The sequence below is a fragment of the Lactobacillus sp. ESL0225 genome, assembly GCF_003692905.1.
Taxonomy (GTDB): domain Bacteria; phylum Bacillota; class Bacilli; order Lactobacillales; family Lactobacillaceae; genus Lactobacillus; species Lactobacillus bombicola.
In genome coordinates, this window is sequence record NZ_REHK01000010.1 from 346,028 (window position 1) to 390,528 (window position 44,501).

Genomic DNA, 44,501 nt, shown 5'->3' on the forward strand with positions numbered 1-44,501 from the left:
CCAATTGCGTCCAGGAATTTGCCAAGTAGCAATGGCTCCATCAGCAATCGTTTTATTTTCATCAGCAATAATTTTACTATCATCAAGTTGTTCAACCTTCCCTAAACCCTGACATACTTGACAAGCACCATCTGAATTAAATGCAAAATCTTCCGCGCTAAAGGCATAAAATTCCACTCCGCATTCTGTACAATGAATCTTACCCATTTGCTCGCCGGTTAAATCCATGGCCTGCGCTATTTCAATAGTGGGGGCATTTCGATGTCCCTTAGGACAAACAGGTGACCCGAGCCGGGAAAAAATAAGGCGTAAAATATTAAAAATTTCAGTCACTGTTCCTACTGTTGATCTTATTCCAGGTATATCAGGACGCTGGCGCAAGGCAAGAGCCGATGGAATATGACGCACTTCATCAACAGCTGCGCGTCCTACTTGATTAATTCGTCTTTTCGTATAAGTAGCCAAGGAGTCAAGATAGCGGCGCGCGCCTTCTGCATATAATATTCCCATTGCCAAACTAGATTTACCAGAGCCACTAAGACCCGTTACTGCTACAAATTGATGCAAGGGAATCTCGACATTAATATTCTTTAAATTATTAACCCGGCCACCAATTACTTCAATCTTTGTTGGTTGTTCTTTATATTTCATGATTAATCATCTTTTCTTTTATTTGTTTTCACCGACTTGTTAGGCTTTTTCAATAAATATTGGCGAATCACTTGAATTACTTGTTTATTTTGGGGTAATTCAGAATGATCTGCTTGCTTACCGGTCACGATTATGGCCGTATAAGCTTTAACTTGATTTTGAAAAATAAACTTACCCGCTGCGACACTACTTTCAGGTACAATGCCGTCAGATTCATAATTTTTACCACCAGTTAGCGAATAAACCTTTAAGCTTTTCGGTAATTTACTACGTCCTTTAATAAAGTCTACTAACATCTGCGTTCGATTGGCTATGTTTTTTTCAGTAAAGTTATAAGGCGTCCCCAAAGTCATTAACCGTTTAATCTTAGCATCGCTGTCATATTGTGAATAGTAATGTTCTAACCAATAAGTCCAAATAAGTCCTCCATTAGAATGACCAAAAGCATTAAAGTTATTAAATTTATAGTTCTTCATTAAAGAGTCAAACGCTATATCTAGCCAATAAGCTTGCTTTCTTATATTTGCATATCCATCGCGATTATCGGTAAAACCGATAATAATGAATGGTTCGCGGTCATTTTTCCCAATTGAACCACTATATGATAATTTTGCTTCACGTGAAACAGTGATTTTTAATACGCTATGTCGACGCACAGTTGTCTTATTTAGCTGACTAATTAATTGATTAAATCGTTCTGTTGTTGCACTTGATCCCGGCACCATAATTACGGGCGAAAGTAACGATTTACTCCGTTCTGCTCGAGTATTATTTTCTTTTTTCATCCAGGAATAACTGGGGATAGATAAGATAGTCATAATTACGACTAATCCGAGTAGCCATTTATAATTGGTGTTTTTATTCATTTACATTCTCCTGCGTGGCCTCACTTAACTTTTGGCTTACCCGTTCACTAAGTTTAATAATTGGCCACAATAAGCCAATGTCACTTAAAAACAACAAAATTGTAAAAATCAACGTTCCCCAATTGCCATTAGTCCCAAAAAAGGGAACTAATAACCCTGGTGTCCCTTTTAAAATTGGATACACACTCACCGGAATAAGTCGTAAGCTAATTGCACTAGCGGCTATTAGTAAATTAAATAATGGAATTAAAATGCTCGGTAACAAAAATACGGGATTCAGCATAATTGGTAGCCCCACGGTAAAGCCCAAAGTTGAATTAAATGCTGCCGGCAAAAGGCTAATTTTGGTTAAAGAAACAATTTCTTTATTTTCATGACGTAACATTAATATGACAATGATTGCTAAAATAACACTAGAGCCGCCCATCATAGCATAATTATTAATTAAAGAACTACCCAAAAATTGATAAGGAACCTGCCAAGAATTGCCATGTTGTAAAGCATAGGTTAAATTTTCTGCAGAATGAGCATTATTAATTGTTCCAGAAAGGGCATGTACTGGAAAACCAATGCCTAACCAATTAAAAAAAGTAATAACTACTGTGAGTAACATTACTTCCCATAAATTATTTGTAATCTGTACTCGATTAATAAGCTCATTAAAACTAGTCGAATTTAATAGTTTAATTTTTAAATCATAAATAAAAATTCCTAAAATAATACTCAACATGAGACAAACACAAGCTGGAAGCGCAGCTTGCCAAACCCGGCTTTGAATAGTCCTTGTACTTTCATCTTTAACAGGCTGATAATCTTTACCCAAAAATCGGTAAATAAGACCAACCCCATAACCAATAACTAGAGCAATAAATACCGCATTAATTTGTAATAAGCTTTCTGAAAAAAGCTGTTGAGTATTGTGATTAGTACTAGATGCATAAGCACAAAAAAGAATAAATAATACAGCAGTTATACCGGCCATACTCGAATCTTTATGATAAATTCGAGCCGTATATTGAGCCATAAAGTAACAAGCATATAGTCCAAAAATGCCAAAAGTTACTTCCACCATGCCCGCACTAATAAATGAACCCGTGTACCAAAACTGATCTGATATTACTTGGTCTAAACCAAAAATATTGTATATTAGTCCGTCGGGGGCAAAAACCAAATTATGCAAAAGTTTAAAATATGAACCAGCCATGGCAATTGGCATTAACATAACTAAAGTACGTTGAGCAGCTTTAAAAAAAGAACACTCACGAATTTTAACTATAGTAGCGATATCTATCATTTTTTGAACTCCTAACCAAGCTATTAAGACAAAATAATACGCCACTTATTCTAAGCCAGCAAATTTTACGTATAGTTCTTATTTATTTTTTAACAGTAATTTTACTCAAAATGTTATAATAGCTGTAACTTCTAGAAGGTGAAAAAATGAGTAAGAAAAAAATTGAATTATCGACCAATGTAGAAATGTTGATTAAAAAATATCTCAATCTTAATGATCTTAGTTTGGATGAATTAACTAATAGAGCTCTTAAAGCATACTTAGTTAATCACCTAAGTTCAACACAGGTCAAGGAAGCTTTGAAGCAAGCCGATGAAAGTGAATCAAGCTATTCAAATAAATTATTTCAAAGCAACATTGATGATTTAAATAAGCTTTAACCAAGCAAGCCAAGCAGGAAATTTCCTGCTTTTTTTGGACAAAATAAAAATATCCTAGTGTTTAACACTAGGATATTTTAATTCTTAAGGAGACTTTTATTATTAAAATTAAATTCGGCTTATGATATTAATAAAAATCGCTTAGACAGTTACTTAATACTTAAAGAGGTTGTTTTATCTCTTGGCAACATATGATTTGAAAAACTCTGCAATTCAGTTTCAAGTATCCGCAATTTATCAGTTCTTTCCTTTAAAAATGCTGCTATTAAGGTTAATAAATCGATACCCTTATGTGGGTCTAGTTCAGTCACTGTTTTAATTTTCTGTAAACGGTATTCTACAGTCTTGGGGTGAACCATTAAAATATTAGCCAGTGACGACATGGATACTTGATCTTTGGCATACAGCCATAGGGTTAGTTGCGTATCTTCATCAATTTGACTTAGCTTTTTTCGGATAGCTGGATAATCTAAGGTTGAATGCATAATATTAGCCATATTTGCCACTTCATCATAATAAACAGTGGCATCAAACTTATTCGTTAATGTTAAAGCAAACAGCGCTTCTTTAATACTGCCCGACAAGTCAAAATGTGGTCTACCAATACCAATAAAAATATTTTTAGGTAAATTAGTTAAAAAATGTTTTTCCTTATTTGGCCGCATAACATATACGCGTTTATTTTTATCTAAATTAAATGCTAATCGCCATTCAGGCAAATTGTTATATTCACTTGAGGCTACTACAGCAATATATTTTATATCTAAGTCAACACCATTGATTTTAGCACGTCCATCAAAGCCATTATCAGCTACTGGCACATCATAATCTGAAACGTATAACCACTCATGCATAAATTTTTCAAGCATATTTATTATTCTCCTATTTCACTAATCAATATATAAATTTTTTCTTATATAAATTTACTATCTGCAAATAGGTAATTAAATAGCTCTATCAAGTAACTGTTCGGCAATTTTTTCTTAATCTGGAACAATTACTGTTCCATCACCATCTTTTAAATAAGAAGAAACATTATCTAATGATGTAATAATAGCTTTATGACCGGTTGACTCTGCGTATGAAATAGCAGCTTCAACTTTTGGTTTCATTGATCCGCTTGCAAATTGATTATCTGCTAAATATTCTTTCATTTGGGATACGCGAACTTCATGCAAGTCTTTTTGGTTTGGCTGTTGATAATTTAAAGTTACATATTTTACAGCAGTTAAAATTATTAATTCATCAGCATCAACTAGTTCAGCTAATTTTGCTGCTGAAAAATCTTTATCAATTACTGCTTCAACACCATGAACTTCAGCTCCCGCTTTAACAACGGGAACACCACCACCACCACCAGCAATTAAAGTCACATCATTATCTACCAAAGTATTAATTGCTTGGGCTTCCATAACACTAATTGGTTTAGGTGAGGGAACCACTCTTCTAAAGCCGCGACCAGCATCTTCAACAATTTGCCAATCAGGGTGTTCTTTTTCAATTTCTGCCACTTCTTCTTCATTATAAAATGGTCCAATTGGTTTTGAAGGATGTGCAAATGCATTATCATGTTCATCAACAACTATTCTAGTTAACATTGTTGCAACATTTAATGATAATTGTCGCCTTTTTGCACATATGTTTAAGGCATTGGCCAGCCATAAGCCAATTTCGCCTTGCGTCATAGCGTCAACTGTATCTAATGGCATAGCTGGATTGCTTTTGGTACTACCTGCAAGTTCTTGTAATAATAGATTACCCACTTGCGGGCCGTTGCCATGAGTGATGACTAATTGTATATCTCCTTTAGCAATAAACTCCGTTAGGTAATCCGCTGTCTTCATTAATGCGGCTTGTTGGGCTTGTGCTGACGGATCATCGGTTAAGATGGCATTGCCTCCCAATGCAACAACAATTCTTTTCATACTTTCCTTTCTACGCTTTTAGCTTACCTAGAATAAGTGCAATAATTGCAGTTAAAGCTAAAAGACCTATAATAATCATAAAAATCCATTCAATCTTACTAATTGGGTGATTATTTTCTTTGCGAGCACGGTAATATAAAACAAAACCAATCACATAGGCAATGGTACATAGCCACAGATATTGCAACCCCGCAAAAATCATCCCCACAACTTCAAAAACTAAAGCAATGAGACCACACCAAATCATGCTCTGATGTCTGTTCTCTAAACCTAATTTCAATTCATATGCGCCAACCAATGCATAACAAACAGCAATTGAAGATGTACATAAGGAGTAAGCAAAGTTGTATGCTTGGTCTGTAAAAAGCAATGTAATTAAAAATAGTTGAATTAAAATTTCAGTTAACCAAAGAGAATTAGCTGGGGCCCTGTGTTTATTCAATTTACCAAACCAATTTGGTAGTAAACCTTGTTCAGCCATTAATGAAGTAGCTTCAACTGGTAACATTGTCCAAGATAACCAGGCACCTAATATGGAAATAATCAAGCCAACTGCAATAAATGCACCGCCAATTGGTCCCGTCATTTCCTTAAATAGATAAAGCAAAACAGGATGCCGCATTGTTTGTAATTTAGCAAGCGGCAAATAGCCATATGGTAAAATAGAAACAACTATATAAATACTTAATAAAGAAAACAAACCAATAATTGTTGCTTTACCTGCATCTGACTTTTTCTTGGCACGAGCAGCCATTGTTGTAGCGCCCTCAATACCAACAAACACCCACATCATAACCATAATGCAGCCTTTAATTTGGCTAAAAATGCCAGCTCTTGTTGGTGCAGTATACGTCACTTTACCCATAAGATTGGTAGACATATTGTCCCAAAAATGACTTGTAAAAATACCTGCCTTAAAAGTAATAAGCGCAATTACAATAAATGCAAAAATTGGAATCATTTTAGTTATAGTAACAATCGCATTAATAACTGCGGCTGATTCAATTCCCTGAGTAACTAAAATTGTTAGTGCCCAGGAAATAATCGAGGCAACAATAATTGCACTAATACTATTACCTGACTTTAATGGTGGGAAGAAATAACCTAATGAAGACATTAGCATCGTTGCAAATGCCACATTACCAAGCCAAGCTGACAACCAATAACCCCAGCCAGAAATAAATCCAGCAAAATCACCAAAACCTGCACGAGCATAGTCTGATACCCCAGTTAAGTCCGGTTTAGTCAAAACTAAATTATTTAAACTTAAAGACAATGTTAAAATACCGATACCAGTAATTACCCAAGCTAAAAGTGCTGCCCCCGGTGTAGCCGCTTGTGCTAAAGTCGATGGTAAATCAAAAATTCCTGAACCAATTGCTGAACTAACAACTAAAGCAACTAGAGCTGGCAGAGCTATCCCTTGCTTTTTGGAATCAGTCATGACTAGTGGCCTGCCTTTTCAAGCTCTGGTACAGCTGGAATAAACATATTGCCTAAAGTTGCTGCCATAATCGCTTTAATTGAATGTTTTCGGTTTTCGGCTTCATCCCATTGGCGAGCGTACTTGCTACGAAAGACTTCATCAGTAACTTCCATTTCGGTAATACCATACTGCTCTTTAACATCTTGACCATATTCTGTGTTAGTGTCATGAAAAGCTGGCAAGCAATGCATAAAAATCAAATTATCATCATCCATGCCTGTTTTGTTCATCATTTCCATATTAACTTGATATGGTTTAAGTAATTTCACCCGATTTTCCCAATCAGACTCACCCATTGAAACCCAAACATCAGTGTAAATAACATTAGCCCCTTTAACACCTTCATCAATATCAGCCGTTACCAATAAGTTAGCACCTGATTCCGCAGCAAATTTATTTGCTAAATCAACAACTTCTTGAGTTGGGTGTAATTCTTCTGGTGCCACAATATGAATATTGACACCGAGCATTGCACCAGTTACTAATAAAGAATTAGCCATATTATTGCGACCATCACCAACAAAGGCCAGTGTCAAGCCTCGCAAATGACCAAAGTTTTCTTTAATTGTCATAAAATCGGCAATCATTTGGGTTGGATGCCATTGATCAGTCAAACCATTCCAAACTGGAACACCGGAATATTTTGCTAATTCTTCGACGTCTGTTTGTTTGAAACCTCTAAATTCAATACCATCAAACATTTTGCCTAAAACAATTGCAGTATCCTCAACGGATTCCTTTTTTCCTAATTGAATATCATTAGCTCCTAAATACTCAGGATGTGCACCTAATTCAATTGCTGCAGTAGTAAACGCTGAACGCGTTCTAGTTGATGTTTTTTCAAATAATAAAGCAATATTTTTTCCTTCTAAATAATGATGCGGAATATTTTTTTGCTGTAAGGTCTTTAAGTGTAGCCCTAAGTCAATTAAATATTGAATTTCTGCTGGAGTGAAATCCTTTTCTGCTAATAGTGAACGTCCTTGAAATACTGAATTAATAGCCATTTTATTTCTTCCTTTTATTTATTTGATTTTTTATTTTTTATAAATCTTCACGCCACAGAGGCTGAGACATACAACGCGGACCACCACGACCTCTTGAAAGTTCACTTGAAATAACTTCATGCACCAGAATATCGTGTTCACGTAACATTTCATTACTTACATAATTACGGTTATAAGTAACTACTTCACCTGGGGCGATAGTTAAAGTATTGGATCCATCATTCCATTGTTCACGTGGGGCAACAATATCATCAGCATTACCAGTCATAATCAAATCTAGTTCTGATAGATGAAGGACTTGTTTTAATGTTTCCCCTAAATCAGTGTGATGTTCCATCTTGATTTTGCCGTTTTCATCTGGGGTCATAACAAAAATATTCATTTTCCCGGCTTCATCCATAATTCCTGGAAAAACAGTAAACTGGTCTTTATTGACCATCGTAAATACCGTATCAAGGTGCATCATAGCGTGATTATGTGGGATTTCAATCGCTACTACTGTATCAAAGTGACTATCATTATTAGTAAATAATTCTTGTGCCAAACCTTCAATTGATTTAGATGATGTTCTTTGCGAAACACCAATTGCTAAAACATGATCGTTTAATACCAATTCATCCCCACCCTCAATTCGGGTACTATGGTTACGATCGCGCCAAACATTAACATGACCTGCAAAACGGGGATGGTATTTCATCACAAATTCAGTAAATAATGATTCAGGCTGACGAGCTTTAAAAGTCATATGATTAATAGTAATTCCTGAACCTATAGAGGCTTGTGGATCCCTTGTAAAATATGCATTAGGTAGGGGATCGAGTAGAAATGGGTCATTAGCATCACTACCTGCCAAATCGTGTAGGGTTTCATTTTTTAAATCCAAATCAATTTCATTACGACGAATACCGCTATAAAGCTTAGTTACCATATCATGCAAGTCAAAACTATTAAGATATTCTTGCAAGACATCATGTGTTACGCCCGCTTCATAACCATGTTCACTAAGGTATTGCTTAATAAACTCTTGACGAATTTCTGAACTTTGGCCTAATGCTTCAACCGCTAAGTCATCAATATATAGGGTCTCAACCCCATTCTTTCTTAAGGTTTCAGCAAAATAATCATGTTCTTCTTGGGCAATTTTCAAGTATGGGATGTCATCAAACAACAGATTCTCCATTGTGTCAGGAGTAATATTTTCAACTTCGGCACCTGGACGTTTCAACAATACTGTTTTTAATTTGCCAATTTCTGAATTAACATTTATTGCTGGATTTTCCATCTTTATTTCTCCTTTATGCAACAATTGTAAAATTATCAAAAAGCGCTTTCATTAATTTACGTGATAATTATTGCAAAAACACATATGTGATAAAACGGTATTTTTGATAGTCTTTTTTATCCATTTAGATAAATAAAAAGCACTTACTAACAGGTTACGTAAGCAAGTGCTAATAATGATTGAATAACTATAAAGACATAATATCTTCTTACCCAATCTCTTTTTAGTTTTTTAGTAATTTTCCAACTATAAATAAAAAGCATATAAAAGTAGTTATCCTTTTATATGCTTTAATGAAATATTAATTAAATTGGTCGCCGGCCAATTGACGATAAAAATTAGCCTTGGTTGTTTGAACATATGGAACTATCCAAATAAATCCTATGCCCAAAGTAAGTAGACCTATTAAATACCAGCCCAAAAAGCTTAAGTCTAAAACAAACAATTGCCATTTGTGTCCCACCATCAACCGGCGACTTTCAGTAATTCCCGTCGTAGCATGAACTTCTTTGCCACTTTCAACCAGGTCGCTCACAATATACGGAGTTAAGGCATAAGAATAACTTTTAATAATACCTGGAACAACAAGTAAAAGTGTCCACAAATTTTGAAAAATATAACTGCATAAATAATTTAAAAATTCTGGAATAAAACGATTGTCAGTAAAGACCGAAAAAACAGCCTTAAATAGATTGTGCTTATGCCCTCTAGATAAATGTAAGAAGGTAATAACCATACTTAACATAAAAAAGCCACTGAGAAAGCCCAACCCTGTACCTAAAAAAAAGGTGCCATTCGTAACATACGGCTTTACTACTTCAACAACATTATTTCCTTGAAAATTACCAATATCATCTTTTATATTATAGCCAAAAATCAAGCCGTTTAAGATTACTATAATTAGGCCCATGCAGGCAGCCCAGCCCCAATTGCCGCGAAGCTCTTTTTTAGCCTCTGCCTTTAATTCTGCTCTATTCATATTTTCCTCCACACAACTCTTCTAATAAGTTAATTTTAACTTAAACAGATGATTATTAGCAAAGAATATACAAAAAGCTTAGTTCCACCAACATCGGAACTAAGCTCACACAGTGTTTATACCGTCAGCACTGACCACATAAAAAGAAGTACCATTTTCGCTACCGTAGAAAATGATTAAATTATTCTTTTCGCTAACGGCACAACAAAATTCTAGCATGCAATTACCTAAAAAACAAGATATGCAATATTCATGACCAAATAACCATTAATCAATTAAAGACTTCATAATTTTATCAACCTGCGGCTTTAAAGATGCAAATTGCCCCATTCGCGTTCTATCTGACTGGATAATTAGCATTGTTTTAGCATCCTTAGTACTACGTAAAAAGGTATAATAGCCTTCTCCGGCTCCATTAGCTATTTTAAATTTACTATTATTATAGAAACCACCATTGTAAAAACTCGGTGGGCTGGCTTGATAAAGTAACTTGCGACTTTTACTCAACAAAAATTTACCCGCAAGCAGATAATGAATTACTTTAGCTAAATCATGATTAGACATTACTATCGAGCCAGCTCCCAGCTCATTGTGTGCATCACTTAAGGCAACTTTAGCTTTGACTAAAATATATCTACCTTTTTTATAAACTTTACCAGGAATAAATCCGGTATTTAACAGCTGAGCCGACTTAGCCCATAAAAATTCAGTATGCTTCAACTTCAATGGTTTAATATAAGTATCACGAAATAACTTTTCATAACTTTTTCCCGTTACTTGGGATAAAATACCGCACAAATATATATAATTAAGTGAACTGTAATACCATTTCCCTAACATTTTCGGTACAAAAATTGTCTTAGCAATATTATGTTCAAGATTTGCTTGATCAGATTTAAAAGCTTTACTTCCTAATTTACTACCAGGCCGTAAACTCAAGCCTGCGGTCATTGAAATTAGATTTGCTAATTTAATTTTCTTTGAGCCAGGGATTGCTGGATAAAACTTACTAAGTGGATCTTGCAAACTTAATTTACCAGTTTGAACAAGCCGCATTACTAATGCTGCAGTCATCGACTTTTGAACAGAATTAATTAAATAACTAGTGTCAGTTGCATTATTTGTAGCATAATCAAGTAGAATCTTATTGTCTTTAATGACAAGAACTGATCCCTTAATTTTTAAGGCATCAATTTGCTGGCGCACTATTTTTCTTTTAAAGCTGCTTTTCGACTTTCAACTGCAGAATATTTGTCCGTTGTCTTAATCATTCCTGGCTTGTTTTGCCATTTTTTAGTATAGAAATAATTACGCATATTATAATTATACGGTTCATTTTTCTGATTCATAAATGGCTTAACCGCTTGATCGACAGCAACCCATCCACGCCAACCAATATGAATGGTATCTTCCATAAAATATTTTTCCGAACCACGTTTGGATAAATCTTCTATCTTATCGAAGCCTTGGCTGTTTAATTGGTACTTAATTTTATTGACTGATTTTTGATACATTGACTCAGATAGTCCAGTATAATCAGCCCACTTTTGATTTATCGGTGGAATAATGAACAAAACATTTGTATGTTGTTTAGCAAATTGGTGCAACATCAATTCAAAGTCACTATACTCAACTGATTTTGTATAATTAAAATCATGCTGACTATCCTTTAATTTAGCTAAGGCTCGTTTATTTAAACGCATTTTGTAAAATTTGTTATTAATGCCAAAGCTATTAGAATTAGTATTAATGGCAGCCTGTTGCTTAGCTATTTGGTCAAGCGCCTTAACTGAGTATGTATTAGGCAATAGTTTGGCATGACCATTAATCTTTTGGATACGATCTCGTAGCTGAAATGTACTGAAAAACTTGTCCTCATTGTTCAGCATACGCCGCTGATTTTCAAGGAGAAAACGTTGCGTACTCGTTAAACTCTGACCATTTGCAATTGTTTTCATACCAGATTTAATAACACCCTTTGTTTCTGGCATTTGCAAGAAGCGTTTGGCTGCATAACGATTAGAAACGTTACTTTTCTTAATTCCTAATAAAAAATTACAAGCTTGTAATGGTGAATAATACAACGAAAAAGCATCTGGATCTTGACCAATCTTGGTGAACCATTGGGGTGAAATAATCACTACAGCCTTTTTATTCTTTAACTGTTTAGCAGTACCTTGCATCCCTAAAAATTGAGCTAATGATTGGCTTCCAGGTCCCCCCAATAAAAATGGACGATAATTGCGGTGATATTTTTCAGCCAAAACGCTCGGATGAAGTGGATCAAGCCGTGATAATTCACTAGAACCATAAAAAGGTACATAGCCATCATCAAAGGCATTCTGCTTCATTCGTGATCCTTTAAAAATAGTAGTTGTCTGCGAATTAGCTGCTTGATAGATAGCATCCTTAGAAAATGTTCGCTCCCAAGGTATTAAAAAAATAACTAGCAGCAGGATAAAAGCGCAAAGAACCGGGCCAAAAATTTGCCACAGTCGGCGTTTATTACTCATCTTTTGAATTTTCCACCTTTGAAACAATCTTACTTGGCGTGTTCCATTCATCCCTGTCAAATTCAGAAACTGGTACATCAATTGCAAACTTCTCTTGCAAATTCAAGAGCATTTGAACACTAGCCATTGAATCCATTAAACCATTTGCAAAAATATCTTCATCCATTCTTTCTGATAAATCTTCACCAGTTAAATCTTGCAAAATGTCTAAAACTTCTTTTTCAATATTCATAATAAAACCTCTTAAATTAGATTACTTTCTTACTTCCAACCAAACCATAATTCACTAAGGAAGCCTGAAAAAATCAAAAAACTAAAACAAACAATATTAAACGTTATAAAAATTGCCAACCATTTCGTAAACTTATTAGACGGAATTTGCTCCTTGTGTTTCTTTTTATATCTAAGCCAGCAATCATTAATAATAATAGCCATTGCATGGAATAAACCATAAACAATATAATACCAGGTTAAGCCATGCCAAAAGCCCATTGTCAAGAATAATAACAAGTATGCAGCTTGTGACAATCTAATCGGATTCTTAAACAGCTTTTTCTTCATGGCAAAAAACGTAAAACGCATGTAAATGTAGTCACGGAACCAAAATGACAGCGTCATATGCCACCGATTCCAGAATTCTTTAATATTTTGCGAAATAAAAGGCTTATTAAAGTTTACTGGTGTATGAATTCCCATGAAATTAGAAATGGAAACTGCAAACAGGGAGTACCCTGCAAAATCAAAAAATAGATACATACTATAGCAGTACATATAGGCTACTAGCCACCAAGAAAGTTTCAGACCACCATTAGCTGCACCTGCAATTAAAGCAGCTTTAGAAATCTTAGGCAACCAATAGGTTCCAAAAAACCAGCCTAAAACAAATTTATAAAGGAAGCCTTGAAAAAGATTTCTTGTTGCTATCTCTAAATCAGCCAGATATTGGTCACGTTTAGGAGCAACATTGCATTCCTTAGCAAATCTGCGGTAACGATCAATTGGGCCAGATGAAAAAGTGGGAAAGAAAAGCAAAAATCGTAGATAGGTGCTCAAATCAAGTTCTTTAATCGCACCATCACGCACTTCCATAATAACCTGTACCGTCTTAAAGGTAATATATGAAATACCTAAGAAAGCTAAGACACCAGGAATTGGTGCTTTAGGAAAAGCAATCTGAAATTTAACTAAAACTAGCGGTAAAATAGCTAAAACAACCGCTAAGTAGAAAACCCATGTCTTATTCTTACCATTTTGGCGATAATGCAGGTACCAATAGCTCACTAATAATTGAAACAATAGGTAAATAATTAAATTAACCCCTTGCTGCCACTTATCTCCATCAAAAATAAGAAATAAAAAAACTAATGAAAATGCCACTTCATAGATTTTTAAGCGATGACCATGATATAAGCCAATAATGATTGGTACTAGGCCAATCAATAAATACACAAAGTATTGCGGATTAGTGTAGGGCTGTAAGTTTATGAAGTTAAAATTCACTACTCATTAACCTCCTTAATTACAGCTTTAATATCAACTTTTCCATTCTGGGAAATTGGCAAAGTTTCACGGTAAACAAATCGTTGTGGAATCATGTATGGCATCAAATTTTTAGCTAAATCAGCACGTATTGCTTTAGTAATTTCAGCCTCTGAATAACGGTCTTTAATACCATCTTTTAGTTTGATTTCAGCTACAAGTTGCTTAACCGTGTGGTCCTTACCATACTTAGGAGCTGCTACTCCATGATCAACAAACTCATTCTTACCTATATAATGATTGATTTCTTCTAATTCAATCCGATAGCCATTAAATTTAATTTGAAAGTCAATTCGCCCACGATAAAATAGCATTCCATTATCTAGGAAACCCTCATCACCAGATCTATGACTCATGTACTTTGCACCTGGCTTTTTGAAAAATGCCTTAGCAGTCTTTTCCGGGTTATTCATATATCCCTTAGAAGTACTTGGTCCTTCAATGATAATTTCACCTTGATTGTGGTCACCCTTTGTTTCATCAATGGTAATTTTGGTATCAGCTTTAGCACGTCCGATTGGTAAACGGTCATACTTATTCAATATTTCGTCAGTAATCTCTACTTGTGTTACTGCAACAGTAGTCTCAGTTGGACCATAAGTATTAAAAATTTTAGCATGGGGGAACTTTTGCTTAAGCATCAAAGCTTCACCATGAGGTAATTCTTCGCCACAAAATAGAAAATGCGTCATTTCAGGATGATGTTCCTCATCAAATGTTTTATCAAGAAAACACATTTGCGCAAATGATGGAGTTGACACCCAAACATTAAATTGCAATTTAGGTAAGGTTAAAAATAACTGGGCAAAATTCTCTGTTACATCATGTGGCAAGACCACCAATTTACCACCGCTAACTAAGGCTGGATAAAGACTCATCACCGAGAGATCAAATGAATAAGGCGCTTGCGATAAGAAACTGGGATAATCAGGTAGAGCAAAATCGGTCATTTCCCAATTGATAAAACTTAGTAGATTGTTATGACTAATCTGAACCCCCTTAGGTAAGCCACTGGTTCCAGAAGTAAAGATAATGTAGAAATTGGCATCACCTGCCACAAAATTTTGCGAATCAATCTCAAAGGTACCGTTTATTACTTCACTAGGTTTAATAACTTGCAAAGTTGTTAAATCAATTTCCGGAAGTGCATCAATCGCCAAAATAACTTTTGCTTTAGCAACTTCTTGAATCATCGCTATTCGTTCCGCATTAGAATAACTAGCAATTGGAATATACGCATGCCCAGCTTTGACACAGCCCAAAAAACTAGCAATCATTTCAAAATCTTGTCCGCCCCATACCATAATTGGACTATCAGCCGGAAGATTTAATGAAATTATTTTATGTGCCCACGCATCTGAACGCTCTTTTAAATCACCATAAGTATTAGTTTTACTTAAATAATCATAAGCAATTCGGTTGGGTTCAATTGTAGCAATTTCATCAATTTTTTTAATTACATCATTAATCATAATGATACCACCTTAAAATTCGTTATAAATAAAGTGAACCGACGTCAGACCACTATATTGATATAGATAAATTAGTGTCATTAAAATAACACAATAAATAAGTGTCGTGAGAACAAACTTACCTATTTGTTTACTACGTGAAACATTTCCTTTTTTTAGCATAAATCTTTATCTCTCTAAATCTTAATAAATCCCCAAAATATTATTATATGTTTACACTGTATTACCACTGTATTACTACTGTCAATGACCAACTTAAAATTTTATCATTTTTTTACTAAATCTAAACATTAGTTTAGCAGGATTCATTGTTCTTTATTAAATTTACTACAAGCGTTATAAGAAAAAATTAGTGGGATAAAGACAATCAATGATAAAAACAAAATAGCAAATGTCAATAGACTTACTAAATTTTTTCGTTTCAACCACCCTTTACTCGTAGCAGTTGTCAGAATAAAAACGGCAAATGCAACGGTCACAATCAACTCAATTAAAAAGAAAACAGAGTAACTCGACCAACTTGCTGTCCTATAAAGCCATAACCAACCTGAGGCCGGTAATAAACATAGCCAGCCTGAAACACGTAACCAAAAAGTAATTCGATTGCGATATTTTTGTTTTTCCATTTTTCTCCTTAATACATTAGATATAGAACAAAGACAATTATAACAATGTGTTCTTCAATAAACAATTTTACATCAAATGAAAAATTGCTTTATTTATGAATTCGTCATACTTTTTTCACATTTTATAGTTATACTGAATGCTGATATGGTGATGCTGAGAAACATTACCATGTTACACTCAACTTTTATGTTTTTCATTCATACTCCTCCAAGTATAATGTAATGAAAAACGGAATGACTTTACAGGTCATTTTCATATCTATCCCTTTCAACTCACGTGTATTGCGTGGGTTTTTCTATTTCCTTTATGACTTCTAAAGGAAATCTTTACTAATTTATAAGACATTTTCTACCTTTACTTTACAATTAAGGAATATTATTTACAAAGTAGTAAGTTAGTAAAACTTGCTACATACTCCCACTTTTTATTTCATTCATTCTTACTCCTTCAAAGTAGATGAAAACTAACTGACCCGCATGTTTTGCGGGTCTTTTTCTTTATTTTGTTTAATTTTAGTGAAAGGGGGTGGCCTAAGTGTTTTCGCCCACAATCAAACAGCTATTAGCAGAAAAAGCCGACACTTTTATTATTCCGGCAGCAAAAGTCGCTTTTGTTCAAGCTAATAATCCTCTCTACCATGCTTTTTTAATTTTAACGAGAGTAAAATATGCTAAGATTCCCGTACTGGATCAGAAAAATCACGTAGTTGGTCTAATTAGTTTAGCCATGATTACTGCTACAATGATGGGAACTCATAAAATAACTAGTGAGCCCTTAAATAGCCTTAAAGTTCGTGATGTAATGGAAACCAAATTCGATAAAATAAATCTTTTAGGATCAACTTTAGAATCCCAACTTCATTTATTAATTGACAATCCATTTCTCCCAGTTGTCGATAATCATAATATTTTTCAAGGTCTCTTAACTCGGCGGGAATGGATTAAAGCTTTCAATTACATTACACATAATCTAGAAAAAAAATATAAAATCATAAAGAAATGATCCTTGCTTTTTATCTTTACGGATAATACTCAATATACAGTGCAATCATTTATCTACTTATATAGCAAATGGTATTATAAAAATTTTTTTATTACCCACACTTTTTTGAGTTATACTTAACTTAGAATAAGCTTCATGCTTTAGTATTAAAAATTGTCTTGTTTATATTAATTGAAAAATTATAGATTGCTTTGTATTAAAAAGAAGGATACTAATATGGCAAATAAAATAATTTCTGAGCAATTAAACACTTTAATTGATGCTATTATTGACAATTTAGCATATCCTCGTGAACAAGAATTATCTTTATCAGAAAAAAAGCAGCTAGTCACCCAATTAAAAAAAATTAACCAAGCGCCCGATAATTTCTCTGAAAAAGTAATAATTACTGATGTCTTTTATAAAGACAAAATTGCCAAAGAATTTAAAATTATCGACCATAATTTTGGGTGGATTTTCGAAATTTTACAACACGAATTAGTTTCAGCTACTAGACTTCATGCCCTGTTGCTTGATTTAGCCCATGAAGAACATTTTTCACTTGAAGGGATTAATAAAATAAACCACTATTTTTCTGAAACTGACGATCATGGTGACAATGATAATTTTATTACGATGTCTTTTGCTGACTTGATTGATTCACTTAATCGCGCCAAAATTTTTCAAGTTGAAACTAATCCTACTCCGCAAAAGCAAAGTGTAAAAAAGTCGCCTACCTCAATCAAAAGAGCCAGTTCAAATAAAATTATCAAATTATATGATTATTGATTCAAGAAAGCTATAACGCTTTCTTTTTATTAAATTCATTATTTTCTATAACCTAATCATTCGTGTAATAAAAAAAAGTAAGTTAATGTTAAAATAAAATACATATTATTTTTTTATACGGAGGCAGAGCAAATAATGAGTTTTAAAAAGCAGTGGAAATTTATACTAGTACTACTTATTGGTCTCATTAGTCTTATTTGTCAATTTGGGTTACACACCAATAGCTTATTTCAAATTGGTAATTTACAATTTACAATTCAAGCTATTTTAATTGACCTTGTAGGAATAATGATGACCATTTCCTTACTTAGTGAAATTGTTGCCGACTTTAAATCTGGACGCTATGGTGTAGATATTTTAGCCGTTATTGCAGTTGTATCCACGATTTTAATCGGTGACTATTGGGCCGAGTGGATGATTTTAATTATGATGACTGGTGGCGAAACTTTAGAAGATTATGCCACCGGTCAAGCCGACAAAGAGCTGCGCTCACTTTTAAACAATTCGCCCACAACAGCTAATAAGATTGTCAACCAAAAACTACTTTCAGTTGATGTTAACCAGCTTAAAATTAATGATCATGTTTTAATTAAGCCTGGCGAACAAGTACCGGTTGATGGAAAAGTAGTTACAGGTGAATCCAGTTTTGATCAGTCATCACTTACTGGCGAATCAGTACCAATTAATAAAAAAATTGGTGATGAACTAATGTCTGGATCTATTAATGGTAACACTGCCGTTGAAATGGTTGTAACTAAAAAAGCAAGTGATTCAGAATACCAGACTATTGTTTCCCTAGTCAAAACATCCCAATCTCAGCCAGCCAAATTTGTTAAAATGGCTGACCGCTATGCGGTTCCGTTTACAATTATTTCCTTAGTAATTGGAATTGCTGCTTGGATTCATTCAGGTAATCCGGTTAATTTTGCCGAAGTCATGGTCGTAGCATCGCCTTGTCCTTTATTAATTGCCGCACCGGTAGCCTTGATTTCAGGTATGAGTTCAATGTCTAAACACCACATTATTGTTAAGTCTGGACCAACCATTGAAAAGTTAGCTGAAGCCAAAACTTTTGCTTTTGATAAAACCGGTACTTTAACTGAAAACCAATTGGTAATTGATGAAATAGTTCCTGCCACTAATAATTCAAACTTTAGTAAAGAAACTATCTTAAGTTATGCAACAAGCATCGAACAACAATCAACCCATATTATTGCTAATTCGCTAGTGAGTGTTACAAACAAGCAACTTTTAAAGCCCGCCACTAATATTAAAGAAACAACCAGTCAGGGAATTAGCGGAATTGTCGAGCAACACTTAGTTAAAGTAGGTAAATTAAATTTCGTTAGTTCCGAGCAAAAAATTCAAGCTGTTAATGCAACTGCCATTTATATTTCAATTGACAACCAATATGCTGGTTACATCACTTTTAAAGATCAAGTTAGAGCAGAAAGTGCCACTACAATTGAACGATTAAAACGGCAAACTGGAGCCCAGATGATGATGCTAACTGGTGATCATCAGGATGTAGCAGCTAGAATTGGTAAAGAAGTCGGGATTGAAGATATCCGTTATGATTTGCTACCGGTTCAAAAAATTGAAGCAATTAAAAAAGTAACTCAAGATAAACGTCCGGTGGTCATGACTGGCGATGGGATTAACGATGCTCCCAGTTTAACGGCAGCTGATGTTGGTATTGCGATGGGCGCAAAGGGTGCCTCAGCCGCTAGTGAAAGCGCAGATGCCATTATCATGGTTAATGATTTATCTAAGATTAATGATGCCGTGGCCATTGCAAAACATACTATGAAAGTTGCTAATATTGATGTTTTAGCCGCGATAACCATTGTTATTATTATTGAGCTTATTGCCTTTACTGGCATTATCCCCGCTTTTTTGGGAGCAATTTTGCAAGAAGTAGTAGATATGATTTCGATTAGCTTGGCCCTGTTAGCAAAAACTACACCTAAAAATCCAAAACAAACGGGACTAATTACTGAAAAGTAAAATACTTTAACTAGACAAAAAACGAATCAAATGATTCGTTTTTTTATCTGGTTAATATTTAATAATTTAAACTTTAAGCGTTAAACAAGAAAGCCCAATGCATTATAAAGCATGTGCGACAGCATTGAATAACGCATATCTTTTGTGGTTATATAAACCCAACCTAGTACACACCCCAATGACCAATAGACAAGCAAAAATGGACTAAAAGCCGGATTATGCACATAGCCGAAAGCAAAGCCGCTTATAATGATTCCTAACCATTTATTTAATAGTGTCTCTTTGACAAAAAAGGTATTAAAAAACATTCCTCTAAATATGGTTTCTTCAAATATTGGAGCGATAATAACTACCATCGGAACAAAAAAATTTCCTGCTAGACGTGAAATTCTATTAAGCTCCATTTGATTATCTGAAGTAGTATTCACATTGATTCCTAATAGATTAGGAATTAGAAAACTGGCCAATGTCAGCAAAACAAAACCTATGATTGCAATTGCTAGTCGCCGGATACTCCAATGCGGACGATAATTAAAATCCCAATCATTTTCTTCTGCTAATTGCTTATGGTAAAGATAAAATAGCAATAATATCGCCAAAACTGTTACTATTATTACTAGGACAACAAAGCCAGCAGGACTTATTTTTAGAATATTTTGTACTTTAGTTGGATAAAAATATAATAATTGTACTATTGAATATAATAGGAAACTTACAAATAAAATGATGATATTTTTAAAAATTGTTGCTTTTTTCACTTGTTTACTCCTTACTAGTTATAAGAATCTAGTAGATTATTATATATAATTAAGCTACAGTATACCATAAACACACAATTTTATTTATAATGTCCTTTTTCGACTTATGTTAATAAACCACCATGTTTTTCATGATTGTTTTTTATACATCATTCAGCAAGTTTATTATAGTTAAGGTGAGGGTCATGCTCCAATTTTTTGAAATATTTAGTGAAAATCGTACATTCATGTATCTCTCGATAATTGTACTAATTTCATTGGGATTATTTTTGTTTTCTTGGTTAAAAGAACCACGTAATTTAATTAATGGCTTACTTTTTAGTCTTTTTCTTATTTTATTTATTATTTGGTTATCCACTATTATAGTTGCAACAAAGTTAAAACATTTGATAATCTTCTATGAAATTATAATCTTAATCTCCATTTTATTGTTTATAGCAACCGCTGCCTTTTCTTGGCTCTTTTTCTTATGGAATGCTTATCTTGTTTGGCGGCGTGAAAGCCATACCTTAGCAAATTTATTAACCTTTTTTCTGGGAATTGTAATTTTTATTTCCTGGGTAATATTTTTATCTGGTGCTTTTAGACTGATACCTACATGGCTTAAAATGTTTTTATGTGCTCCAACAGCAATTGTCCTTTATTTGCTACTGATAGCTTATAATTTCTTAGTTAATCTTTTACTGTATCAAATAGTGCCACGTCAGTATAATCAAGATTATCTCATTGTTCTAGGTTCTGGCTTGAAAAATGGCAAAACAGTGCCCCCGCTATTAGCTACCCGAATTAATCGGGCAATCCAGTTTGCGCAAAAGCAAGTAGCCAAGGGCCAGCAGCCGCCAAAATTTATTATGTCTGGTGGAAAAGGCAATGATGAAGAAATTACTGAAGCAGAGGCAATGAGGTCTTATGCTATTCTTCATGGTGTTGATCCAAAATATATTTTACTTGAAACAAAATCAAAAAATACTTATCAAAATATGCAATTTTCGCAGGCGGTTGCAACGACCGATTTTGGTAATAATCATTATCGTGCTAAATTTTTCAGTAATAATTATCATATTTTTCGCGCTGGCCTAGCTGCTAAAGCGACTGGATTAAATGCAAACGGAGTTGGTTGTTACACTAGACTTTATTTTCTTCCTAATGCAATTATGCGTGAATTTGCTGGTATTTTACTAATTAATAAAAAACGCCATCTAATTATTATTACCTTAATTACATTCCTCTTCCTAATCTTTACCTTTATTAACTTACTTAATAATATGTGCTGAAAAGTAAATGTATAATACTGAAGTCAGCTAAACTTTTTATAATAATAAATACTTCATTATTATAGCTTTAATATCTTATATATGTTAAACTTACGCCTATTAATTAATAAAGGTATAAAGGAGTTAACTATGCTTCAATTAAAGCACTTGCGTAAATCTTATCATGTAGGGGATACAGTCACTCATGCCCTTGATGATGTCTCTATTTCTTTTCGTAATCAAGAATTTGTCGCTATTTTAGGACCAAGTGGTTCTGGAAAAACTACAATGTTAAATGTAATTGGTGGCCTTGATCGCTACGACAGTGGCGACTTAATTATAAATGGAAAATCTACTAAAAATTTTGCTGAAACTGATTGGGACGCATATCGTAACAATTCAGTCGGCTTTATTTTTCAAAATTATAATTTGGTGGCTCATTTATCAATTATTGCTAATGTTGAATTAGGTATGAACCTGTCTGGTGTTCCTGCCTCACAGCGTCATCAAAAAGCACTTGATGCTTTAGCCAAAGTTGGATTAAAAGATCAAGTATCAAAGAGCCCTAATCAATTATCTGGTGGACAAATGCAACGTGTAGCGATTGCAAGAGCATTGGCTAATGACCCAGACATTCTACTGTGTGATGAACCAACTGGAGCTCTCGACACTGAAACGTCTGAGCAAATTATGCAATTAATCAAGCAATTATCTCAAGATCGCTTAGTGATCATGGTCACTCATAACCCAGAACTTGCAAGGAAGTATGCAACTAGAATCGTTAATTTTCAAGATGGCAAAATTTTGAATGATTCAAATGCCTTTAAGCCGGTAAATGAAGCTGATACTTTTAACTTAAAACGAACTAAAATGTCATATTGGAATGCTATTAAACTTAGCTTTACTAATATTATGACTAAAAAAGGGCGAACTGCTCTAACTGCTTTTGCTTCAAGTATTGGTATTATTTCTATTGCAATAGTATTAGCTTTGTCTAATGGTTTTCAAAAACAGATTGATACAACTATGAGTAAAGCATTAGCCAAATATCCTGTAACAATTACCCAAAATGCTGCTAATTTTGATAGTTTTGCGCAAGAAAAAAATTCTAAGAGTGTTGCTAAAAATCGAGGTTATATTACCGCTAGAAAAGATAAGGCACAACAAAGTTCCCACAAAAACAAAATTACGCTAGATTATATTAACTACATTAAAAAGATTAATCCTAAATATGCTAATAACATCTCTTATCAAGTTGGTGTTAACCTCAACCTTTTAGGAAAAATCGACGGCAAAGTTAAGCGTGTGCAGTTTTCACCATTAGAAGCTGGTTCAACTATGACTGCAGCATATTCGCAAATGCAAACACAAGCAGCCAGCATGTCTTTTATGGGATCAGCCGTTTTCCCTACCGAACTTGATAAAAGTCAGGGCAATATTTTAAAAGAGAACTATCACTTACTATCTGGTACTTGGCCCAAATCAGCAACTGACTTAGTTTTAGTAGTTGATAGTCAGAATACTATTATAGATAATGTACTAAAAAATCTCGGCCTTAACATCAAAAATGGAGCTAAAGTTGACCTTAGCCAACTAGTTGGCAGAGAGTTTAGAATTGCTACTAATGATGATTACTACCAAAAATTACCTACAGGAATGTTTATTCCCAAAAAGGTAAACTCAGCTATGTATACTAATAGTAAGCTTAAACTGCGAATTGCTGGTGTCATTCGACCTAAAAATAAAGATTCGCTAGAACTATTAGCGCATGGTATTGCCTATAGTGACCAACTAGCACAGCAAGTTATTAAAGAAAACCAAAGTTCAGCAATTGTTAAAGCACAAAAAAACTCTAATCAGAATGTGCTAACAGGACAGAATATGAATCAGACCACTAAAAAGCAGGTATTGCAAGCAATCGGTGGTTCTACAATTCCTGCTGGAATCATGATTTATCCTAATAACTTTGATGCAAAAAACAAGGTCTTAAATTATTTAGATAACTGGAATAAAGGTAAAGCTAAACAAGATAAAATCATTTATACCGATATGTCTAGTGCAGTAACTACTATGACTGGCGGATTATTAAATGGAATTACTGCTGTTTTAATTGCTTTTGCCGCAATCTCACTTATAACTTCAATGATTATGATTGGAATATTAACTTATACCTCAGTCTTAGAAAGAACTAAAGAAATTGGGATTTTAAAAGCTCTTGGCGCACGAAAAAAAGATATTACTCGTGTCTTTGATGCTGAAACTTTTATTTTAGGAATTTTTTCTGGTATTTTGGGAATTGTAATTGCCCGGCTGCTAATTTTCCCAATTAACAGTGTACTTTATTCCATCACTGATTTGACCAATGTAGCTCAACTTAATCCAATTCATGCTCTTGTTTTAATTGGTATTTCGACCATTTTGACGATGCTCGGCGGACACTTGCCTGCCCGCATGGCTGCCAAAAAAGATGCCGCCATTGCTTTAAGGAGTGAATAAAATATTTAAAGTCTTAATCAATATTCTATTTGCAAGAAATATTGATTAAGGCTTTTTTAAATTATTTACACTGCCTATTTTATCTCTAGTTGACAAATTGGCATATACCAATTTATAATTAACTTAATATTTTTGGGAGGCTTATTTATGAAAATAATTATTAAGGACGACAAAGCAAGTGCTAGTGAGCAAGCGTTTGCAATTTTTAAAAACAGCATTAGCAATGGAGCAAAAGTTATTGGCTTAGCAACTGGTTCCACTCCGGAAAATCTTTACCAAGAATGGGTTGATAGCCAACTTGATAATATTAACTTAATTAGTATTAATCTTGATGAATATGTTGGCTTAGACGAAAAAAGTGACCAAAGTTACCACTATTTCATGCAAAAACATCTTTTCCAGCAAAAGCCATTTAAAAAATCATATATACCTGATGGTATTTTAGCTATTAACAATCCACAAAAAGCTTCAGCTGACTACAATAAAATTATCGAAGACAATCCAATTGATATTCAACTTTTAGGTTTAGGCCAAAATGGTCATATTGCTTTTAATGAACCTGGAACCGCATTTGATTCAATCACACACGAAGTTAAATTAACCGAAAATACTATTCAGGCAAATTCGCGTTTCTTTAGCAATATTGATGACGTTCCTAAGTCAGCAATTTGTATGGGTATTGCCAATATCATGAGTGCAAAAGAAATAGTAATTATGGCGTTTGGCGAAAATAAAGCTGATGCCGTCCAAAAAATGATTGAAGGACCAGTAACTGAAGAAGTTCCTGCATCTATTTTGCAAAATCATCCCAATGTAACATTAATTATTGACCAAAGTGCTGCTAGCCAATTAGATGAAAAATATCGCAATTAGGACTTAGATTAAGCAAATCAAAAAAGAAATTAAAACCCTTTAGACTAAACTGTCTGAAGGGTTTTATTATTTTAGTAATTAAACAGATACATCTAGTCTTAAACAGTAAATTGTTTAAATTCAGTTAGTCAGCAGTGAAATAGCTCCCACACCAGTTAGTTTAGCTTTGCCCTTTTTATTTTAATAATTTTTATTTTGTTCAATACCAGTTGAATCCGTTAACATTATTGATTTTTATTATTTAATTATAACGTTATTTAATATATTAACCAGAAATTGTATACATATTAGTGCATATTTCTATACTAGTAAAATATTATGTATTATACTTAGGTTAAATTAAGAGAGGATGGTGATAAGTTGAAACGAATTAAGAAATGGTTTATAATCATATGCTTCTTGCTAATGATACCGCTACCAATATTTATTCTCTGGGATAATAGTGGTTTTTGGCAAAAGTACTTAAAAATCAGCTTACCTACTTTAGGGAAGCTCAACCCAATTTTTACTTGGTACCTGATTGGTATCAGTGCCATTATTTTATTGGTACTAGTTGTTAGTTTAATAATAATTTTGTTTTGGCCTGTACAACGATACTTTAATTTGATTCATAAAAAAGATGGTCAAGTTAAAATAACTAGCAAGGCTATTAATAGCTATGTGGCCAATTCTTTAAATGATTTACCTTATTTAAAGAATCCAAAAGTGGCTTCACGACTAACTAATCGTAAAATCAAAATTAAGATTAGTGGCGACCTTGGAGCAGCTGAAAATATGACTCCCTTGCTTGACAATTATTTAGAAGAATTAGACAAAAATCTCAAGCTATTATTAGGGATTGATCAAAAGCCTAAAATTAAAATTAAATTTGTAAACTATCACACTTCTAATAAACCAGAACAGCGCGTTCAATAAAGGAGGCAAGCAATGAAAGAAAATTTAGAAAAGTACCTCCCAGAAATAAGCGGTGCAGTAATCGGTTTATTACTAGCATTTTGTTTTATCGGACTGGGATTTTACAAAACTATTTTCGTCATCGTTATGTTAGTCTGCGGCGCTTTAGTTGGTCATTATTGGCCCTTACTAAAAAACTTAAAAAACAGATAATAATCGAATAATACCGAAAGGAACTGATATTTATGGTACAAACTAATTCAAAACAAGAAATAAAAGGCGATTTAAATTATGATACTAAGGTAATTCAAAAAATTATCGGTATTGCTTTATCAGACGTAAAAGGGCTCTTAACTGTCAACGGTGGCTTCTTTTCAAACTTAGCTGATAAAATTGTCAATAACGATGATGTTACTTCAGGGGTCAATGTTGAAGTTGGTAAAAAACAAGTAGCTGTAGACATTGAAATTGTTGCTGAATATGGTATTCAAATTTCTAAATTATATGACCAAATTAAACAAAAAATCCATGATAAAGTTAAAGAAATGACTGACTTAGATACTGTTGAAGTTAATGTAACGGTAGTTGATATAAAGACTAAAGAACAACATGAGAAAGATTCGGTTAGCTTACAAGACAAGATTACCGGTACGGCCCAAGATGCTAAAGAAAAAATTGGTGGTCAAGTTGATAAAGTGCAGGACAAAGTAGAAGATAAAAAAGAAGCCAAAGCTAGAGTTAACTAACTATAATTAACTAATTCTACTTTACTTAACAAAAAGTGATAAATCACTAAATTCGGTTGAATCGTGTTTTATCACTTTTTTGTCTAAAAATTTATTGCTTCGCAAGTTAAGGTTTCACGTGTAACAAAATAAAAGCTATATGTATTTTGATATTTTTTTAAGCTGTATTATACAAAAACACTTGACATTTAAATTATTATTTTAATTAATTTTTTGCTTGTCTAACCACTATATCTCGTATTAAACTAGATATGAATCTATATATTGTATTTAAGAAAGAACGTGATTCAAGTTATTGTTTTAAGTGGGCCAATTGGAGCCGGTAAATCCAGTTTAACTAGTATTTTAGCTGAGCATTTGGGTACACAAGCGTTTTATGAAGGAATCGATAACAATCCTGTTTTACCTCTATATTATCAAGACATGAAACGCTACACTTTTTTACTTAATATTTATCTACTCAATCATCGTTTAGCCCAGATTAATCAGGCAATTCAAGAAAAAAATAGTGTATCTGATCGTTCCATCTACGAAGATGCCCTTTTTTTCCAAATGAATGCCGAAAATAATGTGGCTGACCCGACTGAGTTTAAGATTTACGATAGTTTACTTGAGAATATGTTGGAAGATACACCTGGTAACCCAAGTAAGAAACCGGACTTATTAATTTATATTCACGTTTCTCTTGACACGATGCTAAAACGCATTGAAAAACGTGGTAGATCATTTGAGCAATTAAGTACCGATCCCAGTTTAAAAGACTACTATGCCCGTCTAATTAATTATTATGAGCCATGGTATGAGAGTTATGATGCTTCGCCTAAAATGGCTATTGATGGTGATCAATATGACTTTATTGTTGATGAGCATGCCAAAAAAGAAGTTTTACAGCAAATTGATAATAAATTGCACGAAGTAGGCAATTTATAGTAAAGAAGGAACGTGATGACAGTTATTGTTTTAAGCGGGCCAATTGGAGCCGGTAAATCCAGTTTAACTAGTATTTTAGCCAATTATTTAGGAACCAAACCATTTTACGAAAGTGTTGACGATAATCCTGTATTGCCTCTTTTTTATGCGGATCCCAAAAAATATGCTTTCTTATTACAAGTATTTTTCTTAAATACTCGTTTTCGTAGCATTAAAGATGCATTAACGGATGACAACAATGTCCTTGATCGATCAATCTATGAAGATGCCCTCTTTTTTCAAATGAATGCTGATATTGGACGAGCAACCAAAGAAGAGGTTGACACATATTATGAACTTCTAAACAACATGATGACTGAACTTGAGCATATGCCTAAGCGTCAACCTGATTTGCTTGTTCATATTGATGTATCATATAACACGATGCTCAAACGAATTCAAAAACGTGGTCGTCCTTATGAACAACTTAGTTATGATGCCACTTTAGAAGATTACTATAAGCAATTACTGCAATATTACAAGCCATGGTATGAAAAATATGCCTATTCACCTAAAATGACAATTAACGGTGATCAATTAGATTTTATGACCAATAATCAAGATCGCCAAATTGTGCTTGACCAGATAGTCGCTAAATTAAAAGAGATTGGCAAACTACCTGAGACATGGCATAAATCAACTAATATTGAACTTATAGATTAGATTTAATTTAGCAATACCCCGAAATCAAAATAATTTCGGGGTATTATTATGTCCAAATTCATCGTCTTTAAATACAAAATATTATAAATGATGCCTAAATTATTACCCTTCGTCCTAACTATTTCTTATTTAGCATTTCTTCTTTTAAAGTAGCTTATTAATAAATAATCATAGTCAACTTTTTTAAGGTGATATCAAAAAAACTAATTTAATATTTTATTTATGTTATGCTTGTAATTACTTATCCTAGATAGATTACTGTGCAATTTGACTTAAAAGGAGAAAAGATAGCGATGGCTTACATTATCTCAATTATTCCTGCTTTACTCGCAGGAGTAAAAATAACTTTACTGCTATTTTTGGGGACAATCATTATGGCAATTCCACTAGGAATAATTACCAGTCTAGGCTTACTATCAGCCATTAAACCCCTAAAATTAATTTTTAAATTTTATATTTGGATTATGCGTGGAACCCCACTATTATTGCAATTAATCTTTATTTTTTATGGCTTACCCATTATTGGTATAATTTTTCAGCGCTATGACGCTGCTTTAGTTGCTTTAGTTATGAATTATGCTGCTTATTTTGCTGAAATATTCCGTGGCGGTTTTCAGTCTATTCCCAAAGGACAATATGAAAGTGCTCACGTTTTGCAACTTAATTATTGGCAAACTTTGCGTTATATTATTATTCCACAAGTCAGTAAAATAGTTATTCCCTCAATTGGCAATGAAATTATCAACTTAATTAAAGATACTTCTTTAGTCTACGTAATTGGTCTTGGTGAACTTTTACGTGCTGGCAATGTAGCTAGTGCACGTGATGTGACTTTGACCCCCTTAGTTATGGTAGGCATAATTTACTTATTAATAACTGGAATCATTTCATTTCTTTTAAAGCGAATCGAACTTAATTATTCAAAATGGAAATAACTAATTGGGGTCACAACTATGCTTGAATTAAAAAATATCACCAAAAAATTTGGTTCAAAAATTATTTTAAATAACCTTAATCTAACTATTTTAGACCAACAAATTTTAGCAATTGTAGGTAGCTCTGGTGCTGGTAAGACGACCCTGCTACGTTGTCTAACTGGCTTAGAAAAAATTGATGCTGGTCATTTTTATTGGAATCAACGAGAATTTAATCCTATCGAGCAAAACAAAAACAAACAAATTATGGGGGCTGTTTTTCAAAATTATGAATTGTTTCCCAACCTAAATGTAATAGATAATATTACCTTAGCGCCTCGCTTAGTACTTAAAAATACTACGCAAGAATTACAAATAGCAGTGCAAAAACTATTACTAGAACTTGACTTAACCGGTAAAGAACGACTTTATCCTTATCAACTTTCAGGCGGACAAAAGCAAAGAGTTGCTATTGCTCGTGCATTAGCAATGAAGCCACAAATTCTATGTTACGATGAGCCTACTTCTGCCCTAGATCCAGCTTTACGTAATAAAGTTGCCAAAATTATTTTGCAACTTAAAAATAATACTGGCATGACACAAATTGTCGTTACGCATGATATGGAATTTGCTAAACAGATAGCTGATCGCATCTTTACCGTTAATACTTTAGCTAACTAAGAAGGTAAATTAAGTGAAAATTAAACGTATTGTGACTACAATAATGATATTATCTACGTCTTTCTTTCTAGTAGCCTGCAGCAATGTCTCAGTCGGACAAAATGCTAATTCAATAGACAATTGGACAAGAATTAAGAAAAGAGGCTATGTAATTATTGGTGTTGATGACACATTTGTGCCAATGAGTTTTCGGCAAAAAAATGGTAAGTTGGTTGGTTATGACATTGACCTAGCAACTGCTGTTTTTAAATTATATGGTCTAAAGGTGAGCTTTCAAACTATTGACTGGTCAATGAATACAACCGAATTACGAAACGGGACTATTGATTTGATCTGGAATGGCTTTAGCAAAACCCCTAGTAGAGCAAATAAAGTAGCATTTAGTCAAACCTACCTAAATAGCACCCAAGTCTTAGTGTCATTAAAAACAAATAAGCTTGTTCACCCCGCTTCATTGAAAAACAAAGCATTAGGTGTACAAACCGGGTCATCTGGTTATAACGACGTTATAAATTACCCTAATATATATAAAAAGCAAATTAAAAACCACTATCCAATACTCTATGATTCTTTTACCAACGCTTTTATTGATCTAAATTCACAAAGAATACAGGGTTTACTACTTGATAGCACTTATGCTAACTATTATATTTCACACCAAAAAGAACCAGACCGTTTTTTTGAAATTCAAAGTCCCTTTCCTAAAGAAGAATTTGCTGTTGGCTTGAGAAAAAGTGATATTATCTTACGTCAAAAAATCAACCGTGCTTTAATCAAATTAGCTAAAGAACAAACTATTGCTCGAATTGATTATAAGTGGTTCAAAAATCGAATTCATTCTCCTCTTACCCAAAAATTTACTTAAAGTAACTAAAAAGTAGCTCATCCTTACCTAAGAAATCTAACTGATTGTTAATAAAATCATATTTGTAATTAAAATTATCCTGAAATAATTCGTGTTTGCAATTATTTTCATCAGTGATAAACTAAATAAGTTGTTAAAATTTATACAAAAACGAACATTTTATCAGGAGATGTCAAATGGATTTTATAAAGAGTTATTTTCAACTCGATAAATATAAAACTAGTATCAAAATCGAATTTCTGGCTGGACTGACTACTTTTATTAGTATGTCATATATTCTATTTGTTAATCCCAGCGTTCTAGGAGCTAGTGGTATGGATAAGGGGGCAGTTTTTACCGCTACTGCTTTAGCTAGTGCTTTGGGAACTGCATTAATGGGAATTATTGCCAATTATCCGATTGGTGAAGCCCCAGCCTTAGGGATTAATGCCTTCTTTGCCTACACTGTTTGTGTCGGCATGCATGTTTCTTGGGAAACTGCATTAGCAGCCGTTTTTGTGGCTTCAATCATTTTTATCTTGATTACAATGTTTAAATTACGGGAAAAAATTATTAATGCAATCCCAGCCGATTTAAAATTTGCTATTTCTGCAGGTATTGGTCTATTTATCGCTTTTTTAGGTATGCAAGACGGGGGCTTAATCGTTGGTAACAAATCAACCTTGGTTGGTCTAGGCTCTTTACATGATCCTGCCGTTTGGATTACTATTTTTGGCTTGCTGGTCACTATTGTTTTAATGATCTTAAATATCCCCGGAGCTATTTTCATTGGCATGATTCTGGCAGCCGTTTTTGGTGTATTAACGGGACAAATTGCTTTACCTCACCAAGTTATCTCTTTAGCTCCAAGTATTGCCCCTACTTTTGGTCAAGCTGTTTTTCATGTTAAAGATATCAATTCTTTACAAATGTGGGTAGTAGTTTTAACTTTCTTATTGGTTACCTTTTTCGATACTGCAGGTACACTAATTGGGCTTGCTCAGCAAGCTGGCTTCATGAAAGATAATAAGATGCCACGGGTTGGTAAAGCTTTAGCATCAGATTCTACTGCTATGATGGTGGGATCTGTCTTAGGAACCTCACCAGTTGGAGCATTTGTAGAATCAAGCGCTGGAATTGCTGTAGGTGGTCGTACAGGATTAACCGCAGTTTTTGTGGCAATTTTTTTCTTGATTTCAATGATTTTTAGCCCTTTGCTTGGTTTATTTACAACTCATGTAACAGCGCCGGCCTTAATTATTGTGGGCGTGTTAATGGCACAAAATACCGCACATATCCATTGGGACAAAATGGAAATTGCCGTACCCGCCTTCTTGATTTTAGTTGGGATGCCCCTAACATACTCTATTTCCGATGGCCTTGCTTTAGGTTTGATAACTTATCCAATATGTATGTTAGCTGCTAAGCGTGCTAAAGAAGTAACCCCTATGATGTGGATTTTATTCCTTGTCTTCATCATCTTTTTGTGGGTTTTGAACTTCTAACTAACAAAAATTAATAATATATTAGTCTAAAACAAATCTTATTTGATTTGTTTTTTTATTTCCAAGGAAATATTTTACCTAAATATGCTACACTAAACTTATTAATCTTATTATTTATTTTTTTGGAGGAAAAAATGACGACACTAGAAAAAGTCTTTCATTTAACCGATGCTCATACCACTGTCAAACGTGAGTTGATTGCCGCATTAACCACCTTTGTCAGTCTCTCCTACATCCTTTTTGTTAACCCTAATATTTTACATGCAGCTGGAATTGATAAAGGCGCTGCCTTTACCGTCACTGCTCTATCAATTGCTATTGGCTGCTTTATTATGGGATTCGTAGCTAATTATCCAATTGCCCTTGCGCCAACACTAGGTAGTGCAGCATTTTTTGCTTATAACGTCTGTGGCGGTATGAATATTAATTGGCAAACCGCGTTAGCTGCAGTTTTAGTTGCTTCAATTTTATTTATTTTAATTACTGTTTTAAAATTACGAGAAAAAGTTGTAGATGCAATCCCACAAGATTTAAAATACGCAATATCAGCCGGTATTGGCTTATTTATTTCCTTTATTGGTTTACAAAATGGTAAATTAATTGTTAACAGCGATTCTAATTTAGTAACTCTGGGTAAATTTAATTCGCCTGCCGTTTGGATTACTTTATTTGGCTTAGTACTAACTGTTATTTTGATGGCAATGAATATACCTGGTTCGATTTTTATTGGCATGGTTGTAACTGCCATTTTTGGTGTATTAATTGGCCAAATAGCCATGCCTAAAGGAGTTATTGCTGCTGCACCAAGTATTGCACCAACCTTTGGTCAAGCTATTTTCCACCTTAAGGATATTAATACACCGCAATTATTTATGGTCGTGCTAACCTTTTTATTAGTTACTTTTTTTGACACTGCTGGAACTTTGATTGGTATGACCGAACAAGCTGGCATGGTTGATCAAAGTGGCAAAATTCCGCGAATTGGAAAAGCTTTTTTATCTGATTCTTTAGCAATGGTTGAAGGAGCAGTTCTAGGAACTGCTCCCCTTGGAACCTCTGTTGAATCAAGTGCTGGCATAGCTATGGGCGGACGTACAGGTTTAACAGCTATCTTGGTAGGTATTTTATTTTTAATTAGCATGATTTTTAGCCCCTTACTAGCTGTTATTCCGACTACAGTTACAGCACCTGCATTAATTATTGTGGGCGTATTAATGGCTGGTAATCTTAAAAAAATAAACTGGGATAAATTTGAAATTGCCTTCCCCGCTTTCCTAACGGTTGTTGGAATGCCACTTACTTACAGTATTTCAAATGGTTTAGCTTTAGGGATGATTGCTTATCCCATTACGATGATTGCAGCTAAACAAGCCAAAAAAGTTTCACCCATGATGTATGTCTTGTTTATAGTATTCATTATCTTTTTCTTGATAACCAACATGTAAAATCAATTTATTAAAGCCATGAAAACATGGCTTTTTTATGATATAATTATTAAAGAATAAGTTATGATAGTTAAAAAACTAAGAGGAACTATCAATGAGTAAATTTTATAATAATTATAAAGTTGCATTGTCGTTTACAATTTTGGCCATATTTCCTAGTTTAAATTTAATTTTTAGTTCCAATTATCACAAAATGATGGTCGGTTTAGGCTTTATTTTTATAGTAGCAATAATTTCATTTAGCATAGATTATTGGTTTAATCAGCAAAATTTTAGAACTAATTACCATTGCAATAAAAAAGGTATTGCCGCCTTAATTGATTATTTAATTAGTCTTATTTTACTTGGAATTATTTATCTTTTTTTGACTTAATAGGCTTTAAGTTCAACTATACATATTTGTACTAATAAATTATTTTAATCAACTACAAAAAAGCAGCTAGCCTTTAGACTAACTGCTTTTTGTTACATGTGAAACAAATATTACTTTTCTTCAAACCACTGAGTATGGTACACACCAGCTCGGTCGTTACGATAGTATGTATGGGCACCAAAATAATCACGTTGCCCTTGAATTAAATTAGCGGGTAAACTCGGATTAAAGATTGACTCTAAATAATTTAGTGCGGCACTTAAAGTTGGAGTTGGTATCCCAGCTCTAGTTGCCAATTCAATTACCTGACGTAAAGCAGGTAAATTCTGTTCCATTAGTTTATTAAAGTAAGCATCCTGGAACATATTATTCAGCTGCTTGCCGTTAGCAAAGGCCTTTTCAATATCTTTCAACATTGAAGAGCGAATAATACAACCTGCTTCCCATGATTGAGCAATCGCTGGATAATGTAACTCCCAGTGATAAGCATCAGCTGCCATTTTTAATTGTTGAAAACCTTGAGCATATGCTACTGCTTGACTTAATTGCAAGGCTTTTGCAAGATTATCAATTAAATTGGTTGGGACTTCACCGTTCCATTGGATTTCCTTACCTTCACGTGTAGTCGCCTTAGACATGAAACGGGCTAAAACAGCTTCAGCAACCACACTAATTGGTGCACCAAGGTGCACACCATCTTCAAGCATCCAATTCCCTGTACCTTTATATGAGGCAACATTCAAAATATGATCAATTACATAATCAGGAGTTAAGTCATCTTTTTGCTTTAAAACTTCAGCAGTGATTTCGCTAAGGTATGCTTGAACCAAGCCTTGATTCCAATCAGCGAAAATTTGCGACATTTCAGCATTAGATTTCCCTGCAACCTTACGCAAAACATCGTAAACTTCGGAAAATTCTTGCATGATACCATATTCAATACCATTATGAACCATCTTGACATAGTGACCACTACCTTCAGGGCCGATAAAACTTACGCAAGGATGGCCATCAGAGTTCTTGGCAGCAATTGCTTCTAAAATTGGTGCAACTTCCTTATACGCTTCTTCATCTCCTCCTGGCATCAAAGCAGGCCCTTTTAGAGCGCCTTCTTCACCACCAGAAACACCCATACCAATAAAATGAATGCCGTGTTCTTGTAACTCATGAAACCGGCGATTGGTATCATGAAAATTAGAATTACCACCGTCTAATAAAATATCTCCCTTATCTAATAGTGGTAAAAGCTTAGTTAATGTTTCATCAACTGGCTTTCCTGCGGCAATTTGAATCAAAATTTTACGCGGCTTTTCTAGTGAACTTACAAACTCTTCCCAAGAATAAGTAGGCTTTAATTTTTCATCTTTATAATTCGCCAGCGCATCGACTTCTTTTTTGTCAATACTAAAACCAGAAATGGAAAAGCCGTTATTTCTAACATTTAAAGCCAAGTTTTTGCCCATAACCGATAAACCAATAATTCCGAATTGTTGCATCTTTAATCCTCCCGAAGTTAAAATCATTATCTATTATTATACTTGTAAGATGACAAAAAAGCGAAACTTTCAAAAGTCCCGCTTTTTTTATTAACATTAGTTATCTTAATGTGTTGAAGCACCTGAAGTTGTATCTGTTTCTTCTTCTGGTTCTGGTTCTTCTTCAGCTTCTGAAGCACCTGAAGCAGTATCAGTAACTAAACCATATTTTTCAGCAAAATAGCTAAATGGTTTCAAACCTTGGGCTTGGTACTTCTCAACGAATTCTGGATCATCAAGCGTATTTAACTCAGTTGAGTAAGGCATATCATGAGTGAACTTAACGTCAATTAACATTGGTCCATCCATTTGCTTAAATTCCTTAACTGCGTCTTCGAATTCCTTCTTAGTCCGAACAGTTACACCCTTAACGTTCATACCTTCAGCAACCTTGGCCCAATCATTGTCTGGCATAATAACACCTGATAAAGGTTGGTGAGATTGATCAACTTGTTCAGCTTCAATAAAACCTAAAGTTTCGTTAGTGAAGACAACGTTAATGATATGCATGTTGTAACGCGCTTCTGTCAATAATTCCTGACTCATCATAGCGAAGCCGCCGTCACCACCTAAGTTCCAAACTTCACGTTCTGGATGAACAGTCGCAGCAGCAATAGCAGCTGGAGAACCAAAGCCCATAGTTGCATACAAACCTGAAGTTGCCCAAGTTTGTTCTCCATGCAAGTTAATTAAACGTTGGAAGTCAATGTTGATGTTACCAACATCAATTGCATATTGTGCATTGTCATCAGCATATTTGTTGATAACATCAAAGATTGGTTCACGGCGAACTGGCATTTCATCTGAATCAACAAAACTTTGTTGCCATTCATCCCAGTTTTGACGATCAGCAAGACCAGCCTTGTAAATTGGTGATTCTTCACGGGCCTCACCGGCATCAATCATTGCTTGCAAAGTCTTAGCACCATCAGCTAAAATTGGAACATCAACCGCATGACGCTTACCTAATTTTTCTGAGTCAACATCGATTTGAATAACCTTAGCTTTAGGATCAAAGAAGAAGACAGAGAATGGTGAGTTGTTACCAACCCAAATTACCAAATCAGCATGCATTTGAATGTCGTCACTAGCCTTAGGAGCAACACGACCAATTGAACCCAAGTATGCTGGAAATTCATCTTCAACAATTCCCTTAGCAATAACCGAAGAAAGAAGTGGTGTCTTAAATTTTTCAGCAAAAGCCTTCAAAACATCACCGTGACCTTTAAGACCCATACCATAGTAAACAACAGGGTTCTTAGCTTCAGCTAAAAGCTTAACTGCTGCATCAACATCTGCTTTCTTAGGAGCAGCATAGTTAGGAATAGCTGAAATTGAATTGTAGGTTACACGGAAGTTATCGTTAATCTTGTCCCAACCAAAATCTTTTGGAAGAATTAAAACAGCTGGACCCTTCTTAGCATATGCTTGACGAAGAGCTTCATCCATCATACCTGGAATTTGTTCGGCAGTCTTAATTTGGTGATTCCAAACTGCTACGGAATCAAACCAAGGCTTCTCATCAAAAGCCTGGAAAAAATCGATATCTTGACGACTAGTAGGCACATTAGCAATGATTGCTACCATAGGTACCTTGTCGTATTTAGCATCATATAAACCGTTCATTAAGTGAACAGCACCAGGACCTGCTGAACCAAAACATACACCAGCTTGACCAGTAAATTTATACTCAGCTGCAGCCGCTAAAGCACCTGCTTCTTCATGCCGCACTTCAATAAACTTTAATTTATCTTTGAAGTCGTGGATTGCATTCATTGTTGAATCAAATGAACCACCTGGGAAACCATAAATATGATCAATATGCCAGTCCAATAATACTTGGAGCATAGCATTTGCGCCATTAATTTTTGCCATTTTAAGTGCATCTCCTTAAATACATGTTTACTTACATATTGTATTAAAACATATAATTTCACAATTTCAAGTATGGAAGTTATATGATTAGGTCAAGGTGTAAGCGCTACTCTAAAATATTATTTTCACAAAGTTAGATAGTTATTTTATAGCTTTCAGATTAGAGCAATAATTTTATTTGTGATTATCTGATCATTCACTTGAATTAAACGCATTCATTGCCAAATATTTTCAAAAAAAATATTTTTGGCTTTTTTAAAGTTTTTACTAAATTTATTTATTAAATTTAGCATAGCGTCCATTTTGAACATATACACTCAAAATTGCAATATCTGCTGGGTTAACTCCGGAAATTCTTTCTGCCTGGGCAATTGTTTCTGGGCGAATTTTTTCAAATTTTTGTCTGGCTTCCGTCGCCAGCCCCCCAATTGCTTGATAGTCAATACCCGCTGGGATTTTTTTAGCTTCTTGACGATGCAGACGTTCAATCTGTTGCTGCTCCTTCTTGATATAACCAGCATATTTGATATTAATTTCTAGCTGTTCTCTTACATAACGTTCATTGGAGATGCTTACACCACTTAAACGCTCAATATCTTCAATTTTAACACGCGGCCGTCTAAGAAAAACATCAGCTTTAATACCAGCTTTTAGTGGGGGTTCACTAATACTTTCCATAAATTCACGTACAGGTTCATCTGGATGAATAGTTATAGCTTTTAATCGTTGCATTGCCTCTTTAATGTGTTCTTTTTTAGTCAAAAATTGCACATAACGCTCATTAGAAATCAAACCTAATTGATGACCATATTCTGTTAAACGTAAATCAGCATTATCATGGCGTAAAATCAAGCGATATTCAGCTCTTGACGTCAGCAAGCGATACGGTTCTTCCGTTCCCTTAGTAACCAAATCATCAATTAAAACGCCGATATAAGCTTCATCACGCCCCACAGTAAAATCACCTTTTCCTGCTGCCCGCAAAGCTGCATTAATTCCTGCAATCAATCCTTGACCGGCTGCTTCTTCATAACCAGATGTTCCATTCATTTGACCAGCGGTATACAAATTCTTTATTTTTTTCGTTTCTAAAGTATGTTTAAGCTGCCAGGGATCAATTACATCATATTCGATTGCATAACCTGGGCGCATCATTTCAGCATGTTCAAGACCTGCAACCGAATGCAACATTTTTAATTGAATTTCTTCCGGCATTGAAGTTGAAAAATCACCCACATAGACTTCCTCGGTCTTTTCACCCTCAGGTTCTAAGAAAATTTGATGACGTAACCGATCAGCAAAACGGACTACCTTAGTTTCGATTGAAGGGCAATAACGTGGTCCTACCCCTTTAATTTGTCCGGAAAACATCGGTGATCTAGTCAAATTTTCGTTAATAATTTGATGGGTCGTTTGATTTGTGTAGGTCATCCAACAGGAAACTTGTTCTTTAAGGTAGTCCTCATCCCGACTCTCAAACGAAAAATGACGCGGAACTTGATCACCAGGTTCCTCTTCAGTCTTAGAGTAATCGATTGTATTACTATTTACCCTTGGCGGGGTTCCTGTTTTAAAACGACGTAATTTAAAACCTAATTTTTCCAAATTTTCTGATAACTTAATGGCTGGAATTGTATTGTTCGGACCAGATGAATAATTTAATTCACCAATATAAATTCGACCACGGGCTGAAGTACCAGTAGTTAAAACTACGCTCTTAGCATGATATTTTGCTCCGGTATTAGTAACCAAGCCGCAACAAACACCATCTTCAACAATTAACTCATCGACAGTTGCTTGCCGCAAGGTTAAATTTTTTGTTGCTTCAATTACATTCTTCATATGCTCATGATACTGCCATTTATCAGCTTGAGCACGTAAAGCTTGTACAGCAGGACCCTTACCTGTATTTAACATTCTCATTTGAATATATGAAGCATCAATGCTCTTGCCCATTTGACCACCTAGAGCATCAATTTCACGTACAACAGTTCCTTTAGCCGGACCGCCAACTGAAGGATTACACGGCATAAAAGCTACCATATCAAGACTAATCGTCAATAATAGCGTTTTTTGTCCCATCTTAGCACTAGCTAAAGCAGCTTCACATCCAGCATGGCCTGCTCCAACTACGATTACGTCGTAATCATTTGTGTCATATGTTTTTATCATTTTGATGCACCTATTTTCCTAAACAAAATTGACTGAACAATTCATTGACTAGCTCATCCGGACTACTGTCGCCTGTAATTTCACCCAAGGTATCCCAGGCTCCATTAAAATCTATTTGGGCAATATCAACTGGAATTTCATTTTCTAAGCTCTCAACTACTTCTTGCAACTGCTTTTTAGCTTTTTCAAGTAAGCTCACTTGCCGTTGATTAGTTACCATTACTTGGTCATTTGAATTTTTAATTCCTTTAAAAAATAATTTTTTTATTTCTTCTTCTAATAATTCAATATTTTTTTCTTGCAAAACTGAAATAGCAACCACTTCACTACCTGTTATTTTTTTAACTTCTGCAGATGTTATTTTTTGTTCTAAATCTGTTTTATTTAAAATTACAATTCGCTTCTTCTTGTTTGTAGCTTCAATTAAAGCATAATCTTCTGCTGACAAGTTTTTACTTGCATCAAATAGCAATAAGACTAAATCGGCCTTAGCTAATGCCTGCTTAGATCGTTCAACACCGATTTTTTCTACTTTATTATCGGTATCACGAATTCCAGCAGTATCAATTAGCTTTAACGGGACCCCCTTGACTGACACGTATTCTTCTAGTGTATCCCTCGTAGTGCCAGCAACATCAGTTACAATTGCGGTATCACTTTTAGTTAAATAATTCAGTAATGACGATTTACCAACATTAGGCTGACCAATAATTGCAGTAGCCAATCCGTTGCGCAAAACTGTTCCCTCCGTAGCGGTTGCCAAAAGATGGTCAATTTTACTAATTACCGACTTTGATACACTTATCATTTGTTCAGCTGTAATGGTATCTGCATCATATTCGGGGTAATCGATATTAACTTCGACATTAGCTAAAGTATCCAAAATTTGTTGCCGCAAAGCACGGATTTTTGCAAGTAACCCACCTTCAAGCTGCCTTTCAGCTACCTGTCTTGCCCGATCAGTTTTGGCTCTAACAATGTCCATGACACTTTCAGCTTGAGTTAAATCAATTCTGCCGTTAACAAAAGCCCGTTTAGTAAATTCGCCAGCTTCAGCCATACGAGCACCTTGCTTTAATAGTAACTGTAAAATTCGATTAGTAACAATAATACCGCCGTGACAGTTAATTTCTACAATATCCTCACGCGTAAACGTTTTAGGTGCAAGCATTACCGATACCATAACTTCATCAATTGTTAGCTTTAAAGCTGGATCAATAATATGACCATAATGAATAGTATGGGTAGGAACTTTTAGTAAATTAGCTCCTTTAAAAACCGTATTAGCAATTTTAACTGCATCTTCGCCTGACATTCGTACAATTGAAATTCCGCCTTCACCAATTGGGGTTGAAATTGCTGCTATTGTATCAAACTCAGTTAAAGTTTTTACCATGATTTTCTCCTTTTTCAATCAAAAAAGCGCATTATAATCATGAATAACCATGATATATAAAGCACTTTGACTACTTTATCTAAAAATCACTTTAGATTGATATTTACTTTTTACGTTTTAATCGTTTGTAAGTTTTTCTTAACTGACGTTGACGTTCACGTTCTGCTTGCCTTTTAGCCTCTTGCTCTTGGCGATACTTAATCGGATTTTGCAAAATGAAGGTCTGAACTACTTGGAATAAATTAGAAATTACCCAATATAAAACAATTGCCGATTGGAAGTAAATTCCCATTACTCCAACCATGATTGCCATCCCATAAGTCATTATCTTGGTTGAAAAATTCTGTGATTCCTTCGGTGTTGATAACTGACTAATATAAGTTGACAAGAACGTCAGAACCATTGATAGAACTGGCATAATGAAAAATGGATCAGGTTTGGCTAAGTCCATCCACAAAAAATGACCTGTCAACAGCTGTGGAGTTTGAGCAATTGCTCCGTATAAGGCAAGCATAACTGGCATTTGAATCAGAAGTGGTAAACATCCCGCATAGGGATTAATACCAGCTTCTTTATAAAGCTTATTAGTTTCTTGCGAAAGTAATGTACGCGACTCCGTGTCATTACCTGGATATTTTTTACGCAAAGCTTCAATTTCAGGCTGAATACTCTGCATCTTAGTCGTGCTCTTAATTGAAAGTGCACTAAGGGGATACAAAATTACGCGGACAATTACCGTAAAGACAATAATTGCCCAGCCGTAATCATTACCCATTATCTTGGCAAGCCAAAGCAAAAATGTCGACATGTAATAAATTACCCAGCGATTCCACCAATTACCACTAGTATGTGAAACAGGTGCAGGCTTAGCATTTGATGCAGCACAACCAGTCAAAACAACAGCAATTGTAATTACAGCCAACAAGGTCAACAACCGCTTGACATTCTTTTTGGTTAAAATGTCTTTCACTCTAATCTTCCTCAATTTCATCAGGTATTTCTTCGATAATATTGGCCAAAAAAAGGGCATGAAGCAAATTTTTTCTGACATCGGTCATTTTAAAACTACGCACATAAGGTCTAGCAATTACTAAAAAATCAATCTGCGGGTTAATCGCCGCTTTATTTTCAGTCAGAACAGCTCTAATATATCGCTTAAGCCGATTACGAACCACAGCAGTATGCCCGACCTTTTTGCCTACTGAAATGCCCACCCGAAAATGTGCATTTTCAGGCTTATTTATTTTATAAATAACAAAGGCCCGATTTGCAACTGAATTGCCAGCTTGAAAAACTTGCTGAAAATCATTTTCAGTTTTAACTCGATAAGACTTTCTCAAAACGCTTCATTCCACTCTTTGATACTAAAAAAACCACTGGGATTTCAGTGGTTTAAGCAGATAAGACTTTTCTACCCTTTGCACGGCGTCTAGCCAAAACCTTACGGCCATTTGATGTGCTCATCCGCTTCATAAAGCCGTGAACGCGTGAACGGTGACGCTTTTTAGGTTGGTAAGTTCTTTTAGTTGTCATTAAACTACACCTCCATTTTTAATATGCTAACTGCACAATTTAATAATTAGAATACCATGATTAAAGTAAAAAACCAAGTAAAAACGAAAAAAAGATGAAGTTAATCACTGAGCAGACAAATAATTGCTCAAGCAAGCTCGAAAAACTAGTCATAGACATATTTATTATAGCAAGTCGTCCTTGCCGATTTGGATTGAAGGATAGTGCTGCAGCGTGGACAAATCCGTGTCAAGCGGGCAGCTGTAAACCATGTAGTAATCGTCTTTCGCAGCTGAAGTTAGTTCCGCAAACTTCTGCCGGGCTTTTTGACAATTATGAGTCGCATAAACTACGCTAACCACACCTACTTTCCCCTCAGCATTCCTGCTACTGTGTTCGACACTGCCTCTTAATATTAACTTCAGATTACCATCGTCCTTTAGCCCCAGCTCAATATAATCTTGCTCATTCATTGCAATTCCTCCGCACTTAATAAACAATAATTTTCATTAATTATATTTAGTCAACAATATACTGTCAATTGCTTTCTTAGAAGCGTTGCATGATAATAAACGGCACTTAATAGCCACTTCCATATAACTCGCTTTTACGCGGTATTGTATGTTCTCAGTCCTTAATTAAGCTTATAATAGTGGTAAAAATATTGACTAAGTATCTGATTTGAGGTTCTAACAATGACAACGAGTGAATTATTAAAACAATATCGCCTGCACGCAAGCAAAACCCAAAAAGAATGGGCTGGAACAGCAAGCAGCCCTTCTTACTATCTCCAAGGTGGAAAAGGGACTCAACCGGATTACTGCCGCCGACTTAATCAAACTCCTGGACTATAGCGGCAAGCCCCACTAAGGGAATTTGCCTCATCGCCAAGATTATTTATTAATGATTAAAGGTTATATTGCTTTATTCACTAACCCTATTACAGAATTAGATACTACAACTGAATCACTTATTTAAAGAAACGATTTTCAATATTGCAAAATTTGACGACCTCTTCCTCCCTAATTATTGTAATTTCAGGCAGCTTTATGCTCTAGATATTAATTACTAGAAAAATCAGCAAACAATTTCAGGCTAGTAATGTCCTTAAAATTCAATAGCCTATTGGCGATTATTGTAAATACACTATTTCGCAAATAAAGTGAACGATTATTCTTGGCGCCACCATGTCTGTCGGTGAGAAGTAGCGAAGCCATGTATTGGACTTAATCCAAAACCGCTGCCATGTTACCCACAATATGTCCATGGCAGCGGTCTGGCGACTACGCAGCCTCGCTGACCAGAGCGCAAGAGTAAATTTTGGTTCTATAAATGCCCCATTTAGCAGTACCCGCGAGTGCGGGGGCTGCTTTTTTGCTTTATTAAACCGCAGCATGCGGCCCATAACAAAATTGCAATAGCAAATTTTATGTCTCATTTTAAACAGCCGCGACCAGACCTCGTATGTTAACATAAAGACCTGTGATTTTATCCACAATAGACAAGTCACAATGCTTTGCACAAGATTATGCACAATTCCCAGCCTGTTAAAAAAATTATGCACAGCATGTGGATATTTTGCTGCGAAATTCGGCTAAATCCCTGTTATTATAATAAAAATTATGCACAAAAGAATATGCTGATAAACTTTTTCAAGTACTCATTTGAGCAAATTTTGTGTATTCTCATAAAATATTTATCCACATCCTGTTAATTCTGAATTCTTTTTATTCACTTGTGGAAAACATTTTTATTAGATGGTAAAATATACTCTGCTTTAGTTATCGGAGGGGTTTATT

Annotated in this window: 43 protein-coding genes (1 of these 43 cut by a window edge); 18 read left to right on the plus strand and 25 right to left on the minus strand. The window is 34.6% G+C overall.

Annotated elements, in window-relative coordinates:
* The 3 genes in view from F5ESL0225_RS07650 to F5ESL0225_RS07660 are tightly spaced (at most 2 nt apart) and all read right to left on the minus strand, a layout consistent with a single transcriptional unit that may run on beyond the window.
* Window positions 1-651, minus strand: the 5' portion of a protein-coding gene (locus F5ESL0225_RS07650; protein ID WP_122048200.1) for an ATP-binding cassette domain-containing protein. 1,878 nt of this gene lie to the left of the window's left edge; 651 of the gene's 2,529 nt are visible here — the first part of the coding sequence; the start codon lies at window positions 649-651; its stop codon lies beyond the left edge, outside the window.
* 2 nt (window positions 652-653) lie between these two features.
* Window positions 654-1,517 (minus strand): alpha/beta hydrolase, encoded by an 864-nt coding sequence (locus tag F5ESL0225_RS07655; RefSeq protein WP_122048201.1) that lies wholly within the window; start codon window positions 1,515-1,517, stop codon window positions 654-656.
* Window positions 1,510-2,811 carry a PTS sugar transporter subunit IIC gene (locus tag F5ESL0225_RS07660; protein WP_122048202.1) on the minus strand — a complete coding sequence of 434 codons (1,302 nt, stop codon included), beginning with the start codon at window positions 2,809-2,811 and terminating at the stop codon, window positions 1,510-1,512. The genes F5ESL0225_RS07655 and F5ESL0225_RS07660 overlap by 8 nt, the downstream gene beginning before the upstream one ends.
* A 146-nt stretch (window positions 2,812-2,957) precedes the next feature.
* On the opposite strand from F5ESL0225_RS07660, the gene F5ESL0225_RS07665 reads away from it, so the two are divergent.
* On the plus strand, window positions 2,958-3,191 hold the full coding sequence (locus tag F5ESL0225_RS07665) for a hypothetical protein (RefSeq protein WP_122025049.1): 234 nt from the start codon (window positions 2,958-2,960) through the stop codon (window positions 3,189-3,191).
* A gap of 149 nt (window positions 3,192-3,340) precedes the next feature.
* On the opposite strand, the gene F5ESL0225_RS07670 is transcribed toward F5ESL0225_RS07665, so the two are convergent.
* The 13 genes from F5ESL0225_RS07670 to F5ESL0225_RS07730 form a co-directional block, all read right to left on the minus strand.
* Window positions 3,341-4,060, minus strand: coding sequence for a helix-turn-helix domain-containing protein (locus tag F5ESL0225_RS07670; RefSeq protein ID WP_122022352.1), 720 nt, complete (start codon window positions 4,058-4,060; stop codon window positions 3,341-3,343).
* Window positions 4,061-4,174: 114 nt separating this feature from the next.
* Window positions 4,175-5,116 carry a carbamate kinase gene (gene arcC, locus F5ESL0225_RS07675; RefSeq protein WP_122048203.1) on the minus strand — a complete coding sequence of 314 codons (942 nt, stop codon included), beginning with the start codon at window positions 5,114-5,116 and terminating at the stop codon, window positions 4,175-4,177.
* Window positions 5,117-5,126: 10 nt separating this feature from the next.
* Window positions 5,127-6,560, minus strand: a complete 1,434-nt coding sequence (gene arcD / locus F5ESL0225_RS07680) for an arginine-ornithine antiporter (protein WP_122048204.1) — start codon at window positions 6,558-6,560, stop codon at window positions 5,127-5,129.
* Between the two features lie 2 nt (window positions 6,561-6,562).
* Window positions 6,563-7,609, minus strand: a complete 1,047-nt coding sequence (gene argF, locus F5ESL0225_RS07685) for an ornithine carbamoyltransferase (RefSeq protein WP_090093366.1) — start codon at window positions 7,607-7,609, stop codon at window positions 6,563-6,565.
* Between the two features lie 37 nt (window positions 7,610-7,646).
* On the minus strand, window positions 7,647-8,891 hold the full coding sequence (gene arcA, locus F5ESL0225_RS07690) for an arginine deiminase (RefSeq protein WP_118907204.1): 1,245 nt from the start codon (window positions 8,889-8,891) through the stop codon (window positions 7,647-7,649).
* 301 nt (window positions 8,892-9,192) lie between these two features.
* Complete coding sequence (locus tag F5ESL0225_RS07695) at window positions 9,193-9,870, minus strand: DUF975 family protein (protein ID WP_122025053.1); 678 nt, start codon at window positions 9,868-9,870, stop codon at window positions 9,193-9,195.
* Between the two features lie 267 nt (window positions 9,871-10,137).
* Window positions 10,138-11,076, minus strand: a complete 939-nt coding sequence (locus tag F5ESL0225_RS07700) for a serine hydrolase (protein WP_122025054.1) — start codon at window positions 11,074-11,076, stop codon at window positions 10,138-10,140.
* A complete protein-coding gene (gene dltD / locus F5ESL0225_RS07705; protein ID WP_122022359.1) occupies window positions 11,076-12,383 on the minus strand; it encodes a D-alanyl-lipoteichoic acid biosynthesis protein DltD in 1,308 nt (435 codons plus the stop codon). The genes F5ESL0225_RS07700 and dltD overlap by 1 nt, the downstream gene beginning before the upstream one ends.
* Complete coding sequence (gene dltC, locus F5ESL0225_RS07710; protein ID WP_122022360.1) at window positions 12,376-12,615, minus strand: D-alanine--poly(phosphoribitol) ligase subunit DltC; 240 nt, start codon at window positions 12,613-12,615, stop codon at window positions 12,376-12,378. Before dltC ends, dltD begins: the two co-directional genes overlap by 8 nt.
* Before the next feature lie 29 nt (window positions 12,616-12,644).
* Window positions 12,645-13,883, minus strand: coding sequence for a D-alanyl-lipoteichoic acid biosynthesis protein DltB (dltB, locus tag F5ESL0225_RS07715; protein ID WP_122022361.1), 1,239 nt, complete (start codon window positions 13,881-13,883; stop codon window positions 12,645-12,647).
* Window positions 13,883-15,394 carry a D-alanine--poly(phosphoribitol) ligase subunit DltA gene (gene dltA / locus F5ESL0225_RS07720; RefSeq protein ID WP_122022362.1) on the minus strand — a complete coding sequence of 504 codons (1,512 nt, stop codon included), beginning with the start codon at window positions 15,392-15,394 and terminating at the stop codon, window positions 13,883-13,885. Before dltA ends, dltB begins: the two co-directional genes overlap by 1 nt.
* Before the next feature lie 12 nt (window positions 15,395-15,406).
* Window positions 15,407-15,556, minus strand: a complete 150-nt coding sequence (locus F5ESL0225_RS07725) for a teichoic acid D-Ala incorporation-associated protein DltX (RefSeq protein WP_122022363.1) — start codon at window positions 15,554-15,556, stop codon at window positions 15,407-15,409.
* 143 nt (window positions 15,557-15,699) lie between these two features.
* Complete coding sequence (locus tag F5ESL0225_RS07730) at window positions 15,700-16,020, minus strand: hypothetical protein (protein ID WP_122022364.1); 321 nt, start codon at window positions 16,018-16,020, stop codon at window positions 15,700-15,702.
* Window positions 16,021-16,555: 535 nt separating this feature from the next.
* Between F5ESL0225_RS07730 and cbpB the strand changes: the two genes are divergently transcribed.
* From cbpB to F5ESL0225_RS07745, 3 genes are all read left to right on the plus strand, one after another.
* The gene (gene cbpB / locus F5ESL0225_RS07735; protein ID WP_122022365.1) at window positions 16,556-17,023 is read left to right on the plus strand and encodes a cyclic-di-AMP-binding protein CbpB; all 468 of its coding nucleotides are present in this window, start codon (window positions 16,556-16,558) and stop codon (window positions 17,021-17,023) included.
* Between the two features lie 216 nt (window positions 17,024-17,239).
* The gene (locus tag F5ESL0225_RS07740; protein ID WP_122025055.1) at window positions 17,240-17,791 is read left to right on the plus strand and encodes a hypothetical protein; all 552 of its coding nucleotides are present in this window, start codon (window positions 17,240-17,242) and stop codon (window positions 17,789-17,791) included.
* Between the two features lie 135 nt (window positions 17,792-17,926).
* A complete protein-coding gene (locus tag F5ESL0225_RS07745) occupies window positions 17,927-19,798 on the plus strand; it encodes a heavy metal translocating P-type ATPase (RefSeq protein ID WP_122025056.1) in 1,872 nt (623 codons plus the stop codon).
* Window positions 19,799-19,878: 80 nt separating this feature from the next.
* Here F5ESL0225_RS07745 and F5ESL0225_RS07750 read toward each other — a convergent pair whose 3' ends face one another.
* Complete coding sequence (locus tag F5ESL0225_RS07750) at window positions 19,879-20,556, minus strand: CPBP family intramembrane glutamic endopeptidase (RefSeq protein WP_122022368.1); 678 nt, start codon at window positions 20,554-20,556, stop codon at window positions 19,879-19,881.
* A gap of 185 nt (window positions 20,557-20,741) precedes the next feature.
* On the opposite strand from F5ESL0225_RS07750, the gene F5ESL0225_RS07755 reads away from it, so the two are divergent.
* From F5ESL0225_RS07755 to F5ESL0225_RS07820, 14 genes are all read left to right on the plus strand, one after another.
* Complete coding sequence (locus F5ESL0225_RS07755) at window positions 20,742-21,830, plus strand: YdcF family protein (protein WP_122025057.1); 1,089 nt, start codon at window positions 20,742-20,744, stop codon at window positions 21,828-21,830.
* Window positions 21,831-21,959: 129 nt separating this feature from the next.
* Window positions 21,960-24,305: an ATP-binding cassette domain-containing protein gene (locus F5ESL0225_RS07760; RefSeq protein ID WP_122025058.1), complete on the plus strand. Its 2,346-nt coding sequence runs from the start codon at window positions 21,960-21,962 to the stop codon at window positions 24,303-24,305.
* Window positions 24,306-24,452: 147 nt separating this feature from the next.
* A complete protein-coding gene (locus F5ESL0225_RS07765) occupies window positions 24,453-25,178 on the plus strand; it encodes a glucosamine-6-phosphate deaminase (protein WP_122048205.1) in 726 nt (241 codons plus the stop codon).
* A 360-nt stretch (window positions 25,179-25,538) separates the two neighbouring features.
* Window positions 25,539-26,093, plus strand: a complete 555-nt coding sequence (amaP, locus tag F5ESL0225_RS07770; protein ID WP_147441730.1) for an alkaline shock response membrane anchor protein AmaP — start codon at window positions 25,539-25,541, stop codon at window positions 26,091-26,093.
* A 12-nt stretch (window positions 26,094-26,105) separates the two neighbouring features.
* Window positions 26,106-26,285, plus strand: coding sequence for a DUF2273 domain-containing protein (locus F5ESL0225_RS07775; RefSeq protein ID WP_090093337.1), 180 nt, complete (start codon window positions 26,106-26,108; stop codon window positions 26,283-26,285).
* A gap of 32 nt (window positions 26,286-26,317) precedes the next feature.
* Window positions 26,318-26,818 carry an Asp23/Gls24 family envelope stress response protein gene (locus F5ESL0225_RS07780; protein WP_090093335.1) on the plus strand — a complete coding sequence of 167 codons (501 nt, stop codon included), beginning with the start codon at window positions 26,318-26,320 and terminating at the stop codon, window positions 26,816-26,818.
* Between the two features lie 282 nt (window positions 26,819-27,100).
* Complete coding sequence (locus F5ESL0225_RS07785) at window positions 27,101-27,748, plus strand: deoxynucleoside kinase (RefSeq protein WP_122025061.1); 648 nt, start codon at window positions 27,101-27,103, stop codon at window positions 27,746-27,748.
* A gap of 15 nt (window positions 27,749-27,763) precedes the next feature.
* The gene (locus F5ESL0225_RS07790; protein WP_122048207.1) at window positions 27,764-28,450 is read left to right on the plus strand and encodes a deoxynucleoside kinase; all 687 of its coding nucleotides are present in this window, start codon (window positions 27,764-27,766) and stop codon (window positions 28,448-28,450) included.
* Between the two features lie 293 nt (window positions 28,451-28,743).
* Window positions 28,744-29,385, plus strand: coding sequence for an amino acid ABC transporter permease (locus F5ESL0225_RS07795; RefSeq protein ID WP_122022376.1), 642 nt, complete (start codon window positions 28,744-28,746; stop codon window positions 29,383-29,385).
* A gap of 18 nt (window positions 29,386-29,403) precedes the next feature.
* A complete protein-coding gene (locus F5ESL0225_RS07800) occupies window positions 29,404-30,045 on the plus strand; it encodes an amino acid ABC transporter ATP-binding protein (protein WP_122022377.1) in 642 nt (213 codons plus the stop codon).
* 43 nt (window positions 30,046-30,088) lie between these two features.
* On the plus strand, window positions 30,089-30,910 hold the full coding sequence (locus F5ESL0225_RS07805) for an amino acid ABC transporter substrate-binding protein (protein ID WP_122048217.1): 822 nt from the start codon (window positions 30,089-30,091) through the stop codon (window positions 30,908-30,910).
* A 176-nt stretch (window positions 30,911-31,086) separates the two neighbouring features.
* On the plus strand, window positions 31,087-32,394 hold the full coding sequence (locus F5ESL0225_RS07810) for an NCS2 family permease (RefSeq protein ID WP_122022378.1): 1,308 nt from the start codon (window positions 31,087-31,089) through the stop codon (window positions 32,392-32,394).
* Window positions 32,395-32,528: 134 nt separating this feature from the next.
* Complete coding sequence (locus tag F5ESL0225_RS07815) at window positions 32,529-33,839, plus strand: NCS2 family permease (protein ID WP_122022379.1); 1,311 nt, start codon at window positions 32,529-32,531, stop codon at window positions 33,837-33,839.
* Window positions 33,840-33,933: 94 nt separating this feature from the next.
* A complete protein-coding gene (locus tag F5ESL0225_RS07820; RefSeq protein WP_122025065.1) occupies window positions 33,934-34,212 on the plus strand; it encodes a hypothetical protein in 279 nt (92 codons plus the stop codon).
* Window positions 34,213-34,322: 110 nt separating this feature from the next.
* Here the strand turns inward: F5ESL0225_RS07820 and gndA are convergent, their stop codons facing one another.
* The 8 genes from gndA to F5ESL0225_RS07860 form a co-directional block, all read right to left on the minus strand.
* Complete coding sequence (gene gndA / locus F5ESL0225_RS07825) at window positions 34,323-35,708, minus strand: NADP-dependent phosphogluconate dehydrogenase (RefSeq protein WP_122048208.1); 1,386 nt, start codon at window positions 35,706-35,708, stop codon at window positions 34,323-34,325.
* A 105-nt stretch (window positions 35,709-35,813) separates the two neighbouring features.
* On the minus strand, window positions 35,814-37,622 hold the full coding sequence (gene spxB, locus F5ESL0225_RS07830; protein ID WP_122048209.1) for a pyruvate oxidase: 1,809 nt from the start codon (window positions 37,620-37,622) through the stop codon (window positions 35,814-35,816).
* A gap of 273 nt (window positions 37,623-37,895) precedes the next feature.
* Window positions 37,896-39,794, minus strand: coding sequence for a tRNA uridine-5-carboxymethylaminomethyl(34) synthesis enzyme MnmG (gene mnmG, locus F5ESL0225_RS07835; RefSeq protein ID WP_122022383.1), 1,899 nt, complete (start codon window positions 39,792-39,794; stop codon window positions 37,896-37,898).
* A gap of 10 nt (window positions 39,795-39,804) precedes the next feature.
* Window positions 39,805-41,190, minus strand: coding sequence for a tRNA uridine-5-carboxymethylaminomethyl(34) synthesis GTPase MnmE (mnmE, locus tag F5ESL0225_RS07840; protein ID WP_122025068.1), 1,386 nt, complete (start codon window positions 41,188-41,190; stop codon window positions 39,805-39,807).
* 103 nt (window positions 41,191-41,293) lie between these two features.
* The gene (locus F5ESL0225_RS07845; protein ID WP_122025069.1) at window positions 41,294-42,160 is read right to left on the minus strand and encodes a membrane protein insertase YidC; all 867 of its coding nucleotides are present in this window, start codon (window positions 42,158-42,160) and stop codon (window positions 41,294-41,296) included.
* 1 nt (window position 42,161) lies between these two features.
* Window positions 42,162-42,530 carry a ribonuclease P protein component gene (rnpA, locus tag F5ESL0225_RS07850; RefSeq protein ID WP_118895864.1) on the minus strand — a complete coding sequence of 123 codons (369 nt, stop codon included), beginning with the start codon at window positions 42,528-42,530 and terminating at the stop codon, window positions 42,162-42,164.
* 52 nt (window positions 42,531-42,582) lie between these two features.
* Window positions 42,583-42,723: a 50S ribosomal protein L34 gene (rpmH, locus tag F5ESL0225_RS07855; protein WP_003549412.1), complete on the minus strand. Its 141-nt coding sequence runs from the start codon at window positions 42,721-42,723 to the stop codon at window positions 42,583-42,585.
* Between the two features lie 164 nt (window positions 42,724-42,887).
* A complete protein-coding gene (locus tag F5ESL0225_RS07860; RefSeq protein ID WP_122048210.1) occupies window positions 42,888-43,175 on the minus strand; it encodes a hypothetical protein in 288 nt (95 codons plus the stop codon).
* Window positions 43,176-44,501 lie beyond the last annotated feature (1,326 nt).

Coding starts and splice junctions, on each gene's coding strand:
- dltC (WP_122022360.1), bottom strand. CDS start 12,615: ATGAATATTGAAAAAGAAGTTTTAGACATTTTGCAAGATTTAACTGGT.
- F5ESL0225_RS07860 (WP_122048210.1), bottom strand. CDS start 43,175: ATGAATGAGCAAGATTATATTGAGCTGGGGCTAAAGGACGATGGTAAT.
- F5ESL0225_RS07815 (WP_122022379.1), top strand. CDS start 32,529: ATGACGACACTAGAAAAAGTCTTTCATTTAACCGATGCTCATACCACT.
- mnmG (WP_122022383.1), bottom strand. CDS start 39,794: ATGATAAAAACATATGACACAAATGATTACGACGTAATCGTAGTTGGA.
- F5ESL0225_RS07730 (WP_122022364.1), bottom strand. CDS start 16,020: ATGGAAAAACAAAAATATCGCAATCGAATTACTTTTTGGTTACGTGTT.
- dltA (WP_122022362.1), bottom strand. CDS start 15,394: ATGATTAATGATGTAATTAAAAAAATTGATGAAATTGCTACAATTGAA.
- F5ESL0225_RS07795 (WP_122022376.1), top strand. CDS start 28,744: ATGGCTTACATTATCTCAATTATTCCTGCTTTACTCGCAGGAGTAAAA.
- F5ESL0225_RS07810 (WP_122022378.1), top strand. CDS start 31,087: ATGGATTTTATAAAGAGTTATTTTCAACTCGATAAATATAAAACTAGT.
- F5ESL0225_RS07760 (WP_122025058.1), top strand. CDS start 21,960: ATGCTTCAATTAAAGCACTTGCGTAAATCTTATCATGTAGGGGATACA.
- arcA (WP_118907204.1), bottom strand. CDS start 8,891: ATGGAAAATCCAGCAATAAATGTTAATTCAGAAATTGGCAAATTAAAA.
- F5ESL0225_RS07765 (WP_122048205.1), top strand. CDS start 24,453: ATGAAAATAATTATTAAGGACGACAAAGCAAGTGCTAGTGAGCAAGCG.
- F5ESL0225_RS07725 (WP_122022363.1), bottom strand. CDS start 15,556: ATGCTAAAAAAAGGAAATGTTTCACGTAGTAAACAAATAGGTAAGTTT.
- mnmE (WP_122025068.1), bottom strand. CDS start 41,190: ATGGTAAAAACTTTAACTGAGTTTGATACAATAGCAGCAATTTCAACC.
- F5ESL0225_RS07790 (WP_122048207.1), top strand. CDS start 27,764: ATGACAGTTATTGTTTTAAGCGGGCCAATTGGAGCCGGTAAATCCAGT.
- rpmH (WP_003549412.1), bottom strand. CDS start 42,723: ATGACAACTAAAAGAACTTACCAACCTAAAAAGCGTCACCGTTCACGC.
- F5ESL0225_RS07670 (WP_122022352.1), bottom strand. CDS start 4,060: ATGCTTGAAAAATTTATGCATGAGTGGTTATACGTTTCAGATTATGAT.
- arcD (WP_122048204.1), bottom strand. CDS start 6,560: ATGACTGATTCCAAAAAGCAAGGGATAGCTCTGCCAGCTCTAGTTGCT.
- F5ESL0225_RS07800 (WP_122022377.1), top strand. CDS start 29,404: ATGCTTGAATTAAAAAATATCACCAAAAAATTTGGTTCAAAAATTATT.
- F5ESL0225_RS07780 (WP_090093335.1), top strand. CDS start 26,318: ATGGTACAAACTAATTCAAAACAAGAAATAAAAGGCGATTTAAATTAT.
- argF (WP_090093366.1), bottom strand. CDS start 7,609: ATGGCTATTAATTCAGTATTTCAAGGACGTTCACTATTAGCAGAAAAG.
- F5ESL0225_RS07775 (WP_090093337.1), top strand. CDS start 26,106: ATGAAAGAAAATTTAGAAAAGTACCTCCCAGAAATAAGCGGTGCAGTA.
- F5ESL0225_RS07755 (WP_122025057.1), top strand. CDS start 20,742: ATGCTCCAATTTTTTGAAATATTTAGTGAAAATCGTACATTCATGTAT.
- F5ESL0225_RS07805 (WP_122048217.1), top strand. CDS start 30,089: ATGATATTATCTACGTCTTTCTTTCTAGTAGCCTGCAGCAATGTCTCA.
- gndA (WP_122048208.1), bottom strand. CDS start 35,708: ATGCAACAATTCGGAATTATTGGTTTATCGGTTATGGGCAAAAACTTG.
- F5ESL0225_RS07695 (WP_122025053.1), bottom strand. CDS start 9,870: ATGAATAGAGCAGAATTAAAGGCAGAGGCTAAAAAAGAGCTTCGCGGC.
- F5ESL0225_RS07745 (WP_122025056.1), top strand. CDS start 17,927: ATGAGTTTTAAAAAGCAGTGGAAATTTATACTAGTACTACTTATTGGT.
- F5ESL0225_RS07655 (WP_122048201.1), bottom strand. CDS start 1,517: ATGAATAAAAACACCAATTATAAATGGCTACTCGGATTAGTCGTAATT.
- F5ESL0225_RS07820 (WP_122025065.1), top strand. CDS start 33,934: ATGAGTAAATTTTATAATAATTATAAAGTTGCATTGTCGTTTACAATT.
- spxB (WP_122048209.1), bottom strand. CDS start 37,622: ATGGCAAAAATTAATGGCGCAAATGCTATGCTCCAAGTATTATTGGAC.
- F5ESL0225_RS07665 (WP_122025049.1), top strand. CDS start 2,958: ATGAGTAAGAAAAAAATTGAATTATCGACCAATGTAGAAATGTTGATT.
- arcC (WP_122048203.1), bottom strand. CDS start 5,116: ATGAAAAGAATTGTTGTTGCATTGGGAGGCAATGCCATCTTAACCGAT.
- F5ESL0225_RS07740 (WP_122025055.1), top strand. CDS start 17,240: ATGGCAAATAAAATAATTTCTGAGCAATTAAACACTTTAATTGATGCT.
- F5ESL0225_RS07660 (WP_122048202.1), bottom strand. CDS start 2,811: ATGATAGATATCGCTACTATAGTTAAAATTCGTGAGTGTTCTTTTTTT.
- dltD (WP_122022359.1), bottom strand. CDS start 12,383: ATGAGTAATAAACGCCGACTGTGGCAAATTTTTGGCCCGGTTCTTTGC.